This window comes from Auraticoccus cholistanensis (assembly GCF_009742705.1).
GTDB classification, from domain to species: domain Bacteria; phylum Actinomycetota; class Actinomycetes; order Propionibacteriales; family Propionibacteriaceae; genus Auraticoccus; species Auraticoccus cholistanensis.
Genome location: NZ_WPCU01000003.1, coordinates 251948 through 307321, shown reverse-complemented (window position 1 = coordinate 307321; position 55374 = coordinate 251948). Strand labels below are relative to the sequence as shown.

The window sequence follows — 55374 nt, the reverse complement described above, 5'->3', positions numbered from 1 at the left end:
ACGCCTGCTGCGGGCGTGGCAGCGCTTCGAGCAGCTGGAGGAGGCCGACCGCGCCGAGGTCGACGCCGTGGTCGCCGAGTTCGTCGACCTCTTCGCCACCCACCTGCAGGACGTCGGCGCGGGCGAGCAGCAGGGGGCCGACCCGCTGGCGCGGCTGCTGATCGAGGACCACGTGGCTGCGCTGCCCCCGGCGAAGCGCGAGGTGGTGCAGCGGGTGGCCGCCCACTTCGGCGGCTGAGGGCCGCTCAGGGCGGTGGCGGCAGGCCGCTCCACCGGCCGGCTGACCGGGGACCGCGGCGTTGCTAGATTCGCCGCCATGCCCGACGTCGCCGTCCCCGCCCGCCGCCCCGCCCCGGGAGGCCGACCGTGAAGCAGGTGGTGTGCATCGGCGAGACGATGGCGCTCGTCACCCCGGTCGAGCCGGTGCCGCTGGAGCAGGCCGACCTCTGCCGCCTCGACATGGGCGGCGCGGAGTCGACGGTCGCGCTCTACCTGGCCGAGCTCGGCCGGCACGCCCGCTGGGTCAGCCGGCTCGGCGACGACCCGCTCGGCCGGCGCATCCTCAGCACGCTGGACGCCGGCGGCGTCGACACCGGCTGGGTCCGCACCGACCCAGGCGCCCCCACCGGGCTGTACCTGAAGGACCCGGCTCCCGGCGCGACGGCGGTGCACTACTACCGGGCGGGCTCGGCCGCCTCCCGGATGGGCCCGGACGACCTGGCCGCCCTGCCGCTGGAGGAGGCCGACGTGGTGCACCTGTCCGGCATCACCCCGGCGCTGTCGGCCAGCTGCGCCGACCTCGTCGAGGCCCTGGTGGCGCGGCTGGCGGGCACCTCCACCCTGGTGTCCTTCGACGTGAACTACCGACCCGGGCTGTGGCCGGTCGAGCAGGCCGGACCGGTGCTGCTGGAGCTGGCCCGCCGCTGCGACCTGGTGCTGGTGGGCCGCGACGAGGCCGAGACGCTGTGGGGTGCGGCCACCGCCGAGGACGTCCGCTCCCTGCTCCCCGACCCGGTCACCGTGGTGGTCAAGGACGGCCCCGTGGGCGCCACCGAGTTCGCCGGGGACACCGCCACCTTCCTGGAGGCCCCGACGGTCGAGGTGGTCGAACCGGTGGGCGCCGGGGACGCCTTCGCCGCCGGCTACCTCGACGGCCTGCTCGACGGCGCCGACCCCGCCGAGCGGCTGCGCCGCGGGCACCGGCTGGCCGCCCGCGCGCTGTCCAGCACCAGCGACTTCGCCCCCGCCCCGGCCGGCACGTGACCGGCCACGGACCCGACCCCGGAGGACCCGCGATGGAGGAGCTGAACCGCTGGTTCGACCAGCAGCTGTCGTCGATGCCGGTGATGGCGATCCTGCGCGGCTTCGGCCCCGAGCGCACCGTCGAGCTGGCGCGGACCGCCTGGTCCCTCGGCGTCACCTGCCTCGAGGTGCCCGTGCAGGGTGAGCACGACCTCGCCTCGCTGCGCGCCGCGGTGGCCGCCGGCCGCGAGGCCGGTCGGCTGGTGGGGGCCGGCACGGTCGTCAGCACCGGCCTGCTGGAGCAGGGCGTCGCGGCCGGCGCCGCGTTCACCGTCGCCCCGGGCCTGGACGCCGACGTGGTGGAGGCCAGCCGCCGCCTCGGCGTCCCGCACCTGCCCGGGGTGGCCACCGCCACCGAGGTGCAGCAGGCGATGTCCTCGGGGCTGCGCTGGCTCAAGGCCTTCCCCGCCGCCCAGCTGGGAGCGGGCTGGTTCTCGGCCATGCACGGCCCCTTCCCCGGCGCGCGGTTCGTGGCCACCGGCGGCATGGACGCCGACAACGCCGAGCGGTTCCTCGACGGCGGCGCCGAGGTGGTCGCGGTCGGCTCGGCGCTGGCCGACGAGCGCCAGCTCCGCCTGCTCGCCGAGCTCGTGGGGCGCCGCCGTACATTGGGCGCATGAGCCCGCAGACGCAGAAGCCCAAGGACAGCGACGACGACGACCGCACCCGCGACGAGGACGGTCAGGGCCAGATCTCCGACGGCCCCAACAGCCTGAGCACCCACGAGTCCAACCTGGGCGGCGCGGACGCCGTCCCCGACAAGACCACGGCCGCCTTCCGGGCCAACACCGAGGACTGAGCCCGCGAGGTCGACGGCAGCCGCGCGTCCACCGGGACGCGCGGTGCCTCCCTCCTGCTCCGGACCAGCCGACCGCCTCCGTCGCCGCGGCCCGGTCCGTCGCCGTGGCGCCGCGGGAAAAACCCGTTGCCCCGCCCGCGGCCCCGTCACTAGGTTCCCTGTCGTAGCCGCACGCAGCACGAGCACCTCGAGAGGAGGCCCCCAGTTGATGACAGACACCCCGGACGTGATCCGCGGCACCGAGCCGTGTGACGCCGCCATCCTGGCCGGCGCCTCCCGCCGTCAGCAGCGCTGACCCCGCCCGATCCCGGTCTCCGCCCGGAGACCTCGTCCGGGCCTGCCCACGGGCCCTCTCGACCTCCCACTCCTTGTGAAGGAACTGCCGTGTACGCACAGCTGCACACCTCTGTCCACCTGCCCGTCGACCTCACCTCTCCCTCCGACCTGGAGCGGAGCCGGCGCGCCGCCGAGCGGTACGCCCTCACCGAGCACCTGCGTGCCGGCCGCGGCCACCGCCTCCACGGCGCCCGCCTGCAGCTGGCCCGCTGGATCGCTCCCCGCGGTCTCGAGCTGACCGCACGCAGTGCCTGAGCGGCGCGCCGCCAGGACCACACCCCGCGGGCACGGTCCCGACCTCCCCGGTCGGCGACCGTGCCCGCTGCTCGTCCCACCCTCCGGCGCCGAGGTGCGGGCCCGCCCGCCGGACTGACAGCATCGAGCCATGACCGACCCGCTGGCTCCTCCCCACGTCCCCGTGCCCACCGCCGAGCAGCTGGCGTGGCAGGCGCTGGAGACCGGGATGTTCGTCCACTACGGGCTCAACACCTTCGCGGGTCTGGAGTGGAGCGACGGCACCCTGCCCGCCGCCAGCTTCGACCCTGCCGGCCTGGACGCGCGCGACTGGGTCAGCACCGCCGTCGCGATGGGGGCCCGCTACCTGGTGCTGACGGCCAAGCACCACGACGGCTTCTGCCTGTGGCCCACCGACACCACCGACTACTCCGTCCGCTCCAGCCCCTGGCGCGGCGGACGCGGCGACGTGGTCGAGGAGGTCGCCGCCGCCTGCCGCGAGGCGGGGATCGGGCTGGGTCTCTACCTCTCCCCCTGGGACCGCAACGCGGCCTGCTACCCCGACCCGGTCGCCTACAGCGCCTTCTACACCCGCCAGCTCACCGAGCTCTGCACCCGCTACGGCGACCTCGTCGAGCTCTGGTTCGACGGTGCCGGCTCCGAGGGCTACCGCTACGACTGGGACGCCATCATGGCCGTCGCCGACGAGCACCAGCCGCAGGCCATGGTGTTCAACATGGGCCGTCCCACCATCCGCTGGGTCGGCAACGAGGACGGGCTGGCCGCCGACCCCAACTCCTACGCGGTGGCCGGCACGAAGCTCAGCCAGTACACCGACGTCCGCGCCGAGCTGGGCGACGCCCTCTACCTGCCCCCGGAGTGCGACGTCTCGCTGCGCCGGGGGTGGTTCTGGCACCCCGACGACGAGCCCAAGACGCTGGAGCACCTGCTGGCCATCCACGAGCGGTCGGTGGGGCTGGGCGCCAACCTGCTGCTCAACGTGCCGCCCACCACCTCCGGCACCGTCGACCCGGCCGACGCCGCCCGCGTCGCGGAGTACGGCGCCGAGGTGGGGCGTCGCTACGGCCGTCCGGTGACCCTCACCCCCACCCGCGTCGACGGCCGCTGGCGGGCCGAGGCCCCGGCCCCCACCGCGGTCGACGTGGTCGAGCTGCGCGAGGACCTGACCCGCGGGCAGCGGGTGACCGGCTTCCGCGTCCTCGCCGGCGGGAGCGAGCTGGCCGCCGGGGCCAGCATCGGCCACCGCCGCCTCGTCCCCGTCCCCCGCAGCCGGCTCGAGGAGCTGGTGGTCGAGCTCGACGGCCCCGGGGCGGTGCTGGCCGGCGTGGCGCTGCACGACACCGGCGTCACCCGGCGCCCGCAGATCCCCGAGGGCTACACCGCCCCGACGGAGCGTCCCGATGACCACTGAGACCCCGCAGGCCCCGGTGCCGCTGGCGCAGCGCGTCACCGTGGTGCTGCTGACCTACAACTGCGCCCACCGCCTCGACGAGGTGCTCGACCACCTGCTCGCGCTCGGGGTGCCGCTGGTCGCCGTGGACAACGCCTCCGGCGACGGCACCGTCGACGTCCTCCGCCGCCGCGGCGTGGAGGTGCACCGGCTCCCCCGCAACATCGGCGCCGCCGCGCGCAACGTGGGGGTGGAGCTGGCCCGCACCCCCTACGTGGCCTGCTGCGACGACGACGGCTGGTACGAGCGCGAGGGGCTGGTGCTGGCCGCGGACCTGATGGACCGCCACCCGGTGCTGGCGGTCGTCAACGCCCGGATCCTGGTCGGTCCGGAGCAGCGGCTGGACCCCATCTCGGCGGTGATGGCCGACAGCCCGCTGCCGGACCGCCACGACCTCCCCGGCACGGTGCTGATGGGGTTCATGGCCGGCGCCGTGGTGGTGCGCCGGTCGGCCTACCTGCAGGTCGGCGGCTACGCCGAGCGGTTCTTCATCGGCGGGGAGGAGGAGACGCTGGCGCTGCCGCTGCTTCGCGCCGGCTGGCAGATGCGCTACGTGCCCGAGGTCGTGGTGCAGCACCGCCCGAGCCGGGCGAACGTCGACGCCGTCCGCCCCTACGGGATGCGCAACACGCTGTGGAACGCGTGGCTGCACCGCCCCCTCGGCAGCGCCCTGCGCTGGACCTGGTTCGTGCTGCGCGACCCGCGACGCCGCCCCGGCCGCTGGCGTGGGGTGCTGTGGGCGCTGCTCGGGATGCCGGCGGTGCTGCGCGACCGCTCGGTGATGCCGGCGCAGCTGGACGCCGACCTGCGGGTGCTGGACGAGGCCCACTACGCCACCCTGCGCCGGCCGCAGCGCGCCGAGGCGGCGCAGCGGGTCTAGCCGGCGACCCCGGCCCGCCAGTAGCCCATGAACGCGCAGCTGCGGCGGTCGAGGCCGCACCCGCGGACCAGGTGGCGCCGGATCCGGGCCACCGCGCCGGACTCCCCCGCCACCCAGACGTAGCGCTGCCCCGCCGCCTCCACCTCGTCCCACAGCACGTCCTCGACCTCGTCGGGGACGCTGCCGGGCCCGTCCACGACGGCGGTGCCGAGCTCGGACGTCCACTCCCGGACGGCCTGCTCGAGGGCCTCGCCGTGGGGGCGTCCGCCCCGCGCCAGCCAGGTCACCTGCACCCCGGGCGGCGCGGACAGCGGGAGGGCGTCGGCGATGCTCGGCACCTCCACCAGCACGCGGCCGACGACGTCGGCGGGCAGCTGCTCGACGATCCCGCAGATGGCGGGCACGGCCGTCTCGTCGCCGACCAGCACCACCTCCGAGGCCTCCCCGGGGTGCCAGCCCAGCCCGGCGCTCTCCGAGCCGGGGACGCCGGCGTCCGGACCCACGAGCAGCAGCGGGCTGCCCAGCGGGGCCTGCTGGGCGAAGGCGCTGGCCGGGCCCTCGGTGCCGTGGCAGGCGAAGTCGACGTCCACCTCCCGCAGCCCCGGCCGGACCGCCCGGGCGGTGTAGGTGCGCATCGCCGGACGCCGCTGCTCCGGCTCGGCCAGCCACCAGCCGTACCAGTCCTCCCCGGCGGAGCGGGCGGCGGCGAGCTGGTCCTCGTCGGCCAGCAGCAGCTTGATGCGCTGGTCCAGGCAGGTGCCGCCGAACTCGTCGAGGTCCTCGCCGGTGAAGGTGAGCCGGACGAAGGACGGGCTGAGCTGCTGCCGGGCGGCCAGCCTGACGGCGAACAGCCGGTAGGTGGCGGTGCGACGCGGACGTTCGGTCACGGTCATGTCTTCACTCTCATTCTCCAGAGCAACCACAGGAAGTAGGGGCAGCCGACCAGCGAGGCGGTGAGCCCGGCAGGCAGCTGGTCGGGGGCGATCACGGTCCGCCCGGCCGTGTCGGAGACGAGCACGAGCAGCCCGCCGAGCAGGGCCGACAGCGGCAGCAGCCGTCCGTGCCGGCGCCCGATCAGCAGCCGGGCGGCGTGCGGGGCGACCAGCCCCACGAAGGCGATCACGCCGATGGAGGCGGTGGCGGCCGCGGTCAGCACCACGGCGGCCAGCAGCACCAGCAGCCGGGCGCGCCCGGTGGCCACCCCCAGCACCCGCGGGGTGGTCTCGTCCAGCTGCAGCAGGTCGAGGTCGCGACGGCTGCCGGCCAGCGCCACGGCGGCCAGCACGAGGGCCACCAGCATGGGCACCGACTGCCAGAAGCCGACCCCGTAGGTGGACCCGCCGAGCCAGGTCAGCGCCTTGCTCTGGTTCCACGGGTCGGTGCGCACCAGCATCAGGGTGATCAGCGCCGACGTGCCGGCGCTCACCCCGATGCCGACGAGCACCATCCGGGCCTGGTCGACGCCGTCGCGGGCGGAGAACCCGAACACCAGCGCCCCGGCCAGCAGGGCGCCGAGCAGCGCGCCGACCAGCAGCGACCAGAAGCCGGGGTTGGGCAGCACCACCAGCATCAGCACGGCGGCCGCGCCGGCGCCGCCGGAGACGCCCAGGATGCCGGGGTCGGCCAGCGGGTTGCGGGTGACGCCCTGCACCACCGAGCCCGCCAGCGCCAGGCAGGCCCCGGCCAGCACCGCGGCCACCACCCGGGGCATCCGGGAGTCGAGGATGATGTCGACCCGGACCGAGGAGATGCCGCGGAGCCAGTTGAGGACGTCGCCGGCGAGCAGCAGGGCGTCGCCGAGCAGCGCCGAGCCCAGCACGGCGGCCAGCAGCAGCACGGCGCAGCCGCCGAGGAGCAGCCGCGGGTGCCGCAGCCCGAGCCGGGTGCCGGCCCGCATGGTGACCAGGCTGTCGGCGTCGATGCCGGTCCGCACCGTCTGCGCCAGCGCGACCATGAACACCGCCCCGATGACCGAGGTGACCACGCCGGTGGGCACGCTGACTCCCTCCAGCGACCCGAACAGGGCCCGCAGCAGGACGTCGGCGGTGAGCACCAGCGCCACCCCGGCCAGGCCGCTCACGGCCAGCAGCACGCGGTGCCGGCGCAGCGGTCGCACCCAGCGGACCAGCAGCCGCACCAGCACCGGCGCGGCGAGGCCGACGAAGCCGATCGGGCCGGCGGCCGTCACGGCCACGGCCGACAGCAGCACCGCCAGCACCACCATCACGGTCTGCGCCAGCCGGACGTTCAGCCCCAGCGCGCTGGCCGCGTCGTCGCCGAGCTGCAGCAGGTCGAGCCAGCGACCGAGCAGCAGCGCGAGCGCGAGCGCCAGCACCAGGGCGGGCAGCAGCCGCAGCACCCCGTCCAGCCCGGCCTGCCCGAGCGAGCCGGCACCCCAGGCGAACAGCCCCTGGGTCTGCCAGGGGAAGAGCAGCAGCAGCACCGAGGCGATGGCGTGGAAGCCCAGGGTGACCACCGAGCCGGCGAGCACCAGCCGGATCGCCGACGAGCCCGCCCCCGAGGCGAGCCCGAGCACCAGCGCCGCGGTCAGCAGCCCGCCGAGGAAGGCGACCGCCGCGCTGGACAGCAGCGGCAGCGTGACGCCGGCCGCGGCCACCACGGTGAGGGCGAGGTAGGCCCCGGCATTGACCGCCAGCGTGTCCGGCGAGGCCAGCGGGTTGCGGGCGACCGACTGCAGGACCGCCCCGGCCACCCCCAGGGCGAGGCCCACCGCGAGCCCGGCCACCAGCCGCGGCAGCCGGGAGGCGACGACCACGGCGGTGGTCTCGTCGGTGCCACGCCCGGTGACCAGCGCCAGCAGGTCCGCCGCGCCCACGTCGGCGCTGCCCTGGGTGACGTGCACGACCGCGACCACCACCAGCCAGCCCACCAGCCCGACGACCAGCGCGGTCATCGCCACCGACCCGCGGCGTCGCCGCACCGCGCCGGGGGTCTCCTCCGCGGGTGCCGCCGCGGGGGCGGGGCTGGTGGTGGTCATCGGCCTCAGGCGCCGATCTGGGTGGCGATGTCCTCGGCCAGCTGCGCCAGCGACGGGGTGCCGCCGTAGACCCAGATGCCGACCCCGGCCCGGTGCACGTGCCCGGCCTCGACGAAGGGCAGCTGCTGCCAGACAGCGTTGTCGGCCAGCACGCCCTCGACCGGGTCCTCCTCGCCCTCGTTGCCCCAGTACAGGAAGCGGGTGTCGTCCGGCAGCCGGGTGAGGCCCTCCACGTCGGCGGAGGAGAGCCCGTAGGCGGCGTCACCGGGCTCGGTCCAGGCGTCCTCGAGCCCGATCAGGCCGCCGACGACCGAGGGCGCGGAGCCCGGTCCGTGCATCCGGATCGAGATCGAGTTGGCCTCGGCGTAGGGGTAGGTGAACACCATCGGGGTGCCGGTCAGCCCGGCCGCGTCGACCCGGTCGGCCAGCTCGGCCATGCGGGCGTCGAAGTCGGCGGCCAGCTGCTCGGCCTCGGCCTCCTTGCCCAGCAGGGTGCCCACCAGCGCCTGGTTCTGCTTGACCAGCCCGACCAGGTCCTCGGTGTTCGCCCCGTCGAGGAGCACCACCGGGGCGATGCGCTCCATCTGGGCCATCGCCTCCTCCGGGACGGAGGTGAGGTCGCCCAGGATCAGGTCCGGCTCGAGCTGGGCCACGGAGTCGATGCTCGGCTCGGTGCGCACCCCGACGTCCTGCACGGTGTCGTCCAGCGGTGCGGCGCTGGCCCAGGAGCTGTAGCCCTCGACGTCGGAGGCGCCCACCGGCATCACGCCGAGGCTGGCGACGTACTCGGTGGAGGCCCACTCCAGCGTCACCACCCGGGTGGCGGGGCCGTCGAGGGTGACCTCGGTCCCCCGCCCGTCGGTGACGGTGATCGCGGCCTCGCCCGAGCCGGTCGACGGCGCGGCGTCGGTGACGGGCGCGTCGGTGGTGCCGCACGCGGTGAGGCTGAGGGCCGCTGCCAGGGCAGCGACCAGCGCGGTGCGCAGACGCATCGTGGTGTCCTTCTGTCGGGGCCGGTCACGCGACCGGCGTCGGGGACCCGGCCGCCCGTGGGCCGGGGAGAGCTGGTCAGACCGCGACGAGCGCGCGGTCGCCGTGGAGGCGGCCGGGACCGCGGCCGCGGGAGCGGGGGCGCACCTCGAGGTGGCCGTGCTCGGGGTCGCGGGCCACGGCGATGTCGATGCCGTAGACCTCGCTGAGGACGTCGGCGGTGAGCACGTCCTCGGGGGCGCCGCAGGCGACGACCCGGCCCTCGGCCAGCACGGCGATGACGTCGGCCACCCGGGCCGCGTGGTTCAGGTCGTGCAGGACGACCCCGATGGTGACGCCGTGGTCGTCGGCGAGGTCGCGCAGCAGGTCGAGCAGCTCGACCTGGTAGCGCAGGTCGAGGTGGTTGGTGGGCTCGTCGAGCATCAGCACCGCGGTGTCCTGGGCCAGGCAGCTGGCCAGCCAGACCCGCTGCAGCTGGCCGCCGGAGAGGGAGTCGACGTCCTCCTCCGCCAGCGCCGCCACACCGGTGAGGCCCATCGCCCGCTCCACCACGGCCGGGCCGTGCGGGTCGCGGGACCGCCAGCGGCCACGGTGCGGGTGGCGGCCGAGCTCGACGGCGTCGCGGACGGTGATGCCCTGCGGGGTGGGTCGGCTCTGGGCCAGCACCGTGAGCCGGCGGGCCAGCTCGCGCGAGGAGAGCGCGTCGACCTCGTGGTCGCCGACGCGCACCGTGCCCGCCGAGAGCCGCTGCAGCCGGGCGAGCCCACGCAGCAGGGTCGACTTGCCGCTGCCGTTGGGCCCGACCAGCGCCGTCACGCGGCCCGGTTCGAGCTGCAGCGAGACGTCGGAGACCACGTCGCCGTGGCCGTAGCCGATGCACACCCCGGCGCTGCTCAGCGCCACACCCCCGGAAAGGATCACCTAAGTAAGGTAAGCCGAACCTTGATCGTTGGCCAGCGGGTGTGACGAGCGTCTCGCGCGGTGGTCAGCGGCGGCGGCGGGTGCCGAACAGCCCGCGCAGGATCTCCCGGCCCGCGGTGCGGGCCATCTGGCGGACGAGGGTGTTGCGGCTGAGCTGCTCGAGCACCGACGGCTCGGGACGCGGCGCGCGCGGGCGTCCGGGCGCGCGCGGGGCCGCGCCGTCGGGGGCCGCCCGCCGCTGCGGGACGGCCACCGGCTCCGGCGCCTCCCGGGCGACCCGGGCGGCCAGCAGCTCTCGGGCGGACTCGCGGTCGACGGCCTGCCCGTAGCGGGCCATCAGCTCGGAGCGGGCGATGCCGGGCTGCAGCACCTCGGCCGGCACGCGACCCATCACCGAGCGGGGCGCGAAGACCCGCGTCCGGGCCACCGGGGTCGGGGCGCCGTCGGGGTCCATCACCGTCACCACCGCCTCACCGATGGCCAGCGACTGCAGCACCTGCGCCAGGTCGTAGGCCGACTGCGGGTAGGTGGCCACCGTCTGGCGCAGCGCCTTCGCCTCGTCGGGGGTGTGTGCACGCACTTGGTGCTGCACCCGCGAGCCCAGCTGGGCCAGCACCTCCTCCGGCAGGTCGCGCGGGGACTGGGTGACGAAGAAGACGCCCACCCCCTTGGAGCGGATCAGCCGCACCGTCTGGGCCACGGAGGTGAGGAAGGCGGGTGAGGCGTCGCTGAACAGCAGGTGCGCCTCGTCGAAGAAGAACACCAGCTCCGGGCGGTCGCGGTCGCCGACCTCGGGCAGCGTCTCGAAGAGCTCGGCCAGCAACCACATCAGGAAGGTCGAGAACAGCTGCGGGCGGTCCTGCAGCTCGGGCAGCTCCAGCAGCGAGATGACGCCGGCGCCGTCGACGGTGCGCCGGGTCAGGTCGGCCAGGTCCAGCTCGGGCTCCCCGAAGAACACCTCCGCCCCCTGCGCGGCGAGCGCGCTGATCTTGCGCAGGATCACGCCGACCGAGGCGCTGGACAGCCCGCCGAGGGCCGCCAGCTGCTCCTTCCCCTCGTCGCTGGTCAGGTGCTGCAGCACCGCCCGGAGGTCGGCGAGGTCGACCAGCGGCAGCCCGGTGGTGTCGGCCCAGTGGAAGACCAGCACCAGCGAGGACTCCTGGGTCTCGTTGAGGTCGAGCACCTTGGCCAGCAGCAGCGGCCCGAAGGAGGTGACGGTGGCCCGCACCGGCACCCCGACCCCGACGCCGCCGAGGGCCAGGAACTCCACCGGGCTGGCGGCCGGGCTCCACCGCTGGCCGAGCCGGGACGTCCGCGCCAGCAGCTTCTCCGACCCGGTCGCCGGGATCGCCAGCCCGGACAGGTCGCCCTTGATGTCGGGGGCGAACACGGGCACGCCGGCGGCCGAGACCTGCTCGGCCAGCACCTGCAGGGTGACGGTCTTGCCGGTCCCCGTCGCACCGCAGACCAGCCCGTGGCGGTTGAGCATGGCCAGCGGGAGGCCGATCCGCACGTCGGGGAACGGCTCGTCCCCGACCGCCAGCACACCGAGCTCGACCACCGGCCCGTCGAAGGTGTAGCCGGCGCGCACCGCGGCGGTGTAGCCGGCGCGCACCGCGGCGACGTCGTCGGCGGGCGGCGTGCTCGGCCCAGGCTCCATGCGCACAGCGTGGCACAGCGGCGCCGCTCCCCGGCGGGGGCGGGGCGAAATCGTTACGACGCCGTGCGCGGAGCCGTGGAGGGCCAGCCACTACAGTGGCCGCGTGATCTTCAAGCGAGTCGGCGACGTCCGTCCCTACCCGGATCACGGCTATGCCCAGAAGCAGTGGGCGGCGATCGCGCCCCACCAGGTGCGCCTGGACCAGCTGGTCACCACCAAGCGGACCCTGGACCTGGAGGCCCTGCTGGAGGAGGACTCGACCTTCTACGGCGACCTCTTCGCCCACGTCGTCTCCTGGCGGGGCGAGCTGTACCTGGAGGACGGGCTGCACCGTGCGCTGCGCGCGGCGTTGCAGCAGCGCCAGACCATGCACGCCAGGGTGCTGGAGCTCAGCTAGGACCACCAGTCGCGCCCACCCGCCCGGGGTGGTGCCGGACACGGCCCCGGGCGGGGCGGAAGGCGAGGAGCATCGATGCAGGGAGCAGAGCTGTGGCGGGTCCTGAGGACCCCGCTGACGCTGCTGGTCCTGCTGGGCATCCTCGCCTTCGGCGCCTACTGGGGCTACACCAACGTGATGAAGCCGCCGCCGCCTCCTCCGGTGGAGCCCTGCGTGCCCCAGGAGGTCGGTGAGCAGCTGGAGTCGAGCCAGGTCAGCGTCCGGGTGTTCAACGGCGGGGCCGAGCGGGGCAAGGCGGCCGAGGTCGGCCAGGCCCTGGAGGCGGCCGGGTTCGTCGTGGAGTCGGTCGGCAACACCGACGAGCCGGTCACCGTGACCACCGTGGTGGGTGTCAGCGCCGACGACCCGGCCGTGCGGCTGACGCTGGAGCACTTCAAGAAGGCCGAGGCCCGTCCCGACAACCGGCCCGACGGGATCGTGGACGTGCTGATCGGCTCGGCCTACGCCGGCATGCACGGGGACGCCCCCGAGGCGATCGAGCTGGAGACGGAGTCGGTCTGCCTGCCGGCCAGCTCCAGCCCCAGCCCGGCCGGCTGAGCCCGCCCCCCGCCGGCCGCGCTAGGGCTGGTCCCCGCCGGACTCGTTCCACCACTTGGCCAGCCGGCCGCGCCGGCCCACCGCGCGCAGCCGCCGCTCCACCGTCGCCGACAGCCCGGCGGGGGCGACGACCAGCAGCTCGTCGCCGGAGCGGAGCCGCTCCCGCCCGCTGGGGGCGAACATCTGCTCGCCCCGGATGACCAGCGAGACGACGACGTTCCGCGGCAGCCGCAGCTCGGAGACCATCACCCCGTGCAGCTGGGACTCGACCGGGATGCGGATCTGCAGCAGGCTGGCCGAGACCTTGTCCAGCGGCGCGGACTCCACCTCCACGTCGGCGAGCAGCCCCCGGTCGAGACCGAGCTGGCGCGCCGCCCAGGGCAGCGTCGGGGCCTGCACCAGGGTGAACACGACGACGAACACCAGCACCACGTCGAAGAGGAAGTCCGCCCCCGGCACCCCCTCCGACAGCGGGATGGTGGCCAGCACGATCGGCACCGCGCCGCGCAGCCCGGCCCAGGACATGAAGGCGATGTGGTGCACCGGCACCCGGAACCACAGGGCACAGGCCAGCACCGACAGCGGGCGGGCCACCACGGTCAGGAAGACGCCCACGGCGAGCGCGACCAGGACCACCCGCCAGCTCAGCCGCGAGGGGTAGGCCAGCAGGCCCAGCATGACGAACAGCCCGATCTGGGAGATCCAGCCGACCCCCTCCACGAAGGAACGGGTGGCCGAGCGGTGCGGCAGGGCGCTGTTGCCGAGCAGCAGCGCGCACACGTAGACGGCGGCGAACCCGCTGGTGTGGGCGACGGCCGCCACCCCGTAGGCCAGCACGGCCCAGCCCACGGTGGCCAGCGGGTACAGCCCGGACGCCGGCAGCGCGACCCGGCGCAGCACCTGCGCGCCGAGCCAGCCGACGCCGCCGCCGATCAGCACCCCGCCGACCAGCTCGGCGACGATCAGCCCCACCAGCCCCAGCACGCCGCCGGAGGGCTCGTGCCCGAGCGCGGCCGCGCTGGCGAGGGCCACCAGCAGCACGGTGGGGGCGTCGTTGAGCCCGGACTCGGCCTCCAGGGTGCCCCGCAGCCGCTCGGGCAGCGGCACCCGGCGCAGCACCGCGAAGACGGCGGCGGCGTCGGTCGGCGAGCAGACGGCGCCGAGCAGCACGGCGATCCAGGGCGGCAGCCCCAGCACGTAGTGGGCGAACAGCGCGGTGACCCCGAGGCTGATCCCGGTGCCGACGGTGGCCAGCAGCCCGGCCACCCTGACGCTGTCGCGGATGGCGCCCCAGCGGGTGGTCAGCCCGCCCTCGGCCAGGATCAGCACCAGCGCGCCGAAGCCGAGCGCGTGGGCCAGGTCGGGGTCGTCGAACTGGACGCCGAGCCCGGCCTCCCCCAGCACCATGCCCAGGCCGAGGAACAGCAGCAGCGCGGGCAGCCCCAGCGACGACCCCAGCCGGGCGGCCATGATCGAGACCAGCAGGACGGCCGAGCCCACCAGCAGGAGGCCGTCGAGGTCGATCATGGCGCGATTCTTCCAGTGCCGTGTTGCAGCCGCGCGTCGGCGACCACGGCCACCCGCGCGGTGCCGGCGGGCTCCGCGTCCCGGGAGGCCGGGGGGTCAGGGGAGGAAGTCGTTGGTGACCGCCTGCGACCAGTCCACCTCGCCCTCCAGCAGGTCCGCCTCGGCCATGAACTGCGCCATCCGCTCCCACTGCTGCAGGTCGTGGCGCCCGGAGGCGTCGCCGAGCAGCGGGATGGTGGCGGCCAGGGTCGCCTCGGCGTCGCGGCGGGCGCTGGCGGTCAGCCCGGGGATGTAGTCCCCGCTCAGCTCGACCGCTCCGGCCGGGTCCTCGACCACCGAGCGGATGCCGCGCAGCGAGGCCGCCACGAAGGCCCGCACCGCGTCGGGCTGCTGCTGGGTCAGCGCCCGGGTGGTGTTGATGGCGATGCTGGCCAGGGCGGCGTCCTCGGGCAGCGTGATGGTGCGCACCGGGGTGCCCGCCGCGGTGAGCCGGACCGCCTCGTTGTTGAGGTAGCCCATCACCCCGTCCACCGCGCCCGTGGTCAGCGCGGCCTGCTGGGTGAAGCCGATGTAGTCGATGGTCAGGTCCTCCGGCGTCAGACCGGCACCGGCCAGGATGGCGAGCAGCGCGAACCAGTTGCCGCCGTAGGGCCCGGGCGTGCCGACCGTCCGGCCGCGCAGGTCGGCCGCGGTCTGGATGTCGGAGTCCGCCGGCACGATGAGGGCCACCGGGTAGGTCTGGTACACGCGGGCGACCGACACCAGCTCCGACCCGGCCGAGCACGCCTGCAGCAGCTCGTCCCCGCTGGCCACGAGCAGGTCCTCCTGGCCCTGCTCGAGGGCTCCGAACAGCGACTCGGAGCCGCCGTGGTGGCGCAGCGTGACGTCCAGCCCGGCCTCGCGGTAGAAGCCGTGGGCGTCGGCGGCGTAGAAGGGCGCGAACTGGATGTCGGGGATGTAGCTGAAGCCGAGGGTCAGCGGGATGGCACCGGGGCTGGCCGCCGGCTGCTCCGGCTGCTGCCCGCCGCAGGCGGCGAGGCCGGCCCCGAGCAGGCCGGCACCTGCGGCGAGCAGGGTCCGCCGGGTCAGCGCGGAGGCGGGGGCAGCGGGTGTCATGAGTTCTCCCATCGTCGTTCGAGCAGTCGGACCAGGGCGTAGGCCGCCGTGGCCAGGGCGCAGAGCACGAGCAGCGTGGCGAAGAGGCCGGCGGTGTCGGAGCGGTCGCGCTGGGCCACCAGCAGCAGCCCCAGCCCCTCCCCGCCCATCACGAACTCCCCCACCACCGCGCCGGTGACGGCGAGGGTCACCCCGTTGCGCAGCCCCGACAGCACGGCCGGCAACGCCAGCGGACCCTCGATGTGGCGCAGCAGCCGCCAGCCGCTGGCCCCGTCGACCCGGGCGGCGGCCACCACCTCGGGGTCGAGGGTGCGCAGCCCCAGGGTGGTGGCGATGACGATCGGGAAGAACACCAGCAGCGCGCAGAGCACTGCGATGGACGGCAGCCCGTAGCCGATCCACAGCACCAGCAGCGGGGCCAGCGCGATGGCCGGCACCGCCTGCGAGGCCGCGACGTAGGGCTCGAGCGCTGCGGCGAACCAGCGGCCGTGCACCAGCACCCAGGCCAGCGGCAGCCCGACCGCTCCCCCCAGCACGGCCCCGAGGCCGGCGGCGCTGAAGGTGGCGGCGACGGCGGGCAGCAGGTCGCCGGTGGCGGCCAGCTCGACCAGGGTGGCCACGACGTCGGCCGGGGGCGGCAGCACGATCCGCGTCACCGTCCCGGTCGCGGTCACCGCCCACCACACCAGCACCAGCACCACGCCGAGCACCAGGGCCGGCAGCGGCCCGGAGCCGGCGACCACCGCGGGCAGCGCGGCCCGGCGCGCGCGGGCACGCCGGCGCAGGGCGCCACTGGCAGCGGGTTCAGCCACGTCCGTCCTCCCGGGTCACGACGCACGGGTCCCCGGGGACGGCGGCGCGCGGGTGCGCACCGCCGGGAGCGGACGGCCGCACGGCCGCCCACCACGTGTCTCTTCCCATCCGGACTCTCACCGTCGGTCCCGGAGTTCCACCAGGTCAACCGCTCGGCGCGCCAGGCGCCTCCCGGGTCGCGGACTGTCACCGCCGGTTCGGACTTGCACCGACCCCAGAGCACGTACGTGTTGTGCGCCGCCGAGCATACGCCGTCGCCGCGCCCAGCACGGACCTGCTCAGAGCGGGGGGCCGGCCTACTCAGGGGCGCCGGCCCCACGCTCTGAGCAGGTCCTGGTCGGCGGTCCAGACCGGATCGGCTGTCGAAAGGGTTCGACGCAGGGCGTTGACAGGGTTCCGCAGCCGCTGCCACGGTGGCTCCACGCGGACGTCACCCCCGGCGTCCGTGGGCACTCACCACGACGGAGTGGGAGGTGGACCGTGGCACGGTTATCGCGTCGACGGCTGCTCGGGCTCGCCTCGGCGGGCACGGCGGCCCTGGCGGCGGGTGGTCTCAGCGGCTGCGGCTCGGAGGTCTCGCTCTCCAGCGACCCGCACGAGCTGGTGCTCTGGCTGTGGAACCGCTCGGCCAGCCCGGAGCTGCTGGCGGAGTCGGCCCGGGGCATCCCGGGCACGGACTTCCGGCTCCGGGCCGACTACATCGGGACGACCTTCGACACCAAGCTGCGCACCAGCCTGGCGGCCGGGGCCTACATCCCCGACCTGACCAACATCAACTCCAACAACTCGCTCTACTTCCCCGCCGAGGACCAGTTCCTGGACCTGTACGAGCTCGGTGCGGCGGAGCTGGAGCGGGACTTCTACCCGTGGAAGTGGAGCCTGGGCGAGACCCCCACCGGCCGGTTCTGCTTCTTCCCGCTCGACATCGGCCCCACCGGCTTCTTCTACCGGCAGGACATCTTCGAGCGCGCCGGGCTGCCGTCCGAGCCCGACGAGGTGTCCGCGGCGACCCGCACCTGGGACGAGTGGATCGAGCTCGGCGAGAAGCTGCGCCGCGACGCCGACGCCGGCATGGTGCAGACGGCCGCCCAGCTGTTCAACCAGTTCCTCAACGCCTCGCCCGAGCGCTACTTCGACACCGCCGACCGCCCGCTCTACGAGCAGGAGGGCAGCGCCGTCCGGCAGGCCTGGGATCTCGCCGTCCGGGCGGTGCAGACCGGGGTGGTCACCGGGGCCTCGAGCACCACCGACCAGAACGCGGCCTGGGTGAGCGGGCGCACCGCCGGCCAGGTCGAGGGGGCCTGGTGGAGCGAGATCGTGGTCGACACCGCGCCGGAGACGGCGGGCAGCTGGCGGATCGCGCAGCAGCCCGGCCCACCCGGCAACAGCGGCGGCTCCTTCGTCGCGGTCCCCCGCACCTGCAAGAACCCGGAGGCCGCGTTCGCCTGGATCCGCTGGGCGCAGTCCCCGCAGATGCAGGCCAGGACGTTCAACGACGTCCAGCTCTTCCCCTCCACCCCGGAGTCCTTCGAGCTGGGCGTGATGGAGAGCAGCGACTTCTTCGGCGACCAGGACCCGCTGGAGTTCTTCTCCGAGGCGGCCCAGACCGTCCCCACCACCTTCATCAGCACCCACGAGAGCAAGGTCGGCGCCTTCCGCACCGAGCTCGGGCTGGTGTCCAACGGCAGCAAGGAGCCCGAGCGGGCCTGGGAGGACGCCGTCACCGAGGTCAACCGCGTGCTGCGCAAGCGAGGAGTGCTCTGATGGCCGCCACCACGACCGCCACCGTCCCGGCCACCCGCAGCGCGGCCGCGCCCGTCCGCAGGCGACGCCGGCTGCTGAGCTACTGGCCACAGTACGTGGCGATCGCGCCGTTCTACCTGCTGTTCCTGGCCTTCGGGCTGTTCCCGATCCTGTTCTCCATCTACCTCTCGTTCAACGAGTGGGACGGCGTCGGGGAGATGACCTTCGTCGGCCTGGGCCAGTACCAGTACCTGGTGGCGGACCCGCGGTTCTGGAACGCGGTGTCGAACACCTTCATCATCTGGATCGGCTCGACGGTGCCGATGCTGTTCCTGGCGCTGCTGCTGGCCTTCCTGCTGCACCAGAGCATCCGCTTCAAGGGCGCCTACCGGGTGGCCTTCTTCCTGCCGAACGTCACCTCGATGGTGGCCATGGCGATCGTGTTCGGCTCGGTCTTCTCCGACTCGTTCGGGCTGGCCAACGGCTTCCTGCGCTGGCTCGGCTCGCAGGAGATCGGCTGGCTGACCGAGAGCTGGGCGATCAAGCTGACCCTGGTCCTGATGGTGATCTGGCGCTGGACCGGCTACAACGCGATCATCTACCTCGCCGGGCTGCAGGCCATCCCCACCGAGCTCTACGACGCGGCCAAGGTGGACGGCGCCAGCACCTGGCGGATCTTCACCTCCGTGACCGTGCCCATGCTGCGCCCAGTCATCCTGTTCACGGTCATCACCTCCACCATCGGCGGGCTCAGCCTGTTCACCGAGCCGCAGGTGCTGCTGGCCAACTCCGGCGGCAACGAGAACAGCGGCGGCCCGGGCGAGGCGGGGATGACGATCGTGCTCTACCAGTACAACCAGGCCTTCACCCAGTTCGACTTCGGCTACGGCTCGGCGATCGCCTGGGCGCTGTTCCTCATCGCCGCGGTCTTCTCGATCATCAACTGGCGGCTGGTCCGCGAGCGTGAGGGCCTGGCCGACCGACGGACCCGGAGGGCGGGACGATGAGCGGCACGATCCTGGACACCACGCCCCGGCTGGGCGACCCCGGCCAGCAGCGCGCCGACCGCAGCGCCGTCCGGCGCAGCCTCGCCGGCCGGATCGCGATCCACGTCGGCCTGGCGCTGACCGCGCTCATCTCGGTCTTCCCCTTCTACTGGCTGGTGGCGATGGCCACCCAGTCCACGGCGGAGATCTTCGGCTACCCCACCCGGCTGCTGCCCGGCGACCAGTTCGGGGTGAACGTGGCCAACCTGCTCGACAGCGTCGACCTGCTGGGGGCGCTGCTCAACACCATCTTCGTGGCCCTGGCCTCCGCGGTGCTGGTGATGTTCTTCGACTCCCTGGCCGCCTTCGCCTTCGCCAAGTTCGACTTCCCCGGCAAGGACGTGCTGTTCGTGCTGCTGCTGGCCACCTTCCTGGTGCCGGGCAGCCTGTCGCTCGTGCCGAGCTTCATCCTGATGTCCTGGCTGGGCTGGGTCGGCGGGTTCGAGGCGCTCATCGTGCCGGGGATGGCCAACGCCTTCGGCATCTTCCTGCTGCGCCAGTTCGCGGCCGCCTCGATCCCGGACTCCCTGGTGGAGGCGGCCCGCATCGACGGGGCCGGCTTCTTCCGGACGTACGTCCACGTCGCCCTGCCGATGCTGCGCGGCGGGCTGGCGTTCCTGGGCATCTTCACCTTCGTGGCCCAGTGGAACGACTACGTCTGGCCGCTGATCGTGATGGTGGACCCCCAGCGGCAGGTGCTGCAGACCGCGCTGCAGTCGCTGAACGCCATCTACAACACCGACTACGGGATGGTCATGGCCGGGGCGCTGATCAGCGTGGTGCCGCTCATCGTCGTCTTCCTGGTGGGCGCCCGGCACTTCATCTCCAACATCGCCGCCGGCGCGCTGAAGGGGTGACGTCCCCCGTCGAGCGGCCCGGCCGTCAGCGGCCCTGCGTCAGCGGTACGGCCGTCAGCGGTACGGCGGCGCGGGAGGGCGGTACGGCGGGGCGGGCGGCCGGTACGGCGCGGCGGGCGGGACTCCCCACCGCGGTGCCGGCGGCTGCGGCGGGTAGGGCCGGGCCAGCCAGCCGCCGTACGGGGGCGGCGGGTCGTGGGGGGTGGCCTGGCGACGGGCCAGGTCGGTGACGTAGACGGTGCTGAAGCAGCTGACGAAGGGCTGCACCAGCACGGTCGCGACGCCGGGCAGCAGGTACCCGATCAGGCTCGAGGCCACCGTCACGGCCAGCAGCCTCGCCAGCGACTGCTCGTCGAGCCCGGGACCGTCGAGGTTCGACAGCGTCACGAACAGGCTGGTGTAGGTGCTGGCCAGGCTGACCACGTAGGCGATCACGCAGGCGATCCAGATCACCATGGCCGGTCCGACCGCACCGACGATCGCGTAGCCGAGCGTCCGCCAGAAGTGGCCGCGGGTCAGCCCCCAGGCGCGGCCGACCGCCGCCATCCCGCCGTGCCGCTCCAGGGCGGTCACCACGGTGAAGGGGTAGAGCCGGCCCGTGAGCCAGAAGACGCCGACGTAGTAGGCCACGTACAGCAGCATGGTGGCCCCGATCGCCACCCCGAACGCGACCCGGTCGCCGTCGCCGGCCGCGGCGACCGCGAGCGGGACGGCGAGCACCACGACGCCGAGCAGACCGCCGGCGAGGAGCAGCAGGAAGTAGGGCAGCACCCGTCCCCAGTAGCCGCGGGTGTCGCGCCACAGGTCGCCGAGGCGGGGACGCCGCCCGTCGAGGGTGTGCCGCACCAGCACCACCCGCATCGCCTCCGCGCGCATCGCCAGCAGCGCGACGACGGCGACCAGCAGCAGGAGCACCGCGCCGAGCACCACCAGGGGCCCGGCGTAGCCGTCGCCCGTCGGGGCCGCGACGCGGCTGAGCAGCAGGACGGCCACGCCGACCCAGAGCAGCAGGGCGACGGCACCGATCAGCAGCGCCAGCGCGGAGACGAGCACGTGCAGGCCGTACCGGGCCCGCATCGCCTGCCACGCCGTGGACATCACCTCGCCGAGCCCCAGGGGGCGCTCCGGCGCCGCTGCGACCATCCCGGACTGCTGCACGCTCATGGCCGAAGGGTGCCAGCCGACGGTCTCACCCCGCGGCCTCCCCGGCGCTGGCCTCCCGCTGGCGCCCTGGCAGACCCGGCCGGGAACGGACGAACCCGCCCCGGGGATCCGGGACGGGTTCGTTCAGCGGTGGCGGCGGGATTTGAACCCGCGGTGGGGGTGAACCCACACGCGCTTTCGAGGCGCGCTCTTTAGGCCGCTCAGACACACCACCGCGGACGAGGGTACATCCGCCGCCACCCGGGTGGCCAATCCGCGTCCCTCAGCGGTGCGGGGCGAAGAAGTCGCGCAGCACGGCGGCGCACTCCTCGGCCATGAAGCCCGACACCACCTCGGGGCGGTGGTTGAGCCGGGGGTCGCGCAGGACGTCGAACAGCGAGGAGACGGCACCGGCCTTGGGGTCGAAGGCGCCGAAGACGACCCGGTCCACCCGCGCGTTGACCGCGGCACCCGCGCACATGGCGCAGGGCTCGAGGGTGACCACCAGGGTGTGGCCCTCCAGCCGCCACTCCCCCACCACCTCCGCCGCCCTGCGCAGCGCGAGCACCTCGGCGTGGGCGGTCGGGTCGCCGGTCAGCTCGCGCTCGTTCCCGGCCGCGGAGACGACCTCGCCGCGGGCGTCCAGCACCACCGCGCCGATGGGGACGTCACCGTGCCCGGCCACCCGCGTCGCCTCGGCGAGGGCGAGCCGCATCGGCTGGCGCCAACCCGGCACGGCTCAGGAGAAGCTGGCGTCGACGACCCGCCGCACCTGCGGGCCCACGTGGATCCGCTCGGCGATGTCGAGCAGCAGCTGGTCGCTGGACTCGTCCAGCTGGTCGCAGATCCGGCTCAGCTCGAACTGGCTGAGGCCCTGGTCGGCCAGCATGCCGAGGTCGCCGAGGGGGACGGGCTCCTCGTCCTCGTCGGGGTCGGGCAGCTCCTCGGCGCCGAGGAAGTCCGCCACGTCGCGGGCGATCGGCCAGTCGTAGGCGGCGGCGGCGTCGGAGAGCAGCACCTGCACGGTCGCGCCGCGCACCCGCGCCAGCACGAAGACCTCCTCGTTGAGCGAGACCATGCCGATCGCGCCGTTGTCGCCCGGCATCCGGCGCAGCTGGGTGATGAGCTCGTCCAGGTCGTTGGCCACCTCGATCGGCAGCGCCTGCGCCACCACGGCGCCGTCCTCCCGGTAGACCGCCACGGTGAGGTCGATCTCGTCCTCGGTGGCGTCCTCGAGGTCGTCCTCGTCCTCGTCCTCGTCGTCATCGTCCTCGTCGTCGAGGTCGTCGTCGTCCGTGTCGTCCTCGTCGGCGACCTCGTCGTCCTCGAAGTCGATGTCGTCGGCCACCATGCCCCGGGCCTCTCCGGACGCGCGGTACCGCTCGGAGAGATCGAGGCTGTCCATGTCGTCCTCGTGGTCTCCCACAGTGCCTCCTCGACAACGTTCGGCGGGCCGCCCGGCACGCACGCGCCCATGGTGTCAGATGCCCTCGGGCCAGCACACCCGGTAAGCCGGGGTCCGGACCGGTCTCGACCTCCGGTGGAGGTCCGGGCCCGGCTCACGGCGAGCTGCCCGGGCGGGCGGCGAGCCCGCCGACGTCCTCGGGCCGGCCGGGGGTCGTGCCGGTGCGTCAGCGACGGCGGCCGTGACCGGTCAGGGGCCGCCGGAGGCCGCGCGTCAGGACGAGCGCCAGCCCGGCGGCCACCAGCAGCGGTCCGGCGACCAGGGCCGGCCAGGGCACTGCGCTGCCGGTGCCGGGCAGGCTGCCGTCCTGGCCCGGCAACCCGCCGGACGGCGGGCGGGGCGCATCCGGCCCCGGCCCGTCCGGCCCGGGCGCATCCGGCCCGGGCACGTCCGGGATCGGCGTGGTCGGCGGTGCCGGCGCCGGTGTGGGTGTGGGCGTCGGTGTGGGTGTGGGCGTGGGCGTGGGCGTCGGCACCACCTCGACCGTGACCTGGTCCCGGTCGGAGACGTCGCAGCGCCCGGCGACGGGGGCGTCGCCGCCGTCGGGCGTCCCGTCGCCGCAGAGGGGCGCACCGTCTGGGTCGGTGGGCGTGCCGGCGACGGTCACCACGTTGGTGGTCGTCTCGTCGATCGTGGTGGTGCAGGTGAAGACCCAGGTCTCGTCCGCCGCGTCCTCGAAGATGCTCCTCGGGGTGTCGAGCAGGCCGTCGCCGTCGGTGTCTCCGCTGACGTAGGCCACCGGGGAGCAGGTGTCGTCCACGACCCGGTCGGACACACCGGACAAGGGGACGTCACCGGTGTTGCGCACCCGGTAGGTGTAGGTGACCGCGGTGCCGGGCTCCACGCGGTCACGGTCCACCGACTTCTCCACCTCGATCGCGGGGCGGAACGGCTGGACGAACTCGGAGTCGGAGTCGGACACCGGCAGCTGCAGGTCGTACTGCGTGCCGCCGAGGGCCTCGACGACGGCGGTGTCCGTCGTGGGTTCGGTGATCACCGACCTGCACTCGTACCGCCACGTCTCGGCGGGTTCGCGCTCGAGGTACGCGTCCTGGTTCCCGCCCATCTTGGCGACCAGCGTCGGGCTCTGGCAGCTCGGGGCCGCCGGGTCGGACACGTCCACCAGCTCGACCTCGGCCAGCAGGTCGTCGGCGGCGACCGGGCTGGTGCCCACGTTGGTGACGTCGAAGCGGTAGCCCACCTCCGTACCGGCCGGGACGAGCGAGGCGCTGACGGTCTTCATCAGGCGGATGGCCGGGTCGATCACCCGGACCTGCGCGGTGGCGGAGTCGGCGTAGGTGTTGCCCAGGGGGTCCGAGGCGACGACGCGGGCGGTGTTGGTGTCGACGGTCTCCGGCTCGGCCGGCGCCGCCACCGATCGGGTGCAGGAGTAGGTCCAGGTCTCCGGCGAGCCGCTGTTCGCGCCGTCGAGCAGCCCGTTCCGGGGCCGGCGGTCACCGCCGGTGTAGGTCAGGTCGGGGCACTTGTCGTCGACCAGGGCGAGGACGTCGAGCCCGACGTCGCCGGTGTTGGTCACGCTGAACGTGTAGGTGACCTCACCGCCGTCGCGGACCACGTCGGTGGAGGCGGTCTTGGTCAGCCGCAGCCCCGGCTCGATCACGGTGACCTGCTCGCGGTCCGTGTCGGTGACCGGGTCCCCGGTCTGCCCGGGGTCGTCGGGCAGGAACGGTGTCCCGACCGCCGTGGCGGTGTTCTGCACGAGTCCGGAGATCGCGCTGTCCGGCGGCAGCGGGGGCCGGTTGCCCTGCTCGCGCTGCAGGGTCGTGGAGCAGGTGTAGGTCCAGGTCTCGTCGACGTCGAGGACCTGGTCCTCGTCCTCGTCACCGGTGAGGAGGAGGACCTCAGGACACAGGTCGTCGGTGAGGGCGACGTCGGCGAGGGGGACCGTGCCGGTGTTCGTCACCTCGTACTGGTAGTCCGCGGTGCGGGGCTCGGGGGTGTCGGGTCCGGCCACCGGTTGCGCGTCCGGGTCGAGGACGGGGTCGACGAGGGCCAGCTTCGTCACCTCGATGCCCGGCTCGACGACGCGGACCAGCGCCTGCGCCGTCCTGGTCAGCGGCTCTCCGGCCGGGTCGCCGTCGACGACCGGCTGGGCCTCGATGGTGGCGGTGTTCAGGACCTCCTCCTCGACGACCGCCGTGCAGGAGAACTGCCAGGACTCGCCCGGGTTCAGCAGGTCGTCACCGTTGACGTCACCGGCGTTGGAGTCGCCGTCGAGGACCTGCTCGACCGGTCGGCACCGGTCGTCGACGACCCAGCCGGTCCCGCCCGTGTCGTTGCGCAGATCGGCGTCACCGTCGTTGGTCGCGGTGTAGGTGTAGGTCACCTCCGTACCGGGGAGCACCAGGTCCCGGCTCACGTCCTTGGTGAGGACCAGTCCCGGGGAGAAGACCACGACCTGGGCGAGGTCGGTGTCGGTCACCACCGGGTTGCGCCCCTCGAAGGGGGCCCCGTCCGCCGCGGGGTTGAGCGGTGTACCGGTGACGGTCGCGGTGTTGATGACCGACTCCTGCGGGGCCGCCGTGCAGGAGTAGGTCCACGTCTCCCCCACGTCGAGGACGTCGTCGCCGTCGCCGGGGGCGTCGGCGCCCCTGGTCGGGTCCTCGCAGGGGGGCGTGTCGTCCACCAGGCTCACCGACCCGAGCGGGGTGTTGCCCGTGTTGGTGGCGGCGTAGGTGTAGTCCACCTCGGTCCCCGCGGTCACCGTCGTCGCGTCGGCGCCCTCGACGAGCTTGGTGAGCTGGACCGCGGGGAAGAACAGGTCCACGTCGTCGTCTGCCTCGTCGGTGACCACCCGGCCGTCGGGAGCGAGCCCGACCACGTCGGCGGTGTTCACGACGTTCACGGGCCCGTCCGGTCGCCGTGAGGCGCGGGCCTCACGGTCGCAGCTGAACTGCCACTCCTCGCCGGGGTCGAGCAGCAGGTTCTGGTTGCTGTCGCCCACGTTGGGGCCGTCGCTGGGGACGGGCGTGACCGGTGCACACCGGTCGTCGACCACCGCGACCCGGTCCAGCGGCGTGTTGCCGGGGTTCGTCACTGCGTAGGCCGACCGCACCTGCGACGGTGGCGTGAGGTCGCCGCGCACCTCGGTGGGGGTGTTCACCTTGGTGATCGCGATCTCGGGTGCGTAGTCGTAGGAGTTGTACACCGAGCAGGTGACGATCTCGTCACCGATGGGCGCCAGGCTGAAGCCCGCCCTCCCTCCGGTCGTGGAGAGCTCACCGGTGATCACCCGGGTGTTGCCGTCGGCGTCCTTGGCCTCGCAGCGGAAGTCGTCGTCGGCGCCCGGACGGCCGGGGACGTACCCGTCCTCGACCGTCTCCTCCACCCGGGCGCTCGACGTCGACTCGGCGGGGTCCGGCTCCCACTGGAACTGGGCGAAGCCGTCCGCGTCGGTGGTCAGGCTCGCCGACGCTCCGGTGGCGTCCGTGGGCAGGATCCAGTCGAAGCGCCCGCCCTCGACCGTCGGTGTGACCGTGATGTCCCAGCCCGGGCGCGGCGCGTAGCTCGCGTCGTCGGCGGTCTGGGCGAACTTGCGGATGGTCAGCGACGGTGAGCACAGCTCCAGCACCAGGCTCCGGACGGCGTCGGCCAGGTCGGCGAAGTCGCGGATGAGGGCGACGTCGGTGGTCTCGACGTCGAACCCGGCGGTGCTGTTCGCCACCTGCGGACCAGCCACCTGCACCAGCCGGTCGACGCTGGCCTGGTTCTGCAGGGCGTTGCCGACGCCGAGCGCGAGCACCCGGGCACCCTCGCCCTTCACACCGTTCGCCGCCTCCACGGCACGGTCGAGGGTGGTGGCCGCCGCGGCCTGGGACCCGTCGGTACCCACGGCGACGTCCGGAGGTGGCCCCGCGCTGAACGGGTCCCCCGGCCGGTCGAAGTCGTAGGCCGTCGGGTCGCCGTCGGTCAGGAAGACGACCAGGTCCCCCGGGTCGGACTGCGTCAGGTCCAGCGCCTGGTCCCAGTTGGTGTACTGGGTGTAGCTGTTCGCGTCGGCGAAGCTCCCCGCCGACGTGGTGCTGCCGCGGACGTACCTCTTGATCTCGACGTCGGACGGCCGCGGCGGCAGCGGGTTGTAGTAGCGGGCGACGGACCGGCCGAAGACGGCGTCGCCGGCCAGGCTCTCACCGGTCACCAGGCCACGCGGCGCCAGCTCCTCGGCGGTGCTGGCGAACTGGATGACGCGCGCCGTCGACCCCGTGTCGGCGAGGGCGTCGAGGAAGGACCCTGCGGCGTCACGGACCTGCTCGACGGCCCTCGACGACTGCACCGACCCCGACGCGTCCAGCACCAGCGTGATGTCGATGCCGCAGGCCCTGCTGATGGTCGGGTTCGGCGACGGCGTGGCGGCGGCAGCCGTCCTGGCCGGTCCGGTGGCGACGGCGGCGAGCGCCACCAGCAGCGTCACCAGAGCCAGGTGCAGGCAGCGCGACCCCGCCAGCGGCACCGCGCTGCCGCGGCCGTCGGACGACCGGGCGCGGCCGCGGACCTCGGGAGCCCGGCGCGCACCGGGAGTGAGTTCAGGCATGACGTCCTTCCGGGACGCAGCCCTGGCCCGTCACCGCGACCGTCGGCAGAGCCAGAGGGCAGGGGGTGGTGCAAGAACTGTAAGCGGGGAGGAAGTTCGATGTAACCCCCGGACGAGCTCCGTCCGTCCTCGGCGCACCCGGCGTCGCCGGGAACGCGAGCCGCGCGGGCGCCGACCCCTGACCCGGTGGGGCCGGGTGCCATCGCTGGTCACGATCTGGTCTCGGCTCTGACCAGAACCCGGCAGAGGGCGGGCGCCGGCTCCATCCTGTACCCGGGTCACCGCGCAGCCGCGAAGCCCGCAAGACGTCCACCAGCCGCTCCGACACCGCCGTCGCGTGTGCCCGGGCACCATCCGAGGAAGACACCCATGCTCCGCACCATCCGCCGCGTCCTGGTCGGCGCCGCCGCGCTCGCCGTCGCCGCCACCGGTCTCGTCGCCACCGCACCCGAGGCCCAGGCCGCGTGCACCATCAAGGCCAGCCACCCCAGCAAGATCGCCATCACCGGTTACTACAAAGAGGTGACGGTGAAGCTCTACGACCCCTGTGAGCGCGTCGACTGGGCTGCCTGGGATCTCATCGGCCCGGAAGGGGAGGCCGCTGGCCTCCTCTTCGACGAGGGCGAGACGACCACCTACCTCGACGTGTACGACTGGAACTACCCAGTCGGCTCCTACAAGGTCCGGCCGTACGCGGCGTACGACCGCGACTACAACAGCATCCCCCAGGCCGAGGGGGCTTTGAAGATCAAGCTAGGCACCGGAGCCAAGGTCACCTCCTTCCGCAACGGCAGCTGGGTCGGCTTCGACGTGCTCGCGCGCTACTACAGCCCGTCCTGGGGCCGCTACCGCGGCTGGGACACCGCCGCCAAGCTGCAGAAGCAGTACAAGGGCACCTGGTACACGGTGAAGACCTTCGACCTCAACAGCTCGGGCAAGGCGCGGGTCAGCCTCAAGCGCAAGGACAAGGCGCCCTACCGGGTCGTGGTCGCCGAGACCAGCAAGCAGTGGTCGGCCACGTCGGCCACCACCTGGCGCTGAGACCGCTGCGGCGGCGGGGCACACGGCGCACGTGTGACAGGCTGGCGCCGTGGAACTCTGCGTCGTCGACCACCCGCTGGTGGCCCACAAGCTCACGATGCTGCGCGACAAGCAGACGAACTCCCCGACCTTCCGGCGGCTGACCGAGGAGCTCGTCACGCTGCTGGCCTACGAGGCCACCCGCAACGTCCGGGTCCGCGAGGTGCAGGTGGAGACCCCCGTCTCGACGATGACGGGCACGGCGCTGACCGACCCGCGACCCCTGGTGGTGCCGATCCTGCGGGCGGGGCTGGGCATGCTCGAGGGGATGACGCGGCTGATGCCCACGGCCGAGGTCGGCTTCGTCGGTATGGCGCGCAACGAGGAGACGCTGCAGCCGGTCACCTACGCCGAGCGGCTGCCCGACGACCTCTCCGGGCGGCAGTGCTACGTGCTCGACCCGATGCTGGCCACCGGCGGGTCGCTGGCCGGCACCATCCAGTTCCTCGTCCGCCGCGGTGCCGACCACATCACCTGCATCTGCCTGCTCGCCGCTCCGGAGGGCGTGCAGCACCTGCGGGAGGTGCTCGCCGACCTGGAGGTGCCCTGCACGCTGGTGGTGGCCGCGGTCGACGAGCGCCTCAACGAGGTCGGCTACATCGTCCCCGGCCTCGGCGACGCCGGCGACCGGCTCTACGGGCTCACCCAGTAGCTGCCCACCGGACCGGGCTCGGGCACGTCGAGCGTCCCGGCCCGGACCTGGGACAGCACCGAGGCGTGCACCGCCTCCTCGACGGTGTACGCGGGGCGGTAGCCGAGCAGCGCGCGTCCCAGCTCGATGCTGCCGGTGAGGCTCCGCCACAGGTGCTCCCAGCTGGTCTGGGCGTGCTGCTCGCCGACCTCGGCACGGAACTCCTGCCACGACACCGGCACCAGCTGGGCCTGCTGCCCCCACCAGGCGGCGGCCATGCTCGCCAGGCCCCGGACCGTGGTGGCCTGGGCCGCGACCGCGTGGAAGGCGTGCCCCGCCGCGACTCCGGGCTCCTCGACCGCCAGCTCGAACAGCTGGGCGACGTCGTCGGCGTGCACGTGGTGCAGCACCTCCGCGCCGAGACCCGGCACCGGCAGCGGCTCACCGGCGGCCAGCCGCTGCCACACCCGCGGGTCCAGGTTGCCCAGCGGCGTGATCGCCGGCCATCCCGGGCCGCTGATGTGGCCGGGGTGGACGACCGTGGCGGGCAGCCCCGACCCGGACTGCTCGAGCAGCAGCCGCTCGATCGCCAGCTTCTGGGTGCCGTACTCCCCCACCGGCGCCCGGTCCGGGTCGTCCTCGGCCACCGGCGACTGCAGGCTCGGGCCGTGGGTCCACAGCGTCCCGCAGTGCACCAGGTGCGACACCCGGCCCACCAGCGCGTCGAGCAGGTGGCGGGCCGAGGCCTCGGTGAAGCAGGTGAGGTCGACCACCACGTCGGCGCCCAGGTCGGCCACCGCGCCGGCGAAGGTGCCGTCTGCCTCGGCCTGCTCGCGGTCCAGCACCACCCGGCGCACGTCGTCCCAGGCGTCGTCGTCGACGTAGGGCTGGCGGGTGCCGCGCTGCACCGTCACCACCGCGTGTCCGCCCCGCACCAGCCGGGGCACCAGGAAGGAGCCGATGTGCCCGGTGCCGCCGATCACCACGATGTCCATCCCCGGAGGCTATCCCCGCCCTCCGACGGGCGCCGCGGCGGTCGGCCCCGCCGGGCCCGGGAGCACGCGCCCGGCTCAGTAGTAGTAGGGGAAGCGGCTCCAGTCCGGGTCGCGCTTCTGCAGGAAGGCGTCGCGGCCCTCGACGGCCTCGTCGGTCATGTAGGCCAGCCGGGTGGTCTCGCCGGCGAAGACCTGCTGCCCGACCAGTCCGTCGTCGACGGCGTTGAAGGCGAACTTCAGCATCCGCTGCGCGGTGGGGCTCTTGCGGCAGATCTTCGCCGCCCAGGCCAGCCCGTGGGCCTCGAGCTCCTCGTGCGGCACCACCGCGTTGACCATGCCCATCCGCATGGCGTCCTCGGCGTCGTGCACGTCGCCGAGGAAGAAGATCTGGCGGGCGAACTTCTGCCCGACCTGCCGGGCCAGGTAGGCCGAGCCGTAGCCGGCGTCGAAGGAGCCGACGTCGGCGTCGGTCTGCTTGAACCGGGCGTGCTCGCGGCTGGCCAGCGTGAGGTCGCAGACGACGTGCAGGCTGTGCCCGCCGCCGGCCGCCCACCCGTTCACCAGCGCGATGACCACCTTGGGCATGAAGCGGATCAGCCGCTGCACCTCCAGGATGTGCAACCGGCCCATCGCCGCCGGGTCGCCCTCGGCGACCGGGTCCGGCGCCTCCTCGCCCTCGGCGTACTGGTATCCGGAGCGCCCACGGATGCGCTGGTCGCCGCCGCTGCAGAAGGCCCAGCCGCCGTCCTTGGGCGAGGGCCCGTTGCCGGTCAGCAGCACGCAGCCGACGTCGCTGCTGGTGCGGGCGTGCTCGAGGGCCCGGTACAGCTCGTCCACGGTGCGGGGCCGGAAGGCGTTGCGCACCTCGGGCCGGTCGAAGGCGATCCGCACCGCCGGCACCGACGCCGAGCGGTGGTAGGTGATGTCGGTGAACTCGAAGCCGGGCACCGGCTCCCAGTCCGGGACGGGCAGCCCACCGGGGCCAGGACGTGCGGGGTCGCTCACCCGGGCAGGCTAGCCGCTCGTCGCGGCGGTGAACCCGGCGCGCGGTAGAAACGGACCCGTACCCCTGCCCGCCCCCGGAAGGACCCGCCGATGACGCAGCCCTCCTCCGCGGGCCCGGGCGCCAGACCGGTCGACTCCGACCTGGACCACCAGATCGCCCAGCTCCGGCGCCGCCGCGAGGAGGTGGACCGCGAGCTGGACGAGCACCGGCGCAGCCTGGCCGCCACCCTGGACGCGCTGCGCACCGTCCGCGGCCGCGGCTCGGCCGAGGACGAGGCCGTGGTGGTGGAGGTCGACGCCCAGAACCGGCTCCTCGACCTGCAGCTGGACCCACGGGCGCTGCGGCTCGGCTCCATCGCGCAGCTCCGCACCGCCATCCTCGTCGCGGCCCGGGCCGCCAGCGAGGACGCCGCCGCCCAGCTCGCCGAGGCCGGCGCGCGGGAGTCGGCCCGGGCCGACCCGGTCGCCGCGCTGCTGGAGCGGATGCCCGAGGTCAGCGAGCTGGTGGGCCCCGACCTGCTCCGCACACCCGAACCGTCCCCCGGCCCGGACCCCGAGCCGGCCGAGCCGCCCCGCCCGGACAACCCCTTCGAGTGAGGACCCGATGACGATCAGCAGCCACGACCGGTCCGAGATCGCCGACGTCGCCCGGCAGGTCGCCGTGTCGGCCGGCGCCGCCGAACGGGACCGGACGGCCGTGCAGCAGGGCCTGCGCGAGCACGCCGGCTGCTTCGGCGCCGACGCCGCCGGTCGGGCGCTGCTCGCCCGCTACGCGCCGGCCGCCCGGAGGGTGGCCGGCAACGACGCCCAGATCGCCACCCAGCTGCACGCCGTGGCCAACCGGCTGGCGGTGATGGGCGGCACCTACGCCGACGTGGAGGACGCCGCCGTGCACGCCTCGGGCACGGTGAACCGCGGACCGGAGGTGTCGGTGTGATCACCGTCGCCGACCACTGGTCCATCCCCGACTGGGTCTGGCAGGGGCGGTTCCCCGAGACCGACGAGGACGGCCTGCTGGCCCTGGCCGAGACCTGGGACCGGGCCGCGACCGCGGCCGACGAGCGCGCCGGCGAGCTGCGGCAGCGGTTCGACCGGCTGGCCCAGAGCCACCTCGGACCCGCCGCGGACGCCGTCCAGCGCAAGGGCACGGTCACCCGCGAGTGGGTCGGCGCCGTGGCCGAGGGGGCCACCACCCTGGCCACCGGCTGCCGGACAGCGGCGAGGCTGGTCGTGCGGGCCAAGGAGGCCAGCAACCTGGTGCTCGCGGCGCTGCAGGCCGCCACCGCCGAGGAGCTGCGCGACCCCCGCAACCTGCTGCCGCCCACGCTGCTGCTGCAGCGGCTGCGCAGCCAGCAGGTGGCGGCGGCCGCCCACGTCCAGGCCATCTCCGAGGCCCTGGTGGAGAGCCTGGCCGCGGTCGACCTCGACGTCACCATCTCCCCCGACCTGTCCGCACCGGCGGCCGGCGCGGGCGGCGGTGGGGTGCAGAACGTCAGCACCAGCACCGACCCCCTCACCGACGCCGGGCTGAGCCCGGCCGCCGACGTGCCGGTCGACCTCGGCCTGCCCGAGGCCGTCACCGGCCCGGACGGGCAGCCGGTCGGCGTCGACGGGGAGCCCCCGGTGCCCCCGCCGGCGTCCAGCCCGGAGCAGCAGGCGCTGCGGGACCGGTACCGCGACCTGCTCAACGCCCCCGGCGAGGACACCCCGGTCCCCGAGGTGGACCTGGACCAGACCGCCGCCGAGCTCGACCCGGACGGCGAGGGTCCCGAGCCGCCCCGCCTGCCCGGGCTGCCGCTCCCGGGCGACCCGCTCCCCCCGCTCGACCCGCGCGACCCCTCCGGCACGGGCGGGCCGGACCCCGAGGAGCCGCTCGACCCCGCCGCGCCCCTCGACCGGGGCGGGCACCACGACCACCCCGGCCGTCAGGGCGACACCCCGCCCGGTCACCGGGACCCGGACGACAGCCCCCGCGACATCCGCCCCCTCGGCAGCCCAGCCAGCCCCGCCTCACCGCCGCGCCACGACTCCTGGCCGTCCACCGCACCACCGGTCCACACCGGCGCCCCGCCGGCCGCGCCGGACCCGGTCGCGGCCGAGGCCCCCCGCGGTCCATCCGGCGGCTCGACCGGCTGGTCCGGCGGCGGGCACCAGCACCACACCCCGCCGCCGGCGGTCGCCGTGCCCGGCCCGGGAGGCGGGTGGTCGCCCGAGGTCCCGGCTGCGCCGCTGCAGCCCGCCCCACCCGCTCCCGACACCTCGCCCGGCACGGGCGCGGCCGGGGTCGCCCCGGCGCCCGAGGTCACGGCCCCGTGGCAGAACGCGCCCGGAGCCGGTGCGGGGGCCGGCAGCGGCGCTCCGGCCGCTCCCGGCGGCGGCTACCCCGCCGCCCCCGGTCAGCCCTCCGGCGTGGGCCCCGGCACGCCCACCGGCGGACCCTCCGGCCCGGCGGCGCCGGGTCCCGCCGTGCAGGCGCCGGGCGCCATCGCCCCGGGTGCGCCCGCTCCCGCCCCCTCCGCGCCGCTGAGCACCGGCCCCGGCTACGGCCCGCTCCGGGAGACCTTCGCCGGTGCGCCCCCGGCGGCGGCCGTGCCCCCGGCCGGGTCGGGGGTCGCACCGGGGTCGGCGGCCGCGCCGCCGGCCGCCCAGTCCGGCCAGCCCGGGGTCGTCGCCCCGCGACCGCCCGAGCGCGGCGCCGCGGCCCAGCCGGCACCGGTCCCCCAGCAGCCCGACCCGATGGCCCTGCCCGCTGCCGGGGCCGACGATCCCGACCGCACGGCCACCGCCCTGCTCACCGGGGCGGCCCTGGCCGCCGCGGCCGTAGGGCTCGCCGCCGCCTTCACCGACCTGCGCCGACCGGTGCCCGCCGTGCTGGGTGGCGGCGGCGTCGGCGGGCCGCTGTGGCCGGCGCAGTTCGGCCCGGAGCCGGCCCCGCTGGCCGTGCTGCCGGCCGGCATGGACACCCCGTACCAGCTGGTGCTCGCCCCCGGCCAGACCGAGGCCCTGCTGGACGGCCGCCAGGACACCCTCTCCGGGCTGCTCCACCCGCTGTCCCAGGTGGTCCAGCTGCGCACTCCGGCGGAGCTGTTCGGCGCCCTGGGCCTGGGCTTCGAGCTGCTCGAGCCCGGCGGCGGGTCCGTCCGGGTGCACGACGCCGGCGCGGCGAGCGTGGACGTGCTCCGCTTCGCCGGGGTGCGCGAGGCCGACCTGGTCGTCCCGGTGGCCGCCGACGTGGCCGACCCGCGCCGGGGCCTGCCGGCCCTGGTCCGCGACCACGCCCGTCCCTGGACCGGCACCGGCTGGGCGCCCGGATCCACCTCCACCCACCCGATCGAGGAGGTGGAGCTGCTGCCGCAGCGCGCGGTCGCCGTCCCGCACCTGGCCGAGATCTGGCGGCTGCACGCCGACGGCCACGCCGAGCACGTGGCCACCTGGAGCGCCCGGTCGGCGGCCTGGAGCGGGCCGGAGGTGCCCCCCGCGGCCGCGCTGCCGGGCCGGCGTCTCGACAACGGCCACTTCGCCCAGCTCGACGACGGCACGCTGCACGAGTCGGTGGTGCTCACTGACCGGCACACCGTCCTGGTGGGACGAGGGGTGGCGGCCCCGGCCGAGTTCCACCCGGTCGCCGACGGCACCCGCCGGACCGTGGTGGACGCCGAGCGGGTGGTGGCCACCGTCGGCGTGAGCACCCTCGCCGGCTGGCGCGGGGCGGACGTCCAGCCGCTGCGCCGGGTCGAGGACCTGGTGCTGGTCCGCTACGTCGGCGGCAGCCGGGCCGAGGCGGCCGCGCTGGGCTTCTCACCCATCACGCAGGGCGAGTGGATGCCGCTGTGGGTCGCCGTGGCCGAGCTGAGCGGACCGGTCGAGGACACCCGCGTGTACCCCCAGCCGGTGCCGGTGGAGCAGTCGCTGGCCGCCGGTCTGCGCTGACCCCGGCCCCGAGGACCGCTACCGGGCCGTCCCCGCCGGCTCCGGGGCACGTCGGCGCGCCCGCACCAGGTGGGCGAGGAGCAGCAGGGCCAGCAGCAGCGCCGCGGCGACCACGAGCCACGGCGAGCGGTCCCACAGCAGCCGGACGGCGGCCAGCCCCACGAAGCCGACCGTGGAGTAGACGAGCGCCCACAGCACCGAGCCGACCACGACGGCCGGCAGGTAGCGCCACAGCGACATCCGGCCGACGCCCGCCGCCAGGTTCACCAGCGTCTGGACCCCGACGGTCAGGAAGGAGACGGTGACCGCCGGCGCCCCCCAGCGGTCGACCCAGCCCTCGGCGCGCCGGTAGCCGGGGCGGGCCAGCAGCGCGGCGGCCCGGCTCCGCTCGGCGCCGCGGCGGACCAGCCGGCCCAGCCAGTAGGTGGCGTTGGCCCGGAGCACCACGACGACGAAGAAGGCCGCCACCGTGGCGGGGAACGGCCATCCCCAGGTGGTCGGATCCAGGCTCATCGCAGCCACCCTATGTCGCTACCCTCCTGGGGTGGACTACGACCTGAGAGCCCAGCCCGCCCGCACCGTCCCCGGACCGGACGGCCGCCCGGTGCCGGACGAGGCCACCGAGCGGTGGTTCCAGGCCGTGGCCCAGGGCTTCCACGACGCCCGCATGCGCGGCCACGGGCTCGAGATGGCCGTCCGCACGGCGCAGGCCGACGAAGCCGTGCTGCGCGGCATGTACCCCCTCGACCCGCCGCCGCTGGAGCTGGACCCGCAGGCCCCGGTCGCCACCTTCATCAGCTTCGACAAGACCCTCAACGTGGGCGCGGGCCGGCTGCTGCCGCTGCACATGATCACCGACGTCACCGTCCGCCCCACCCACCGCCGCCGGGGGCTGCTGCGGCGGATGATGACCACCGACCTCGCCGAGGCCCGCGAGCGCGGTCTGCCGATGGCCGCGCTGACGGTCAGCGAGGGCTCCATCTACGGCCGCTTCGGCTTCGGCCCCGCCACCTGGCTGCGGCACATCTCGATCGAGACCTCCCGGCGGTTCGGTCTGCGCCAGCCGGCCTCCGGACGGGTGGAGCTGGTGGACCCGCACCGCAACGCCGAGCTGTTCAGCACCGTCTTCGCCCGCTTCCACGCCCAGCAGCGCGGTTCGGTCGACCGGCCGTCCTGGTACCCCGAGGTGGTGTCGGGGGCCTACGACCCGGGCAGCAACGAGCCCGACCAGGCCCGTCGGGCCGCCGTCCACCACGACCCCGCGGGCGAGGTCGACGGCTACGTCACCTACCGGGTGGAGCGGCAGGCCGGCGGGCAGCGGCACCTGGTGGTGCACGACCTGGTCACGGCGGGCGACGAGGCCTACCTGGGGCTGTGGCAGCTGCTGGCCTCGATCGACCTCGTCGAGAACGTCACCTTCTCGCGGGCCCCGATGGAGGACCCGCTGGAGTTCGCGCTGAGCGACCCGCGGCTGTACTCGGTGAGCAAGCTCGAGGACGTCATCTGGCTGCGGGTGCTCGACGTGGCCGCCTCGCTCGAGCAGCGGGAGTGGTACCGCGACGGCACGGTGGTGCTCGGCGTCGAGGACGACATGGACCTCGCCGCCGGCACCTTCCGCGTCGAGGTCGCGGCCGGGCGGGCGTCGGTGACCCGGACCGGCGAGGAGCCGGAGGTCCGTCTCGACGTGGCCACCCTCGGCTCGCTCTACCTCGGCGGGGTCACCGCCCGCACGCTGCGGCGGGCGGGACGGCTGCAGGGCGACGACGCGGCCCTGGAGCGGTTCGCCGCGCTGACCGAGCTCCCCAGCCGCCCGTACTCGGTCACCAAGTACTGAGCCCTGGGCGGCCCGACAGCCGCAATTCTCCTGACACCGGGGGCTGCCGGTGCCAGAATGACCGTCCGCGGCCGGCCACGCCCGCCCTCGGGAGCGGGTCGCGACGTCCCATGCACCTGGTCACCTCATCGTTACCAAGTCGTAGCCCGGAGTCCTTGACCACCGATACCGATGAGAATAGTTTCCGGACATCGGGCTCTTCGGGGTAAGGATTTTCATGGCGGCCAAGCAGACGGCGACGTCCCAGAACTGGGACGCCTCGACCAGCGTCGTGAGCCGCATCCAGCACGCGCTGCCCGAGATGTCGGCGGCGATGGCCAAGATCGCGCGGTTCCTGCTCGAGCACCCGCGCACCCCGCTGCAGTACTCCATCGTGGAGCTGGCCGACGAGACCGGCACCTCCGCCGCCACGGTCACCCGCTTCTGCCGGATGCTCGGCTTCGCCGGCTACGTGCCCTTCCGGGTGGCCGTCGCCTCCGACGTCGGCCGCGACAGCGCCGCCGCCTGGCAGAGCGACATCGGCGGTGAGTTCCGTCCCGAGGACAGCCCGCAGACCGTGCTCAGCACGCTGATCAGCGCCCACACCCGCTCGCTGCAGCAGACGGCCTCCCAGCTCGACCTCGAGCTGCTGGAGCTGGTGGCCCGCCGGATCTCCGGCTGCCGCCACTTCGACATCTACGGCGTCGGCGGCAGCGCCCTGATGGCCAAGGAGCTCGAGGCCCGGCTCTACCGCATCGGCATCAACTGCCACCACTGGGGCGAGCTGCACGCGGGGCTGACCAGCGCGGCCGTGCAGGACGCCGACTGCGTGGCCCTGGCGATCAGCAACACCGGGCGCACCGAGTCGACCATCCAGATGCTGCAGCAGGCCCGGGCGGCCGGCGCCCTCACCATCGCGCTGACCAACAACCCGAGCTCGCCGGCCGCGGCCGCCGCCGACCTGACGATCACCACCTCGGCGTTCGGGCGCTTCCTGCAGCCCGACGACCTGGCCGCCAAGCACGTCCAGCTGCTGGTGATCGACCTGCTGTACCTGCTGATCGCCCAGCAGAACTACAGCCGGGCCACCAGCACCCTGGCCGCGACGGCACTGGCCGTCTCCCCGCACCGCCGCGCCCCGCGGGCGGTGCACCGTCCTCCGGCCGCCGAGCGGCGGACGGTCGGCGTCGACCACCCCACCAGAGCCCAGCCGGACCACCGAGCCGGTTGACGACAGCGCAAGCCCAACAACGGAAGGCATATCAAGATGAGTGAACAGTTCGGGACCGTGGGCCGCCGCACCCTGCTGCGCGGTTCCCTGGTCGCTGCGGCGATGGTGCCGGTCGGCGGGGCGCTGGCGTCGTGCGCCGGCAGCGGCGCCGGTCCGGCCGCTCCCCAGGAGACCGGTGAGGCCACCGACAACAACCCGTTCGGCGTGCCCGAGGGCAGCACCGTCGACGCGGTGATCTTCAACGGTGGCTACGGCGTCGACTACGTCGAGTTCGCCGCCGAGGTGATGGGCGCCAGCATGGGCGTCACCCCGAAGATCTCCCCCTCCACGGCGATCGCCCAGGAGCTGCAGCCCCGCTTCGCCGGTGGCAACCCGCCGGACCTGATCGACAACTCCGGCGCCCAGCAGATCGGCTTCAACGCCATCCTGGACCAGCTGGAGGACCTCACCGACGTCATCGACGCCAACAACTACGAGGGCACCCCGATCCGCGACACCCTGTACGAGGGCGTGCTGGCTCCCGGCACCTTCGGCGACAAGCTGGCCGCGATCAACTACGTGCTGACCGTGTACGGCGTCTGGTACTCCGCCTCGCTGTTCGAGGAGAACGGCTGGACGGTCCCCACCACCTGGGACGAGGCCCTCGAGCTGGGCGCCAAGGCCAAGGAGAAGGACAAGTACCTCTTCGTCTGGGGCAAGGAGGCCGCGACCTACTACCAGACGATGGCCATCGAGTCCGCCATCATGCAGGGCGGGGACGAGGTGCGCCTGGCGCTGGAGAACCTGCAGCCGGACTGCTGGTCCAAGCCGGCCGTGCAGGACGTCTTCACCAAGATGGCCGAGGCCGTGGAGAAGGGCTACTTCGCCCCCGGCGGCGCGGGCACCCAGTTCACCGCCGCCCAGGCCCAGTGGAGCAACGACCAGGAGGCCCTGCTCTACCCGTCGGGCGCCTGGATCGAGAACGAGATGAAGTCCCAGACCGCCGAGGGCTTCGAGATGAAGGGCTTCCGCGGCCTCGTGGTCGACCCGGCCACCGCCGTGCTGCCCGCCGGTGCGCTGCACAGCACCGCCGGCGAGCCCTACATCGTGCCGAGCCAGGCGGCCAACGTGGCCGGTGGCAAGGAGCTGCTGCGGGCCATGCTCAGCAAGGAGGCGGCCACCAACTTCGCCAAGGAGAAGCTGGCCCCGACGATCGTCCAGGGCACCGTGCCCGAGGACGGCTTCGGCTCCACCGCGCTGCAGTCCCAGACCGAGATGCTGAACGCGGCCGGCACCGACGTCTTCACGTTCAACTTCGTCAGCACCTACGGCATGAACGCGGACATGCTGACGGTCTGGAACAGCTTCCTCGACGGCTCCTTCGGCGTCGACGAGCTGACCAGCCGGCTGCAGGAGCTCACCGACGCCGTGGCCAACGACGACTCGGTCGAGAAGATCGAAGTCCAGTGAGCCAAGGCACCACTGCCGACGTGCGGCCCGCCGCCGGGCTGCCGGGGGTTCCCCCGGTGGCCCGGCGGCGGCGCCGTCGGCCGTCCTTCGGCCGGATCAGCTTCATGGCCGTCTTCCTCGGCCTGCCGCTGCTGATCTACGTCGGTCTCGTGCTGTGGCCCTTCGGGCAGGCGTTCTACTACTCGCTCACCGCGTGGAGCGGGTTCAGCCCGCCCAAGGGCTTCGTCGGCCTGGACAACTACGCCCGCATCTTCTCCGACGCCACGTTCCTGCGCGCGATGCGGAACAACGTCATCCTCGTCGTCGTGGTGCCGCTGGTCACCATCGTGCTCAGCCTGGCGCTGGCCAGCGTGCTGACGGTCAGCGGCTCCTCCACCGGCGAGGTGCGGGGGCTGCGCGGCTCCAGCCTGTACCGGGTGGTCTCGTTCTTCCCCTACGCGGTCCCGGCCATCGTCATCGGCCTGATCTGGGGCATGGTCTACAACCCGCGGGGCGGTCTGCTCAACGGGTTCCTGACCGCGCTGGGGTTCGACGCGTTCGCCGCCTTCCCCTGGCTGGGTGACACCGACACCGCGATGGGCGCGACCATCTTCGTGATGGTGTGGGCCATGGTGGGCTTCTACATGGTCCTCTTCGTCGCCGCCATCCGCGGCGTCGACAAGGAGGTCTTCGAGGCCGCCCGGCTCGACGGTGCCGGTCGCTTCCGCACCGCCGTGACGATCACCGTGCCGCTCATCCGCGACAACGTCCAGACCGCCTACATCTACCTCGGCATCGCCGCCCTGGACGCCTTCGTGTTCATGCAGGCCATGAACCCGACCGGCGGCCCGGACAACTCCACGCTGGTGATGGCGCAGGAGCTGTTCCGCACCGCATTCACCCAGAACCGCTGGGGTGAGGCCTCGGCCATGGGCGTGGTCCTGGCCCTCGTCACCCTCGCGTTCGCCGCCCTGGTCTTCGTGGTCAACCGCCTGACCGGGGCCGAGAAGGACGAAGGTAAGCGCACGTGACGACCATCGACGAGGCCCGACCCACCGCGACGACGGTGGACGAGGCCCAGCCGCTGCGCACGACCAGGACCACCGGTGGCGACAAGGCCGTGGCCGTCGCCTCCCACGTGGTGCTGGTGGTGTGGACCATCATCATCCTGATCCCGCTGCTGTGGTCGCTGCTGTCCTCGTTCAAGAGCTCCAGCGAGATCATCAGCGGCTCGCCGTTCGCGCTGCCCGAGACGTGGCTGTTCGGCAACTACGCCCGGGCCTGGACCGAGGCGGGGATCGGGCGCTACTTCCTGAACACGGTGCTGGTGGTGGGGTCCGCCCTGGTGCTGGTCATGCTGCTGGGCGCCATGTGCGCCTACGTGCTGGCCCGCTACTCCTTCCCCGGTCGCCGACTCATCTACTACCTGATGCTGGCGGGGCTGACCTTCCCGGTGTTCCTGGCCATCGTGCCGCTGTTCTTCGTGCTGCGGGGGATGGCGCTGCTCAACACCCTGCCGGGGCTGGTGCTGACCTACGTGGCCTTCGCGCTGCCGTTCACGGTGTTCTTCCTCTACGCCTTCTTCCGGACGCTGCCGGAGGAGATCGCCGAGGCGGCCGCCATCGACGGCTGCGGGGACTGGCGGACGTTCTTCAGCGTGATGCTGCCGATGGCCAAGCCCGGTCTCGCGTCGGTGACCATCTTCAACTTCCTGGGGCTGTGGAACCAGTACCTGATCCCGGTGGCCATCAACACCCGCCAGGAGAACTGGGTGCTGAGCCAGGGCATGGGCGCCTACGCCGGCCAGATCGGCTACGAGATCGACTTCGGCGGCCTGTTCGCGGCGGTGGTCATCACCATCACCCCGGTGCTGATCGTCTACGTGATCTTCCAGCGCCAGGTGCAGAACTCCGTCACCGGAGGCGCGCTGAAGTGACGGCCTGAGCCGCCACCGCGCGAGCCCGCCACCCGGACCCCAGCGGTCCGGGGGCGGGCTCTCTGCTTCCCCGGGTGGGGCGGCGCTCAGTCGGCGGCGGGGAGCTTGTGGCGGTAGGTCCAGGAGGTCAACGCCGTCCCCACCATCACCGTCAGCACCCCGACGAAGACGTGCGCGTCGATGACGCGGGCCTCGGCCAGCCCGATCTGCACCAGCGGCAGGACGGCCACCACGGCCGCCATCGTCACCAGCAGCCGTCCGGCCGTCCGGCGCAGCACGACGTACACCACCAGGCTGGCCAGGCAGACCGCCAGCGTCACCCAGGCGAAGGTCTCGTGCAGGCCGAACCAGCGCGGGTCGCGGCCGATGCCCGCCGCCGCCCAGCCGGCCTGGCCGATCAGGGCCGCCAGCACCAGCGTCGCGGCGGTGCGGAGCACGAGCAGGTGCGGGTGGACCGGCAGGTTCATGCACTCAAGGCTCTCACGCGCCTGCCCGGGCGGGGCTAGGGTGACGCACTGACGTCCGTCCCCGACCGCTCCCGGAGGTGTGGTGGTCACCGACCCGCTGGCCCTGGTGCTGCTCTCGGCGCTGTTCGCGCTGACCGGCGGCTGGTTCGCCGTGCAGACGCTGCGGCCCTCCCGCTGGCCCGAGCGGCTCGACCACGGGCTGCACCTGCTGATGAGCCTGGCCATGCTGACGATGGCCTGGACGCACGGGTCCTCGGTGCCGGTGTGGCCCCAGCTGGTGCTGTTCGCGCTGTCCAGCCTGTGGTTCCTGGGCCGGGCCCTGTGGTCCCCGGGCCAACCCCTGTGGTCCCCGGGCAGGACTGGGCACGCCGCCACGTCCGCCACGGAGGACGCCTCGGTGGCGTGGCTGCCCTGGTTCCACGTCGTGATGACGCTGGCCATGGTCTGGATGCTGGCGGTGGAGCCGCCGGAGGGCGGGTCGGCCCACGACCACACGGCGGCCCGGCTGGGCCTGGTGCCCGAGCTGACCGGGCTGGGCCTGGTCGCGCTGCTGCTGGCCGGCACAGCGCTGTCGGTCAGCGCGGCCGTGCACGCGCGGGCGTCGCGGGCACCGCACCACCGGCCGGGGGGCTTCGACGTCAGCCACACCGTGATGGGGGTCGGGATGCTGGCGATGACCGCGCCGGCCCTGCTCGGCTGACGATTCTCTACATCTTGTAGAACAGCGGTACGGTGGGGCCACCCGATCCGAGCGGAAGGCTGCCCATGCTGGACCCGAACCGAGGACGAGCCGTGCTCGCCACCGTGCTGCTCGGCGGCCTGACCTGGGCGGTGGCCTCCGCCGCCCCGGCGCACGCCCACGTCACCGTGTCGCCCTCGACCGCCGCGGCGGGGAGCTCGACGGTGCTGACCTTCGGCTTCAGCCACGGCTGCGAGGGCTCCCCCACCACCGCTCTGGCCGTCCAGCTGCCCGAGCAGCTGCTGAGCGCCACCCCCACCATCACCCCGGGCTGGGAGGTCGAGAAGACGATGGCCGAGCTGTCGTCGCCGGTCACCGACAGCCACGGCAACCAGGTCACCGAGCGGGTGGAGACGATCGAGTACCGCGCCGAGTCCCCCGTCCCCGACGGCTACCGGCAGACCTTCGAGATCCAGCTGACCGTGCCCGAGGACGCCGCCGGGCAGACGCTGGCCTTCCCGGCGGTGCAGACCTGCGAGGACGGCTCCACCTCCTGGATCCAGGTGCCGGCCGACGGCCAGGACCCGCACAGCCTCGACACCCCGGCGCCCACCCTCACGGTGACGGCCGCCGAGGAGGGCACCGGGCACGGCCAGACCCCGGCGGAGCCGGACGGGGAGGCCTCCACGCGGGCGAGCGTCGAGAGCGGCAGCGGCGGCTCCGGCGACGCCCTGGGGATCGCCGGTCTGGTGGCCGGGCTGGCCGGGCTCGTCGCCGGCACCACCGCCCTGCTGCGGGGGTCGCGGTCCCGGTCGTGACCAGCGCAGCGACCCGGGCCCGCAGCTGCCTGCTGCGGCTGCTGGCGGCCGTGGCCGTGGCCGTGCTGGGCGGGCTGCTGCTGCCCGCCGCTCCCGGGCACGCCCACGCCTCGCTGATCGGCACGGACCCCGCCGAGGGGGCCGTGCTGGCGACGGCGCCCCGCACCGTCACGCTGACCTTCGACGAACCCGTCTCGCCCGCGGTGGAGGGCGCGCAGTGGCTGGCCCCGGACGGCAGCAGCACGGTGCTGCCCGCCACCGCCCGCGACGAGACGGTGGTGGTCGAGCTCCCCGCCCCGGTGCCGCAGGGCACCTCGCTGCTGAGCTGGCGGGTGGTCTCGGCCGACGGCCACCCCATCGCCGGCGTGCTGACCTTCTCGGTCGGCGCCCCCAGCGAGAACAGCGGGTCCCCCACCGCCGGCAGCTCCTCGCCCTGGCTGAGCGGGACCGTGGTGCTGGCCCGCGGGCTGACGCTGGCCGGGGTGCTGCTGCTGGTGGGGCTGGTGCTGTTCGACCGGCTGGTGCTGCGCGGTGCGGAGCAGCCGCCGGGGATGCTGCGCGCCCTGCGGCTCTCGGCCTGGGTCGCCGGGCTGGCCACGCTGGTGGTGCTGCCGCTGGGATGGGTGGTGCAGCAGGGCACCGGCCTGGCCGCGGTCGCCTCCGCCCTGGCGTGGCAGCGGATCCTCGCCGACCCCGCGACCGCGGCGACGCTGATGACCGCCGTGGGCGCGGTGGTGGCCGCCGACCTCAGCTCCTCGGCCTGGGGGCGCCGGTCGGAGTCGGGGCACCTCGCCACCGCGGTGGCGCTGGCGGTGGTGATCGGCGCGCAGGCCGTCACCGGCCACACCCGCAGCACCTCGCCGACGTGGCTGGTGGTCGGGGCGGACCTGGTGCACGTCGTCGTGGCCTCGGCCTGGGTGGGCGGGCTGCTCGGGCTGGTGCTGGTGCTGCGTCGCCCCGCCTACTCCCCGTCCCGGGCGGACCCTGGGCACCCCGGCCCGCTGACGGTGGTCGGCCGGTTCTCCACGCTCGCCGCCGTGTCGGTGGCGGCGCTGGCCGTCACGGGCACGGTGCTGGCCGTGCTGGTGCTCGAGACCTGGGACGCGCTGCTGGGCACCGGCTACGGGCGGACGCTGCTGGTCAAGCTCGGGCTGGTCGGGGTGGCCCTGCTGCTCGCCGGCTGGAACCGGCTGCGGCTGCTGCCCGCGCTGGCCGCGGTCGGCGACCCGTCGGCCCTGCTGTCCCGGCTCCGCCGGACCCTGCTGGACGAGCTCGCGCTGCTGCTCGCCGCGGTGGCGGTGACCGGGCTGCTGATCTCCTCCAGCCCGAGCACGTCCGCCCCGCCGGAGCCGGCCGCCACCCAGCTGGAGCTGGCCGGCGACCGCGCCGACATCACCCTGGAGCCGGGGGTGACGGGGCGGAACACGGTGTCGGTGGTGCTGACCGGTGCCGACGGACGTCCGCTGCAGACCACCGCGGCCCCGACGCTGCGGCTCACCCAGCCGGTCGCCGGGGTGGGACCGCTGACCGCTCCCCTGACGGCCGACGACGGCGGCGGACGGTGGACCGGCGAGGTGGACCTGCCCGTCACCGGCAGCTGGGAGGTGCAGCTCGCGGTGCGCGTCGACGAGTTCCGCGAGCCGGTCGGCAGCGGCACGGTGGAGGTCCGGTGAGCACCCGGGCGGCACGAGCAGGGAGGCGGAGATGACGGGGCGCAGACGGGCCCGGGGCGAGCTGGAGGCGGCGCTGCTGCGCGCCCTGTGGCAGGGCGAGGAGCCGCTCAGCGCGCAGGAGCTCGCGGGCCGGCTGCCGGGCACCACGCCGGCCGTCACCACCGTGCTGACCGCGCTGGAGCGGCTGCGCGTCAAGGGCGAGGTGGTGCGGGTGGGCGGTGCCCGCGGGGTGCGTTTCGCCGCCGCCCGGTCGGAGTCGGAGTTCACGGGTGAGGCCATGCTGGCGACCCTGGCCGACTCCGGGGACCGGACCGCCGCGCTGCTGAAGTTCGCCGGCAGCCTGGATCCCGAGGACGTCGCGGCCCTCCGCCGGGCCCTCGACCCGCCGCCGGAGGCCTGAGGTGGACGTCGGGGGGTCGCTGCTGGCCGTCGGGCTGCTGCTGGGGCACGCCGGGCTGATGGCCGGGCTGGCGCCGGTGCTGCTGACCCGCGGCCGGTGGCGCTTCCGCCGTCCCGGGCTGGCCCTCGGCCTCTGGCACGTCGCCCTGCACAGCGGGCTGGCGGCGGCCGCGGCCAGCCTGGCGGTGGCGATGGCGCTGGCCGCGGTGCTGGTCGAGCAGCAGGCGCCGCCACCTCCGGGGTCGTTGAGCCCGGTGCAGGGCATGGTGCTGGCCTGGGTCGCCATCACCGTGGCCGGGGTCGCCGCCGTGGTGGTCAGCACCCAGTCGCACCGGATCGCCTGCGAGGAGGCCCGCACCCGGCGGCTGCTGGGCGCCCTGGTGGCCGAGCGGGGCATCCACCGCACGGTCGCGGACTCGATGGTCATCACCGTGGTGGAGTCGGAGCGGGCGCTGGCCTGCGCGCTGCCGGGACGCCTGCCCGGCGGCTCTGGGGCCCGGCACCGGGTCGTCGTCTCCTCGGGTCTGGCCCGGGCGCTGACGCCGGCCGAGCTGCGGGCGGTGATGCAGCACGAGCTGGCGCACCTGCGGCTGCACCACCCGGTGCTGGTCCGGCTGGCCCGGCTCAACGCGGCCTGCCTGCCGCTGCTGCCGGGAGCCCGGGAGCTGCACCGGGTGACCGGTCTGCTGGTGGAGCTCATCGCCGACGACGCGGCGGCGCGCCGGTGCGGCAGCGCTCCGCTGGCCCGGGCGCTGACCACCATCGGCACCCGGGAGGGCGACGAGTCGATGCTGCTGCGCGCCGAGCGGTTGCGACGCTCGCCGGTCCCCCCGCCGCGGCCGCGGCGCCCGCTGCTCTGGTCGCCGCAGCGCGCGACCGCCGCCGGGCGGTGACGACGACCGGCCGACGGGTATGGGCCGGGCATGAGCGAATCCTCGACCCACGTCTCCGGTGAGCAGGACGACTTCGCGAGCGAGGTCCACGAGCACGTCCCGACCGACCGGGAGCCGACCCCGCGGCTCGGCGAGCAGGCCTCCGCCTCTCCCGGGGAGGCGCTGGACTCCGAGCGCGAGGCGGTCGCCGAGGACTTCCAGGACGGCGGGGCGGCCGCGGGCCGCTAGCGCTGGCCGGCGACGCGCCTGGCCTTGGAGTGGCGGAGCGCGACCGCCGTCCGCGAGTGGTCCACCCCGAGGTACAGCCCTGACACCGCCATGAACGCGTGCACCCACCAGACGGGTCCCGACTGCCCGCTGAGCAGCAGCGTCAGGGCCAGGGCCGCCAGCGTGAAGCCCGCCAGCGCGGACCAGAAGGACAGGTTCTTGTGCATGGCGTCTCCCCCGTGCTCAGTCGCGACGTCGTTCTCGGGGGATGTCGCCACGGTATCCGTCAGCGCTGCCTCGTGCTGACGGTTCGACGAGATGTGCCGACGTCCTGCTCCGACATCCGGCAGCGGCACCCGGAAGCAGGTCAGCCCCCGGCCACGAGATGTGGTCAGGGGCTGTGCTGCGCGCTCGGAGGGATTCGAACCCCCAACCTTCTGATCCGTAGTCAGATGCTCTATCCGTTAAGCTACGAGCGCCGGTCGAACCGAGGGATGAGTCTAGCGACCATCCACCCGCCGTCCAAATCGCCTTCCCCGCGCCTGCTCCCCGCCCCGGGCGGGCGCACGGCCCGGTGTATAACGTCGAGCGACGGAACGAGCCGCCCGACCGCACCGCGGCACGGGCGAGAACAGGGGTGCTGATGGTCGACCAGGTGCTCGAACGGGAGGACAAGTTCGACGTCCCCGAGAGCTTCCGCCTCCCGGACCTGCAGGAGCTGGCGCCGGCGGGCGTCCGGTGGGAGACCGAGGAGCTCCACCTGCAGAACACCTACCACGACACCCCCTCCGGCCACCTGGCCGGGTTCGGCGTGACGCTGCGGCACCGCGAGGGCGGGACCGACGCCGGCTGGCACCTCAAGGTCCCCGAGGAGGACGGGCGGGTGGAGGTCCGCGACGGCTCCGCCGGCGACGAGCTGCCCGCCACCCTGGCCGACGTGGTCGTCGGGCTGCGGTCGGGCGAGGAGCTGTCCCCGGTCGCCCGGGTCACGGTCACGCGCACGGTGCACCGCCTGCTGACCGGCGACGGCACGCTGCTGCTCGAGCTGGCCGACGACCGGGTCAGCGGGGTCGCGATGGGTGAGGAGGCCCGGATCAGCAGCTGGCGCGAGCTCGAGGTGGAGCTGGGTCCCGGCGGGGACGAGGAGCTGCAGCGCCGGGTCGGCCAGCAGCTGCTCGCCGCCGGTGCCACCCCCTCGGCCACGGCCTCGAAGCTGCAGCGCACCCTCGGCTCTCCCGCCGGCGGGACCACCGACGCCGGGGACGGCACGGTGGCCGCCCTCGTCCGCAGCTACCTGGCCGCGCAGTGCCGCCAGATCGTCCGCGGCGACGTCCAGACGCGTCTCGGGGAGCCGCCCGTCCACAAGTTCCGCGTGGCGATCCGTCGGTTGCGCAGCACGCTGCGGGTCTTCGGCCCGCTGTTCGACCCCGACGCCGCCCAGCAGCTGGAGACCGAGCTGGTGTGGCTGGCCGGGCTGCTCGGCCAGGTGCGCGACCGCGACGTCCTCTCCCAGCGGCTCGCCGGCCAGCTCGCCGAGCTCCCGGCGGAGGTCGTGCTGGGTCCGGTGGCCGCGCACGTCGAGACCACCCTGTCGCTGGAGCGCGCCGAGCACCTGTCGCGGCTGACCGAGGCCATGGCCGGTGAACGGTACGCCGCGCTGATGGGGCTGGTGCGGCGGTGGCTCACCGACCCGCCGCTCACCGCGGAGGCGGACCGGCCCGCCAAGGACGCCCGCCGCCACCTGCGCAGGGCGGGGAAGAAGCTCGACCGCCGGCTCCAGGCCGCCGGCGGCGACGTCGAGGCGCTGCACCGGGCCCGCAAGGCGGCCAAGCGCTACCGCTACGCCGCCGAGCTGCTGGCCCAGGCGGGCGGCAAGAAGGCGGCCCGGATCGCGGAGTCGACCAGCGAGCTGCAGACGCTGCTGGGCGAGCACCAGGACAGCGTGGTCAGCGCGGCGTTCCTGCGGCGGCTCGGCGCTGCGGCCGGAGCAGGCGGCGGCCAGAACGGGTTCACCTACGGCTACCTGGTGGCGCGGGAGGAGCACCGGGCCGAGCAGATCCGCGCGGAGCTCGCACGGCGCTGGGGCGACCAGCAGTCCTGAGCGGCCCAGGACGGACGAGCGCCGCCCTGCTCCCGAGCTGGGAGCGGGGCGGCGCTCGGCCGGCCGACTGGCGGAGGCGGCGGGATTTGAACCCGCGAGAGGGTTGAAGCCCTCAACCCGCTTAGCAGGCGGGCGCCATAGACCTGACTAGGCGACGCCTCCAGTGGTGCCGGGCCAGCCTACCGGTCGAGACGCCGACGCCGCAAAGACCCGCGGCGCCGGCTACTGCGGGCGCGGTGCACCCGACCACCCGGTCCGCGCTCCGGCCCGCGTCTACACTCGGCCCCCGGACCCATCGAACACCAGGAGCACGCCCGTGGCCGACGACGAAGCCCCCGGGAGCGACACGCCGCGCCGCGCGCTGCCGCCCCGGGACGACGCGCCTGCTCCGGAGCCCCGCCCCGCCGCCGGCCGGCACGCCCTCGGCGGCCGTCACGCCGACCCCGAGCAGACCGCCTTCCAGCGCAGCGCCGGGTGGACCGCCCTCGGCGCCCTGGTCCCCGGGGTCGGGCTGCTCAAGGCGGGCCACCGGCGCGCCGGCGGCGTGGTCCTCGGGGTGTTCCTGGCCGCCCTGCTGGGGCTGGCGCTGTGGGTGCTGCTGGGGCGCTCCTCGCTGCTCGCCGCCGCGGTCGACCCCACCAGCCTCAACGTCATCTCGGCCGTGCTCGTCCTCGTCGCCGTGCTGTGGGTGGGCGTCATCGTGGCCACCAACCTCGCGCTGCGTCCGCAGCGGCTGGCCACCGCCCAGCGGGCGATGTCGGCCGCCCTGGTGGCGGTGCTGGCGTTCGTGGTGGCCGCGCCGATGGCCGTCGCCGCCCGCTACTCCCACGACCAGGCGGGCGTGGTCGGCGCGGTGTTCAAGAGCGGCAAGGACACCAAGTCCGCCACCCGTCCCACCCACGACCCCGAGTCCGACCCGTGGGCCAAGCAGCCCCGCCTCAACGTGCTGCTGCTGGGTGGTGACGGCGACGACCACCGCGAGGGGGTCCGCACCGACACGGTGATGGTGGCCAGCATCGACACCCGCAGCGGCGACACCACGCTGTTCAGCCTGCCCCGCAACACCGCGCACATGCCCTTCCCGGCCGACTCCGAGCTGGGCCGGATCTACCCGGACGGCTTCTACGACGGCTACGACGCCGACAACCTCGAGTACGTGCTGTTCTCGATGTACCGCAACATCCCCGCGCTCCACCCCGGTGCGGTCGGCGAGACCGACAACGAGGGCGCCGACGTGCTGAAGATCTCCGTCGGCGAGGCCCTCGGGCTGGACATCGACTACTACGCGATGGTGAACCTCGACGGCTTCTCCCAGATGATCGACGCCCTGGGCGGGGTCACGGTCAACATCAACACCCACGTCGCGGTCGGCGGGAACACCGACCTGGGCATCTACCCCGACCGCTACCTGGCCCCCGGCCCGGACCAGCACCTCAACGGCAACGACGCGCTCTGGTTCGCCCGCGGCCGCTACGGCTCCGACGACTTCGAGCGGATGGCCCGGCAGCGCTGCGTCATCAGCGCCGTGATCGCGCAGGCCAACCCGCAGACGGTGCTGACCCGCTACGAGGCCATCGCCCGCGCCTCGAAGGACATCATCCAGACCGACGTCCCGCAGGAGCTGCTGCCCTCGCTGCTCGAGCTGGCGTTCCGCGTCAAGGACGGCGAGACCCGCAGCGTCCTGTTCCAGAACGGCAAGGCCGGCTTCTCCTCCAGCCGACCCGACTGGGACCAGGTGCGCCGCCGGGTCGACAAGGCGCTGGGCGAGACCGGCAAGAACCCGGGTGGGGCCTCCTCCGCGCCGGCACCGACCGCCTCGGGCGAGCCAGAGCCGGGCTCGGGGGCGTCCTCCTCGCAGACGGGTGCGCCGCCGGCCTCGTCCTCGGCCTCCTCCTCCGACCGCCCGGGCAGCCCGTCGGCGAAGAAGACCACCGAGAGCGACTCGGTGACCGACGCCTGCGCCTTCGACCCCGAGGCCGCGGCGGCCTCCACCCCCGGTCCGACCCGGATCCCCTGACCGCCCGCTCGTCTCCCGGACGGTCCCGGGGGCGGCTCAGATCCGGCCGTAGCCCCGGTTGCGGTTCAGCCGGGTGGTGACCTCCGAGGCCAGCGAGGTGATCGAGCCCTGCGCGGCCACGACGTGCACCGTGGAGCCGTCGCCGCTGACGAAGGTGAGCCGGTCGCCCTCCACGGACTGCTTGACGCTGGTGACCTCGCTCCAGCTCCCCCGCTGCTCACCCGCGCGGTTGCGGACCACGTAGCCCTCGTCGGTCAGCTCCACCTCGGCGGCGTTGCGCACGGTGGAGAGGATGGCCACGGCGATCAGCACGCTGCCCAGCACGACGAGCACCACGCCCGGCAGCACCCAGGCCACGTGGCCGGTGGCGGCCTCGAGGGCCACCGCCAGCACGGCACCGGTCACCTCCAGGGCCGAGCCGACGGCCAGGGCCCGCATCGGCAGCCGGGGACGGAACCGGTGCACGCTCATGCGGGCTCAACTCCTCGAGTCGGTGGGTGTCGGCGGTGGGTGGGACGGTCGGCGGCGAGGGTGGGATTCGAACCCACGGAGCGGTCTCCCGCTCGGACGCTTTCAAGGCGTCTGCACTAGTCCACTATGCGACCCCGCCTGGCACCCGGGACGGGTCGCCGCGACGGGCGGACCGGCTCGGGAGCACCTCATCGTAGCCGCTCGCCCTGCCCCGGTGCCGCCGCGCGGCTGTGGCACGCTGGCCGCATGCGAGCGGTGCTGTGCGACGGATCCGGTGGCCCCGAGGTGCTGCACGTCGGCGAGGTCGAGGACCCCCGCCCCGGCCCCGGCGAGGTGCTGGTGCAGGTGGTGGCTGCCGGGGTCAACCGGGCCGACCTGCTGCAGCGGCAGGGTCACTACCCGCCGCCGCCGGGGGCCTCGGAGCTGCTGGGGCTGGAGTGCTCCGGCACCGTGGCCGAGGTCGGCGCCGGGGTGACGGGCTGGCAGGCCGGCGACCCCTGCGTGGCGCTGCTGGCCGGAGGCGGCTACGCCGAACGGGTGGTGGTCCCGGCCGGGCAGCTGCTGCCGCCCCCGCCCGGGGTCGACCTGGTGAGCGCGGCCGGTCTGGTGGAGGTGGCCGCCACGGTGGTGTCCAACCTCGACCACGCCCGGCTGGGAGCCGGTGCGACGCTGCTGGTGCACGGCGGCGCCGGCGGGATCGGCTCCTTCGCGATCCAGTACGCCCGCGCCCTCGGCTGCCGGGTGCTGGCCACCGCGGGCACCGAGGACAAGCGCCGCTACTGCCGCGAGCTGGGGGCCGACGAGGCCGTCGACTACACCGGCGACTGGCCCGCCGCCGTGCGCGCCGCCGCACCGGCCGGCGTGGACGCGGTGCTGGACGTGATGGGGGCGAGGTACCTGGCCGACAACGTCTCGGTGCTGGCCCCGGACGGCCACCTGCTGGTGATCGGGATGCAGGGCGGACGGCGGGCCGAGCTCGACCTGGGAGCGCTGCTGGCCCGCCGCGGCAGCATCTCGGCGCTGGCGCTGCGCTCGCGCCCGGTGGAGCAGAAGAGCGCCATCTGCGAGCGGGTGCGCGAGCTGGTCTGGCCGATGCTCGCCGAGGGCCGGGTGCGGCCCGCCCACGAGACCCGGTTCGCGCTCGCCGAGGCGGCCGAGGCGCACCGGTGGATGGAGTCCGGGCAGAGCCACGGCAAGATCGTGCTGGTGGTGTAGCCGGTGCCCGACGAGGCCGAGCCGCTCGACGCCGAGGCGGAGCTGGACCGGTTGTTCGCCGGCGACCCGGGCGCCTTCACCGCCGGCCGGGACGCCCTCGCCGCCCGCGCCCGCAAGGCCGGCGAGCGCGGGCTGGCCAACCGCATCAAGGCGCTGCGCCGTCCCACCGCCGCGGCCTGGGTGGCCAACCTGCTGGCCCGCGAGGAGGCCGGGTCGGTGCGGGAGCTGCTCGACCTCGGCGAGGCGCTGCGGGCCGCGCACCAGACGCTGTCGGCCGAGGAGCTGCGTCCGCTGGCCGCGCAGCGCACCGCGGTGGTGGAGGCGCTGACCCGCCGGGCGGCCCGGCTGGCCGCCGAGCACGGCCACCCGACCTCGGAGCCGGTCCGCTCCGAGGTCGCGAGCACGCTGCAGGCCGCGCTCGCCGACCCGGAGGTGGCCGAGGAGCTGCGACGGGCCCGGCTCACCCGGGCGGCCAGCTACAGCGGGTTCGGGCTGGCGCCGGCGCACCCGCGTCGGGAGCCGGAGCCCGTCAGCAGCCTGGACCAGGCCCGCTCACGTCGCCGCAGCCGCCAGGAGCGGGAGGCCGAGCAGGCGCGGATCCGGGCCATCCAGGACGCCCGCCGGCACCTGCAGCAGACCGAGTCGGCGCTGGTGGAGGCCGAGTCGCTCGCCTCGGCGGTCGAGGAGGAGCACCTGGCGGCCGCCGAGGAGCTGGACCGGCGCAGCCAGGAGGTCGCCGACCTGCGGGCGGAGCTGGAGCAGGCCGAGGCCGCCGAGCAGGAGGCCCACCAGGCGGCGGAGGCCACCCAGCAGCGGCTGGACGAGGCCACCGAGGCGCTGGAGCAGGCCCGGGCGGAGCAGGAGGAGGCCCAGCAGCAGCTGGACGCCCTGGCCGCCGCCACCGACGACGACCGGTGAGACGCACCGCACCGGACCGCCCGCCGGCAGCAGGGCCGGTCAGCGGGGTCGACGGATGCGGATCGGTCCCCTGGCGGTGGCCGGGTCGACGACCCGTCCGCCCTGGGTGATCTCGGCCCGGCCCTCGGCGACCAGCCGACGGGCGGCCGCCCTCGCCGGCTCCATCAGCTCGCGCCACTCCTCGCCGCCGACCGCCCGCGCCACCTCCGAGGGGCAGATCGAGGCGGTCGCCGGGCGGGCGTCCAGCAGCTGCTGCAGCGCCTCGTCCAGACGCGCGTCCTCCCCCCGCGCGGCGGGGTTCCCGGCGGGCTGGTCGGCGTCCGGCTGCTCGGCGGTGGGCACAGCTCGATCCTGCCACCGGGGCCCCCGGCCGGCGCCACCCGCTCCTCCGCGACGGGCGGCGGGGTCAGCGGACGGGGACGAGCGGGGTCGGGACGTCCCCGGTCCACCGGTGCAGCACCGCCGTGCCGCTCTGCAGCACCACGCCGTCCTCCACCACCTGCGCAGCCCGCCCGACGTAGAAGCAGCCGTCTCCGAGGGCCTCCAGGCCGACGCCGCCGTCGAGCTCGTAGCCCCAGACGTCGCTCGGGCGGTGGTGCAGCCCGGCCGGCAGCAGCGGCGCGACCAGACCGCGCTCAGGCCGCCGCTGACCCACGATCTCGGCCTCCGTCGGCCGACCGACCCGTCGACCACGTACAGCCCGTAGTTGGGGAAGTGCGGCTTGGTGCCCCGGTAGACCGCCATCAGCCAGTGGCCGGTGTGCTCGTCGTAGGTGAGGTTCTGCACCCCGAAGGTGGTGTTCCCGGTGCGCACGAACACCTTCCGCGACGGCCGCTGCGGGCCGGAGCGGTGGGGCGCGTGCTGGTCCAGCGGCTGCTCCCACCGCGACCACCCCGACACGTCGTACTCGAGCAGCACCTGGTGGTCGTCGTCCTCGCGGTGGAGGCCGGCGTAGACGCCGTAGGCCACCACCAGCACCCTGCTCCCGCTCCGCGAGCCGAGGCGGGGGCCGAAGGCGATCCCGTCGATGCCGCTGCAGCCGTAGCGGTGGTCGGCGGTGTCGGCGGTGTCGCCGTCGAAGACCCCGTCGCCGTCCATGTCGGCGGTGAAGTCGGCCACCACCTCGGCCAGGTGCACGGTGGTCATCACCCCGTCGGCCTCGGCGTCCATGCCCACCCGGTCGATCCGGGCGACGTCGAAGACCGCGACGTAGAAGGCCTCCTGCGCCTTGTACTCCAGCGAGCCGTACACCCGCCCGTCGTCGGGGTTCAGCGTGAGGTCGCCGAGGTGGCCGGTGAGCCCGCCGACCGTCCCCACGACGGCGCCCGACCGGTCGGTCTTCACCAGCAGCTGGGTGAAGGAGAAGTAGACGTAGCCGTTCTCCCGGTCCACGGCGAGCCCCTGGACGTGGCTGGTCGGCCACGCCCCTCCCGGGACCTCCGTCGGCAGGTCGGACGCTCGGACGACGGGCACAGCGGCTCCTCGGGGTGGTCGGACGGTCGGCATCCTAGGGCGGGCTAGCCCTCGCCCATGGGAATCACCCCAGACACCAAGGACTGGACCTGGGTGCTGCGGCAGCCCTGCGCCGAGTGCGGCTTCGACCCGGCGGAGGTGCGGCGCACGGCGCTGCCGCAGCGGATCCTGGCCGCCACCGGCACCGTCGCGGACGCCCTCGCCGGCGCGGACGTGCGCCGGCGACGCGACCCGTCCACGTGGTCGGTGCTGGAGTACGGCGCCCACGTCCGCGACGTCTGCCGGGTGATGGCCGGGCGGCTCGCGCTGCTGCTCAGCCGCGACGACCCGGAGTTCGCCGACTGGGACCAGGACGCCACCGCGGTGGCCGAGCGCTACGCCGAGCAGGACCCCGCCCGGGTGGCCGTCGAGCTGCGGGAGGCGGCGGACCGGCTGTCCGCCGCCTTCGCCGACGTGCCCGAGGACGCCTGGCAGCGACCCGGACGACGCTCGAACGGGTCGGTCTTCATCACCTGGACGCTCGGCCTCTACGCCCTGCACGACCTGGAGCACCACGTCGCCGACGTGACCCGCCGCTAGGACGGCGTCCTCCACGGTCTGCTGGGAGCGGGCGCCTGCGGCTCAGGAGGTCCAGGCCCGCCAGAGCGCCGCGTACTCCCCGTCGCGCTCGACCAGCTCCTCGTGGCTGCCGAGCTCGGCGATGCGGCCGTCGATCACCACCGCGATGCGGTCGGCGTCGTGGGCGGTGTGCAGCCGGTGCGCGATGGCCACCACGGCCCGGTTCTCCAGCAGGCCGTTCATCGAGCCCTCCACGTCCCGGGCGGTGCGCGGGTCGATCAGCGACGTCGCCTCGTCGAGCACCAGGGTGTGCGGGTCGGCGACCACCAGGCGGGCCAGCGCCACCTGCTGGGCCTGCGCCGGCGTGAGGCTGGTGTGCCCGCTGCCGAGCATGGTGTCCAGGCCCTCGGGCAGCCGCTGCACCCACTCCCAGGCGTCGACGGTCTGCAGCGCCCGGATGACCACCTCGTCGGGTGAGTCCTCGCGGGCCAGCACGATGTTGTCGCGCACCGTGCCCACGAAGACGTGGTGCTCCTGGGTGACCAGGGCGACCTCGGTGCGGAGCACGTCGAGCGGCAGCGAGGTGAGC

The 55374-nt window shown here is 74.4% G+C and carries 53 protein-coding genes, 4 tRNA genes and 1 riboswitch (2 of these 58 only partly in view); of the genes, 33 read left to right on the top strand and 24 right to left on the bottom strand.

Translation table 11 applies throughout. The features are described from left to right. The 7 genes from GC722_RS02425 to GC722_RS02395 form a co-directional block, all read left to right on the top strand. Positions 1 to 238: the 3' portion of a MerR family transcriptional regulator gene (locus GC722_RS02425; protein ID WP_197429704.1), read on the top strand. 503 nt of this gene lie to the left of the window's left edge; only the last 238 of its 741 coding nucleotides appear in the window; the start codon falls outside the window, past its left edge; it ends in the stop codon at positions 236 to 238. A gap of 128 nt (positions 239 to 366) precedes the next feature. Next, the gene (locus GC722_RS02420; protein ID WP_197429703.1) at positions 367 to 1263 is read left to right on the top strand and encodes a sugar kinase; all 897 of its coding nucleotides are present in this window, start codon (positions 367 to 369) and stop codon (positions 1261 to 1263) included. 32 nt (positions 1264 to 1295) lie between these two features. Beyond that, a complete protein-coding gene (locus tag GC722_RS02415; RefSeq protein WP_156607541.1) occupies positions 1296 to 1922 on the top strand; it encodes a bifunctional 4-hydroxy-2-oxoglutarate aldolase/2-dehydro-3-deoxy-phosphogluconate aldolase in 627 nt (208 codons plus the stop codon). After that, complete coding sequence (locus GC722_RS02410) at positions 1919 to 2101, top strand: hypothetical protein (RefSeq protein ID WP_156607539.1); 183 nt, start codon at positions 1919 to 1921, stop codon at positions 2099 to 2101. Before GC722_RS02415 ends, GC722_RS02410 begins: the two co-directional genes overlap by 4 nt. Positions 2102 to 2485: 384 nt before the next feature. Beyond that, a complete protein-coding gene (locus GC722_RS02405) occupies positions 2486 to 2692 on the top strand; it encodes a hypothetical protein (RefSeq protein WP_156607536.1) in 207 nt (68 codons plus the stop codon). Between the two features lie 130 nt (positions 2693 to 2822). Then, positions 2823 to 4103 (top strand): alpha-L-fucosidase, encoded by a 1281-nt coding sequence (locus GC722_RS02400; protein ID WP_156607534.1) that lies wholly within the window; start codon positions 2823 to 2825, stop codon positions 4101 to 4103. Further along, positions 4093 to 5022, top strand: a complete 930-nt coding sequence (locus GC722_RS02395) for a glycosyltransferase family 2 protein (protein WP_156607532.1) — start codon at positions 4093 to 4095, stop codon at positions 5020 to 5022. Before GC722_RS02400 ends, GC722_RS02395 begins: the two co-directional genes overlap by 11 nt. Here the strand turns inward: GC722_RS02395 and GC722_RS02390 are convergent. The 5 genes from GC722_RS02390 to GC722_RS02370 all read right to left on the bottom strand — a co-directional run bounded on the left by GC722_RS02390 (position 5019) and on the right by GC722_RS02370 (position 11591). Continuing rightward, the gene (locus GC722_RS02390) at positions 5019 to 5915 is read right to left on the bottom strand and encodes a siderophore-interacting protein (RefSeq protein ID WP_156607531.1); all 897 of its coding nucleotides are present in this window, start codon (positions 5913 to 5915) and stop codon (positions 5019 to 5021) included. The two genes, GC722_RS02395 and GC722_RS02390, sit on opposite strands and share 4 nt — an antisense overlap. Continuing rightward, on the bottom strand, positions 5912 to 8020 hold the full coding sequence (locus tag GC722_RS02385; RefSeq protein ID WP_156607530.1) for an iron ABC transporter permease: 2109 nt from the start codon (positions 8018 to 8020) through the stop codon (positions 5912 to 5914). Before GC722_RS02385 ends, GC722_RS02390 begins: the two co-directional genes overlap by 4 nt. 5 nt (positions 8021 to 8025) lie before the next feature. Continuing rightward, positions 8026 to 9012 (bottom strand): ABC transporter substrate-binding protein, encoded by a 987-nt coding sequence (locus GC722_RS02380; RefSeq protein ID WP_156607529.1) that lies wholly within the window; start codon positions 9010 to 9012, stop codon positions 8026 to 8028. 76 nt (positions 9013 to 9088) lie between these two features. Then, positions 9089 to 9931, bottom strand: coding sequence for an ABC transporter ATP-binding protein (locus GC722_RS02375; RefSeq protein WP_331714312.1), 843 nt, complete (start codon positions 9929 to 9931; stop codon positions 9089 to 9091). A gap of 64 nt (positions 9932 to 9995) precedes the next feature. Continuing rightward, positions 9996 to 11591 carry a helicase HerA-like domain-containing protein gene (locus GC722_RS02370; RefSeq protein ID WP_156607528.1) on the bottom strand — a complete coding sequence of 532 codons (1596 nt, stop codon included), beginning with the start codon at positions 11589 to 11591 and terminating at the stop codon, positions 9996 to 9998. Positions 11592 to 11694: 103 nt separating this feature from the next. Between GC722_RS02370 and GC722_RS02365 the strand changes: the two genes are divergently transcribed. After that, on the top strand, positions 11695 to 11988 hold the full coding sequence (locus GC722_RS02365) for a type II toxin-antitoxin system VapB family antitoxin (RefSeq protein WP_331714311.1): 294 nt from the start codon (positions 11695 to 11697) through the stop codon (positions 11986 to 11988). Positions 11989 to 12063: 75 nt separating this feature from the next. Then, complete coding sequence (locus tag GC722_RS02360; RefSeq protein WP_156607527.1) at positions 12064 to 12585, top strand: LytR C-terminal domain-containing protein; 522 nt, start codon at positions 12064 to 12066, stop codon at positions 12583 to 12585. Between the two features lie 21 nt (positions 12586 to 12606). Here GC722_RS02360 and GC722_RS02355 read toward each other — a convergent pair whose 3' ends face one another. The 3 genes from GC722_RS02355 to GC722_RS02345 all read right to left on the bottom strand — a co-directional run bounded on the left by GC722_RS02355 (position 12607) and on the right by GC722_RS02345 (position 16040). Next, positions 12607 to 14112 (bottom strand): potassium/proton antiporter, encoded by a 1506-nt coding sequence (locus GC722_RS02355; RefSeq protein ID WP_156607526.1) that lies wholly within the window; start codon positions 14110 to 14112, stop codon positions 12607 to 12609. A 96-nt stretch (positions 14113 to 14208) separates the two neighbouring features. After that, on the bottom strand, positions 14209 to 15228 hold the full coding sequence (locus GC722_RS02350) for an ABC transporter substrate-binding protein (RefSeq protein WP_197429702.1): 1020 nt from the start codon (positions 15226 to 15228) through the stop codon (positions 14209 to 14211). Continuing rightward, positions 15225 to 16040, bottom strand: coding sequence for an ABC transporter permease (locus GC722_RS02345; RefSeq protein WP_331714310.1), 816 nt, complete (start codon positions 16038 to 16040; stop codon positions 15225 to 15227). Before GC722_RS02345 ends, GC722_RS02350 begins: the two co-directional genes overlap by 4 nt. 92 nt (positions 16041 to 16132) lie before the next feature. After that, positions 16133 to 16267: riboswitch (FMN riboswitch) on the bottom strand. A gap of 254 nt (positions 16268 to 16521) precedes the next feature. Between GC722_RS02345 and GC722_RS02340 the strand changes: the two genes are divergently transcribed. Genes GC722_RS02340 through GC722_RS02330 form a run of 3 tightly spaced genes read left to right on the top strand, consistent with a single transcriptional unit; the run spans position 16522 to position 19687 of the window. Continuing rightward, positions 16522 to 17805 carry an ABC transporter substrate-binding protein gene (locus tag GC722_RS02340; RefSeq protein ID WP_197429701.1) on the top strand — a complete coding sequence of 428 codons (1284 nt, stop codon included), beginning with the start codon at positions 16522 to 16524 and terminating at the stop codon, positions 17803 to 17805. Then, entirely contained in the window at positions 17805 to 18791 is a 987-nt protein-coding gene (locus GC722_RS02335) for a carbohydrate ABC transporter permease (RefSeq protein ID WP_156607524.1), read from the top strand. Before GC722_RS02340 ends, GC722_RS02335 begins: the two co-directional genes overlap by 1 nt. After that, entirely contained in the window at positions 18788 to 19687 is a 900-nt protein-coding gene (locus GC722_RS02330; RefSeq protein ID WP_156607523.1) for a carbohydrate ABC transporter permease, read from the top strand. Before GC722_RS02335 ends, GC722_RS02330 begins: the two co-directional genes overlap by 4 nt. Positions 19688 to 19741: 54 nt before the next feature. On the opposite strand, the gene GC722_RS02325 is transcribed toward GC722_RS02330, so the two are convergent. From GC722_RS02325 to GC722_RS02305, 5 genes are all read right to left on the bottom strand, one after another. Next, positions 19742 to 20851, bottom strand: a complete 1110-nt coding sequence (locus GC722_RS02325; RefSeq protein ID WP_156607522.1) for a DUF7544 domain-containing protein — start codon at positions 20849 to 20851, stop codon at positions 19742 to 19744. A 127-nt stretch (positions 20852 to 20978) separates the two neighbouring features. Further along, positions 20979 to 21065 (bottom strand) — tRNA-Ser (locus GC722_RS02320). Positions 21066 to 21113: 48 nt separating this feature from the next. Next, a complete protein-coding gene (gene tadA, locus GC722_RS02315; protein WP_156607727.1) occupies positions 21114 to 21545 on the bottom strand; it encodes a tRNA adenosine(34) deaminase TadA in 432 nt (143 codons plus the stop codon). Positions 21546 to 21569: 24 nt separating this feature from the next. After that, the gene (locus tag GC722_RS02310; RefSeq protein WP_156607725.1) at positions 21570 to 22181 is read right to left on the bottom strand and encodes a tRNA adenosine deaminase-associated protein; all 612 of its coding nucleotides are present in this window, start codon (positions 22179 to 22181) and stop codon (positions 21570 to 21572) included. Positions 22182 to 22461: 280 nt separating this feature from the next. Further along, positions 22462 to 26847 (bottom strand): DUF7507 domain-containing protein, encoded by a 4386-nt coding sequence (locus GC722_RS02305; RefSeq protein ID WP_156607521.1) that lies wholly within the window; start codon positions 26845 to 26847, stop codon positions 22462 to 22464. Positions 26848 to 27216: 369 nt separating this feature from the next. Between GC722_RS02305 and GC722_RS02300 the strand changes: the two genes are divergently transcribed. Both GC722_RS02300 and upp read left to right on the top strand, forming a co-directional pair. Beyond that, on the top strand, positions 27217 to 27888 hold the full coding sequence (locus GC722_RS02300) for a hypothetical protein (RefSeq protein WP_156607520.1): 672 nt from the start codon (positions 27217 to 27219) through the stop codon (positions 27886 to 27888). Positions 27889 to 27985: 97 nt separating this feature from the next. Next, the gene (upp, locus tag GC722_RS02295; protein ID WP_156607724.1) at positions 27986 to 28579 is read left to right on the top strand and encodes a uracil phosphoribosyltransferase; all 594 of its coding nucleotides are present in this window, start codon (positions 27986 to 27988) and stop codon (positions 28577 to 28579) included. On the opposite strand, the gene GC722_RS02290 is transcribed toward upp, so the two are convergent. Together GC722_RS02290 and GC722_RS02285 are read right to left on the bottom strand one after the other, a co-directional pair. Next, a complete protein-coding gene (locus GC722_RS02290) occupies positions 28561 to 29553 on the bottom strand; it encodes an NAD-dependent epimerase/dehydratase family protein (RefSeq protein ID WP_156607519.1) in 993 nt (330 codons plus the stop codon). The genes upp and GC722_RS02290 overlap by 19 nt on opposite strands. A 75-nt stretch (positions 29554 to 29628) precedes the next feature. Next, complete coding sequence (locus GC722_RS02285; RefSeq protein WP_331714309.1) at positions 29629 to 30558, bottom strand: 1,4-dihydroxy-2-naphthoyl-CoA synthase; 930 nt, start codon at positions 30556 to 30558, stop codon at positions 29629 to 29631. Between the two features lie 90 nt (positions 30559 to 30648). Here GC722_RS02285 and GC722_RS02280 point away from each other — a divergent pair, with 90 nt between their 5' ends. Genes GC722_RS02280 through GC722_RS02270 form a run of 3 tightly spaced genes read left to right on the top strand, consistent with a single transcriptional unit; the run spans position 30649 to position 34488 of the window. Further along, positions 30649 to 31155 (top strand): YbaB/EbfC family nucleoid-associated protein, encoded by a 507-nt coding sequence (locus GC722_RS02280; RefSeq protein WP_156607518.1) that lies wholly within the window; start codon positions 30649 to 30651, stop codon positions 31153 to 31155. 7 nt (positions 31156 to 31162) lie between these two features. Then, the gene (locus GC722_RS02275) at positions 31163 to 31495 is read left to right on the top strand and encodes a hypothetical protein (protein WP_156607517.1); all 333 of its coding nucleotides are present in this window, start codon (positions 31163 to 31165) and stop codon (positions 31493 to 31495) included. After that, positions 31492 to 34488 carry a WXG100-like domain-containing protein gene (locus tag GC722_RS02270; protein WP_156607516.1) on the top strand — a complete coding sequence of 999 codons (2997 nt, stop codon included), beginning with the start codon at positions 31492 to 31494 and terminating at the stop codon, positions 34486 to 34488. Before GC722_RS02275 ends, GC722_RS02270 begins: the two co-directional genes overlap by 4 nt. Before the next feature lie 18 nt (positions 34489 to 34506). On the opposite strand, the gene GC722_RS02265 is transcribed toward GC722_RS02270, so the two are convergent. Beyond that, a complete protein-coding gene (locus GC722_RS02265; protein WP_156607515.1) occupies positions 34507 to 35001 on the bottom strand; it encodes a DedA family protein in 495 nt (164 codons plus the stop codon). A gap of 31 nt (positions 35002 to 35032) precedes the next feature. Here GC722_RS02265 and GC722_RS02260 point away from each other — a divergent pair, with 31 nt between their 5' ends. The 5 genes from GC722_RS02260 to GC722_RS02240 all read left to right on the top strand — a co-directional run bounded on the left by GC722_RS02260 (position 35033) and on the right by GC722_RS02240 (position 40896). Further along, positions 35033 to 36322, top strand: a complete 1290-nt coding sequence (locus GC722_RS02260; RefSeq protein WP_156607514.1) for a GNAT family N-acetyltransferase — start codon at positions 35033 to 35035, stop codon at positions 36320 to 36322. Between the two features lie 217 nt (positions 36323 to 36539). Further along, positions 36540 to 37532 carry a MurR/RpiR family transcriptional regulator gene (locus GC722_RS02255; protein WP_156607513.1) on the top strand — a complete coding sequence of 331 codons (993 nt, stop codon included), beginning with the start codon at positions 36540 to 36542 and terminating at the stop codon, positions 37530 to 37532. A 36-nt stretch (positions 37533 to 37568) separates the two neighbouring features. After that, the gene (ngcE, locus tag GC722_RS02250; protein WP_156607512.1) at positions 37569 to 38981 is read left to right on the top strand and encodes an N-acetylglucosamine/diacetylchitobiose ABC transporter substrate-binding protein; all 1413 of its coding nucleotides are present in this window, start codon (positions 37569 to 37571) and stop codon (positions 38979 to 38981) included. Beyond that, positions 38978 to 39991: a carbohydrate ABC transporter permease gene (locus GC722_RS02245; protein WP_331714308.1), complete on the top strand. Its 1014-nt coding sequence runs from the start codon at positions 38978 to 38980 to the stop codon at positions 39989 to 39991. The genes ngcE and GC722_RS02245 overlap by 4 nt, the downstream gene beginning before the upstream one ends. Next, the gene (locus GC722_RS02240; protein ID WP_331714307.1) at positions 39988 to 40896 is read left to right on the top strand and encodes a carbohydrate ABC transporter permease; all 909 of its coding nucleotides are present in this window, start codon (positions 39988 to 39990) and stop codon (positions 40894 to 40896) included. The genes GC722_RS02245 and GC722_RS02240 overlap by 4 nt, the downstream gene beginning before the upstream one ends. 86 nt (positions 40897 to 40982) lie before the next feature. Here the strand turns inward: GC722_RS02240 and GC722_RS02235 are convergent, their stop codons facing one another. Then, complete coding sequence (locus tag GC722_RS02235) at positions 40983 to 41363, bottom strand: hypothetical protein (RefSeq protein WP_156607511.1); 381 nt, start codon at positions 41361 to 41363, stop codon at positions 40983 to 40985. An 82-nt stretch (positions 41364 to 41445) separates the two neighbouring features. Between GC722_RS02235 and GC722_RS02230 the strand changes: the two genes are divergently transcribed. From GC722_RS02230 to GC722_RS02205, 6 genes are all read left to right on the top strand, one after another. Continuing rightward, a complete protein-coding gene (locus tag GC722_RS02230) occupies positions 41446 to 42063 on the top strand; it encodes a DUF5134 domain-containing protein (RefSeq protein WP_156607510.1) in 618 nt (205 codons plus the stop codon). Between the two features lie 65 nt (positions 42064 to 42128). Next, on the top strand, positions 42129 to 42860 hold the full coding sequence (locus GC722_RS02225; RefSeq protein WP_156607509.1) for a YcnI family protein: 732 nt from the start codon (positions 42129 to 42131) through the stop codon (positions 42858 to 42860). Then, on the top strand, positions 42857 to 44533 hold the full coding sequence (locus GC722_RS02220) for a copper resistance CopC/CopD family protein (RefSeq protein ID WP_156607508.1): 1677 nt from the start codon (positions 42857 to 42859) through the stop codon (positions 44531 to 44533). Before GC722_RS02225 ends, GC722_RS02220 begins: the two co-directional genes overlap by 4 nt. Positions 44534 to 44564: 31 nt before the next feature. Further along, entirely contained in the window at positions 44565 to 44933 is a 369-nt protein-coding gene (locus GC722_RS02215) for a BlaI/MecI/CopY family transcriptional regulator (protein ID WP_156607507.1), read from the top strand. 1 nt (position 44934) lies between these two features. Next, positions 44935 to 45825, top strand: coding sequence for a M56 family metallopeptidase (locus GC722_RS19115; protein WP_156607506.1), 891 nt, complete (start codon positions 44935 to 44937; stop codon positions 45823 to 45825). A gap of 30 nt (positions 45826 to 45855) precedes the next feature. Then, complete coding sequence (locus GC722_RS02205; protein WP_156607505.1) at positions 45856 to 46053, top strand: hypothetical protein; 198 nt, start codon at positions 45856 to 45858, stop codon at positions 46051 to 46053. Here GC722_RS02205 and GC722_RS02200 read toward each other — a convergent pair. Together GC722_RS02200 and GC722_RS02195 are read right to left on the bottom strand one after the other, a co-directional pair. Next, positions 46050 to 46259, bottom strand: a complete 210-nt coding sequence (locus GC722_RS02200; protein ID WP_156607504.1) for a hypothetical protein — start codon at positions 46257 to 46259, stop codon at positions 46050 to 46052. The two genes, GC722_RS02205 and GC722_RS02200, sit on opposite strands and share 4 nt — an antisense overlap. 179 nt (positions 46260 to 46438) lie before the next feature. Next, positions 46439 to 46511, bottom strand: a tRNA-Arg gene (locus GC722_RS02195). A gap of 164 nt (positions 46512 to 46675) precedes the next feature. Between GC722_RS02195 and GC722_RS02190 the strand changes: the two genes are divergently transcribed. Beyond that, positions 46676 to 48133, top strand: a complete 1458-nt coding sequence (locus tag GC722_RS02190) for a CYTH and CHAD domain-containing protein (protein WP_156607503.1) — start codon at positions 46676 to 46678, stop codon at positions 48131 to 48133. A 68-nt stretch (positions 48134 to 48201) separates the two neighbouring features. Here the strand turns inward: GC722_RS02190 and GC722_RS02185 are convergent. Continuing rightward, positions 48202 to 48295 (bottom strand) — tRNA-Ser (locus GC722_RS02185). A 154-nt stretch (positions 48296 to 48449) separates the two neighbouring features. Here GC722_RS02185 and GC722_RS18035 point away from each other — a divergent pair. Next, positions 48450 to 50150, top strand: coding sequence for an LCP family protein (locus GC722_RS18035; RefSeq protein WP_156607502.1), 1701 nt, complete (start codon positions 48450 to 48452; stop codon positions 50148 to 50150). A 36-nt stretch (positions 50151 to 50186) separates the two neighbouring features. Here the strand turns inward: GC722_RS18035 and GC722_RS02175 are convergent, their stop codons facing one another. Further along, positions 50187 to 50621, bottom strand: coding sequence for an anaerobic C4-dicarboxylate transporter family protein (locus GC722_RS02175; RefSeq protein ID WP_156607501.1), 435 nt, complete (start codon positions 50619 to 50621; stop codon positions 50187 to 50189). A gap of 52 nt (positions 50622 to 50673) precedes the next feature. Beyond that, positions 50674 to 50760: transfer RNA gene (locus GC722_RS02170), tRNA-Ser, on the bottom strand. Between the two features lie 107 nt (positions 50761 to 50867). On the opposite strand from GC722_RS02170, the gene GC722_RS02165 reads away from it, so the two are divergent. Continuing rightward, positions 50868 to 51836 (top strand): NAD(P)H-quinone oxidoreductase, encoded by a 969-nt coding sequence (locus tag GC722_RS02165; protein ID WP_156607500.1) that lies wholly within the window; start codon positions 50868 to 50870, stop codon positions 51834 to 51836. 3 nt (positions 51837 to 51839) lie between these two features. Beyond that, complete coding sequence (locus GC722_RS02160; RefSeq protein WP_156607499.1) at positions 51840 to 52754, top strand: hypothetical protein; 915 nt, start codon at positions 51840 to 51842, stop codon at positions 52752 to 52754. Between the two features lie 39 nt (positions 52755 to 52793). Here the strand turns inward: GC722_RS02160 and GC722_RS19110 are convergent, their stop codons facing one another. After that, the gene (locus GC722_RS19110; RefSeq protein ID WP_331714306.1) at positions 52794 to 54227 is read right to left on the bottom strand and encodes a DUF3253 domain-containing protein; all 1434 of its coding nucleotides are present in this window, start codon (positions 54225 to 54227) and stop codon (positions 52794 to 52796) included. Between the two features lie 57 nt (positions 54228 to 54284). Here GC722_RS19110 and GC722_RS02145 point away from each other — a divergent pair, with 57 nt between their 5' ends. After that, a complete protein-coding gene (locus tag GC722_RS02145) occupies positions 54285 to 54806 on the top strand; it encodes a DinB family protein (protein WP_156607498.1) in 522 nt (173 codons plus the stop codon). A gap of 42 nt (positions 54807 to 54848) precedes the next feature. Here GC722_RS02145 and GC722_RS02140 read toward each other — a convergent pair whose 3' ends face one another. Continuing rightward, a protein-coding gene (locus tag GC722_RS02140) for an ABC transporter ATP-binding protein (RefSeq protein WP_156607497.1) crosses the window boundary here: on the bottom strand, positions 54849 to 55374 show its 3' portion. Its footprint extends 1433 nt past the window's final position; the window shows 526 of its 1959 coding nt (coding positions 1434-1959); its start codon lies off the right edge, out of view — the gene reads right to left on this strand; the stop codon is at positions 54849 to 54851.

Excerpts from the sequence above, each read along its gene's own strand:
- GC722_RS02415 (WP_156607541.1), top strand. The coding sequence starts at position 1,296 with ATGGAGGAGCTGAACCGCTGGTTCGACCAGCAGCTGTCGTCGATGCCG.
- GC722_RS02410 (WP_156607539.1), top strand. The coding sequence starts at position 1,919 with ATGAGCCCGCAGACGCAGAAGCCCAAGGACAGCGACGACGACGACCGC.
- GC722_RS02400 (WP_156607534.1), top strand. The coding sequence starts at position 2,823 with ATGACCGACCCGCTGGCTCCTCCCCACGTCCCCGTGCCCACCGCCGAG.
- GC722_RS02395 (WP_156607532.1), top strand. The coding sequence starts at position 4,093 with ATGACCACTGAGACCCCGCAGGCCCCGGTGCCGCTGGCGCAGCGCGTC.
- GC722_RS02390 (WP_156607531.1), bottom strand. The coding sequence starts at position 5,915 with ATGACCGTGACCGAACGTCCGCGTCGCACCGCCACCTACCGGCTGTTC.
- GC722_RS02385 (WP_156607530.1), bottom strand. The coding sequence starts at position 8,020 with ATGACCACCACCAGCCCCGCCCCCGCGGCGGCACCCGCGGAGGAGACC.
- GC722_RS02380 (WP_156607529.1), bottom strand. The coding sequence starts at position 9,012 with ATGCGTCTGCGCACCGCGCTGGTCGCTGCCCTGGCAGCGGCCCTCAGC.
- GC722_RS02370 (WP_156607528.1), bottom strand. The coding sequence starts at position 11,591 with ATGGAGCCTGGGCCGAGCACGCCGCCCGCCGACGACGTCGCCGCGGTG.
- GC722_RS02360 (WP_156607527.1), top strand. The coding sequence starts at position 12,064 with ATGCAGGGAGCAGAGCTGTGGCGGGTCCTGAGGACCCCGCTGACGCTG.
- GC722_RS02355 (WP_156607526.1), bottom strand. The coding sequence starts at position 14,112 with ATGATCGACCTCGACGGCCTCCTGCTGGTGGGCTCGGCCGTCCTGCTG.
- GC722_RS02350 (WP_197429702.1), bottom strand. The coding sequence starts at position 15,228 with ATGACACCCGCTGCCCCCGCCTCCGCGCTGACCCGGCGGACCCTGCTC.
- GC722_RS02335 (WP_156607524.1), top strand. The coding sequence starts at position 17,805 with ATGGCCGCCACCACGACCGCCACCGTCCCGGCCACCCGCAGCGCGGCC.
- GC722_RS02330 (WP_156607523.1), top strand. The coding sequence starts at position 18,788 with ATGAGCGGCACGATCCTGGACACCACGCCCCGGCTGGGCGACCCCGGC.
- GC722_RS02325 (WP_156607522.1), bottom strand. The coding sequence starts at position 20,851 with ATGAGCGTGCAGCAGTCCGGGATGGTCGCAGCGGCGCCGGAGCGCCCC.
- tadA (WP_156607727.1), bottom strand. The coding sequence starts at position 21,545 with ATGCGGCTCGCCCTCGCCGAGGCGACGCGGGTGGCCGGGCACGGTGAC.
- GC722_RS02310 (WP_156607725.1), bottom strand. The coding sequence starts at position 22,181 with ATGGTGGCCGACGACATCGACTTCGAGGACGACGAGGTCGCCGACGAG.
- GC722_RS02305 (WP_156607521.1), bottom strand. The coding sequence starts at position 26,847 with ATGCCTGAACTCACTCCCGGTGCGCGCCGGGCTCCCGAGGTCCGCGGC.
- GC722_RS02300 (WP_156607520.1), top strand. The coding sequence starts at position 27,217 with ATGCTCCGCACCATCCGCCGCGTCCTGGTCGGCGCCGCCGCGCTCGCC.
- upp (WP_156607724.1), top strand. The coding sequence starts at position 27,986 with ATGCTGCGCGACAAGCAGACGAACTCCCCGACCTTCCGGCGGCTGACC.
- GC722_RS02290 (WP_156607519.1), bottom strand. The coding sequence starts at position 29,553 with ATGGACATCGTGGTGATCGGCGGCACCGGGCACATCGGCTCCTTCCTG.
- GC722_RS02280 (WP_156607518.1), top strand. The coding sequence starts at position 30,649 with ATGACGCAGCCCTCCTCCGCGGGCCCGGGCGCCAGACCGGTCGACTCC.
- GC722_RS02275 (WP_156607517.1), top strand. The coding sequence starts at position 31,163 with ATGACGATCAGCAGCCACGACCGGTCCGAGATCGCCGACGTCGCCCGG.
- GC722_RS02265 (WP_156607515.1), bottom strand. The coding sequence starts at position 35,001 with ATGAGCCTGGATCCGACCACCTGGGGATGGCCGTTCCCCGCCACGGTG.
- GC722_RS02255 (WP_156607513.1), top strand. The coding sequence starts at position 36,540 with ATGGCGGCCAAGCAGACGGCGACGTCCCAGAACTGGGACGCCTCGACC.
- ngcE (WP_156607512.1), top strand. The coding sequence starts at position 37,569 with ATGAGTGAACAGTTCGGGACCGTGGGCCGCCGCACCCTGCTGCGCGGT.
- GC722_RS02235 (WP_156607511.1), bottom strand. The coding sequence starts at position 41,363 with ATGAACCTGCCGGTCCACCCGCACCTGCTCGTGCTCCGCACCGCCGCG.
- GC722_RS02225 (WP_156607509.1), top strand. The coding sequence starts at position 42,129 with ATGCTGGACCCGAACCGAGGACGAGCCGTGCTCGCCACCGTGCTGCTC.
- GC722_RS02215 (WP_156607507.1), top strand. The coding sequence starts at position 44,565 with ATGACGGGGCGCAGACGGGCCCGGGGCGAGCTGGAGGCGGCGCTGCTG.
- GC722_RS02205 (WP_156607505.1), top strand. The coding sequence starts at position 45,856 with ATGAGCGAATCCTCGACCCACGTCTCCGGTGAGCAGGACGACTTCGCG.
- GC722_RS02200 (WP_156607504.1), bottom strand. The coding sequence starts at position 46,259 with ATGCACAAGAACCTGTCCTTCTGGTCCGCGCTGGCGGGCTTCACGCTG.
- GC722_RS02190 (WP_156607503.1), top strand. The coding sequence starts at position 46,676 with ATGGTCGACCAGGTGCTCGAACGGGAGGACAAGTTCGACGTCCCCGAG.
- GC722_RS02175 (WP_156607501.1), bottom strand. The coding sequence starts at position 50,621 with ATGAGCGTGCACCGGTTCCGTCCCCGGCTGCCGATGCGGGCCCTGGCC.
- GC722_RS02165 (WP_156607500.1), top strand. The coding sequence starts at position 50,868 with ATGCGAGCGGTGCTGTGCGACGGATCCGGTGGCCCCGAGGTGCTGCAC.
- GC722_RS02145 (WP_156607498.1), top strand. The coding sequence starts at position 54,285 with ATGGGAATCACCCCAGACACCAAGGACTGGACCTGGGTGCTGCGGCAG.